The 57671-nt window shown below is 61.0% G+C and carries 50 protein-coding genes (1 of these 50 running past the window's edge); 19 read left to right on the forward strand and 31 right to left on the reverse strand.

Annotated elements, in window-relative coordinates; genetic code table 11:
• Positions 1-271 (forward strand): alpha/beta hydrolase (locus tag P9M14_05265; protein MDP8255137.1); only part of this gene is annotated, 271 nt, incomplete at its 5' end.
• A gap of 57 nt (positions 272-328) precedes the next feature.
• Here P9M14_05265 and P9M14_05270 read toward each other — a convergent pair.
• Together P9M14_05270 and P9M14_05275 are read right to left on the reverse strand one after the other, a co-directional pair.
• The gene (locus P9M14_05270; protein ID MDP8255138.1) at positions 329-1525 is read right to left on the reverse strand and encodes an acetyl-CoA acetyltransferase; all 1197 of its coding nucleotides are present in this window, start codon (positions 1523-1525) and stop codon (positions 329-331) included.
• Positions 1526-1535: 10 nt separating this feature from the next.
• Positions 1536-2999, reverse strand: coding sequence for an OB-fold domain-containing protein (locus P9M14_05275; GenBank protein ID MDP8255139.1), 1464 nt, complete (start codon positions 2997-2999; stop codon positions 1536-1538).
• 207 nt (positions 3000-3206) lie between these two features.
• Here P9M14_05275 and P9M14_05280 point away from each other — a divergent pair, with 207 nt between their 5' ends.
• The 7 genes from P9M14_05280 to P9M14_05310 are packed head-to-tail and all read left to right on the forward strand — an operon-like array spanning position 3207 to position 10456.
• Entirely contained in the window at positions 3207-4541 is a 1335-nt protein-coding gene (locus P9M14_05280) for a hypothetical protein (protein ID MDP8255140.1), read from the forward strand.
• The gene (locus P9M14_05285) at positions 4522-5463 is read left to right on the forward strand and encodes a carbohydrate kinase family protein (GenBank protein MDP8255141.1); all 942 of its coding nucleotides are present in this window, start codon (positions 4522-4524) and stop codon (positions 5461-5463) included. Before P9M14_05280 ends, P9M14_05285 begins: the two co-directional genes overlap by 20 nt.
• Before the next feature lie 11 nt (positions 5464-5474).
• Positions 5475-6014, forward strand: coding sequence for a hypothetical protein (locus P9M14_05290; GenBank protein MDP8255142.1), 540 nt, complete (start codon positions 5475-5477; stop codon positions 6012-6014).
• Complete coding sequence (locus tag P9M14_05295) at positions 6011-7033, forward strand: FAD:protein FMN transferase (GenBank protein ID MDP8255143.1); 1023 nt, start codon at positions 6011-6013, stop codon at positions 7031-7033. The genes P9M14_05290 and P9M14_05295 overlap by 4 nt, the downstream gene beginning before the upstream one ends.
• Positions 7030-7362 (forward strand): septum formation initiator family protein, encoded by a 333-nt coding sequence (locus P9M14_05300; protein ID MDP8255144.1) that lies wholly within the window; start codon positions 7030-7032, stop codon positions 7360-7362. Before P9M14_05295 ends, P9M14_05300 begins: the two co-directional genes overlap by 4 nt.
• The gene (locus P9M14_05305) at positions 7362-9509 is read left to right on the forward strand and encodes a diguanylate cyclase (protein MDP8255145.1); all 2148 of its coding nucleotides are present in this window, start codon (positions 7362-7364) and stop codon (positions 9507-9509) included. Before P9M14_05300 ends, P9M14_05305 begins: the two co-directional genes overlap by 1 nt.
• 8 nt (positions 9510-9517) lie before the next feature.
• On the forward strand, positions 9518-10456 hold the full coding sequence (locus tag P9M14_05310) for a carbohydrate kinase family protein (GenBank protein MDP8255146.1): 939 nt from the start codon (positions 9518-9520) through the stop codon (positions 10454-10456).
• A 65-nt stretch (positions 10457-10521) separates the two neighbouring features.
• On the opposite strand, the gene P9M14_05315 is transcribed toward P9M14_05310, so the two are convergent.
• Together P9M14_05315 and P9M14_05320 are read right to left on the reverse strand one after the other, a co-directional pair.
• Positions 10522-11049 carry a hypothetical protein gene (locus P9M14_05315; GenBank protein MDP8255147.1) on the reverse strand — a complete coding sequence of 176 codons (528 nt, stop codon included), beginning with the start codon at positions 11047-11049 and terminating at the stop codon, positions 10522-10524.
• A 93-nt stretch (positions 11050-11142) separates the two neighbouring features.
• Positions 11143-11625 (reverse strand): hypothetical protein, encoded by a 483-nt coding sequence (locus P9M14_05320; GenBank protein MDP8255148.1) that lies wholly within the window; start codon positions 11623-11625, stop codon positions 11143-11145.
• A gap of 158 nt (positions 11626-11783) precedes the next feature.
• Between P9M14_05320 and P9M14_05325 the strand changes: the two genes are divergently transcribed.
• From P9M14_05325 to P9M14_05335, 3 genes are read left to right on the forward strand one after another with little or no spacing between them, the layout of a single operon-like run.
• Positions 11784-12785: a hypothetical protein gene (locus P9M14_05325; protein MDP8255149.1), complete on the forward strand. Its 1002-nt coding sequence runs from the start codon at positions 11784-11786 to the stop codon at positions 12783-12785.
• A complete protein-coding gene (locus P9M14_05330; protein MDP8255150.1) occupies positions 12782-13420 on the forward strand; it encodes a SurA N-terminal domain-containing protein in 639 nt (212 codons plus the stop codon). The genes P9M14_05325 and P9M14_05330 overlap by 4 nt, the downstream gene beginning before the upstream one ends.
• Before the next feature lie 27 nt (positions 13421-13447).
• Positions 13448-13636: a hypothetical protein gene (locus tag P9M14_05335; protein MDP8255151.1), complete on the forward strand. Its 189-nt coding sequence runs from the start codon at positions 13448-13450 to the stop codon at positions 13634-13636.
• Here the strand turns inward: P9M14_05335 and P9M14_05340 are convergent.
• Complete coding sequence (locus P9M14_05340; protein MDP8255152.1) at positions 13633-16131, reverse strand: hypothetical protein; 2499 nt, start codon at positions 16129-16131, stop codon at positions 13633-13635. The genes P9M14_05335 and P9M14_05340 overlap by 4 nt on opposite strands.
• A gap of 253 nt (positions 16132-16384) precedes the next feature.
• On the opposite strand from P9M14_05340, the gene P9M14_05345 reads away from it, so the two are divergent.
• Positions 16385-18505 (forward strand): response regulator, encoded by a 2121-nt coding sequence (locus tag P9M14_05345; protein ID MDP8255153.1) that lies wholly within the window; start codon positions 16385-16387, stop codon positions 18503-18505.
• Positions 18506-18536: 31 nt separating this feature from the next.
• Here P9M14_05345 and P9M14_05350 read toward each other — a convergent pair whose 3' ends face one another.
• The 7 genes from P9M14_05350 to P9M14_05380 all read right to left on the reverse strand — a co-directional run bounded on the left by P9M14_05350 (position 18537) and on the right by P9M14_05380 (position 26181).
• On the reverse strand, positions 18537-19628 hold the full coding sequence (locus tag P9M14_05350) for a hypothetical protein (protein ID MDP8255154.1): 1092 nt from the start codon (positions 19626-19628) through the stop codon (positions 18537-18539).
• An 80-nt stretch (positions 19629-19708) separates the two neighbouring features.
• Positions 19709-20530 carry a CPBP family intramembrane metalloprotease gene (locus P9M14_05355; protein ID MDP8255155.1) on the reverse strand — a complete coding sequence of 274 codons (822 nt, stop codon included), beginning with the start codon at positions 20528-20530 and terminating at the stop codon, positions 19709-19711.
• Between the two features lie 9 nt (positions 20531-20539).
• Entirely contained in the window at positions 20540-21712 is a 1173-nt protein-coding gene (locus tag P9M14_05360) for a DUF1343 domain-containing protein (GenBank protein MDP8255156.1), read from the reverse strand.
• Positions 21709-22482 (reverse strand): hypothetical protein, encoded by a 774-nt coding sequence (locus P9M14_05365; GenBank protein ID MDP8255157.1) that lies wholly within the window; start codon positions 22480-22482, stop codon positions 21709-21711. The genes P9M14_05360 and P9M14_05365 overlap by 4 nt, the downstream gene beginning before the upstream one ends.
• Positions 22479-22937 (reverse strand): PaaI family thioesterase, encoded by a 459-nt coding sequence (locus tag P9M14_05370; GenBank protein ID MDP8255158.1) that lies wholly within the window; start codon positions 22935-22937, stop codon positions 22479-22481. The genes P9M14_05365 and P9M14_05370 overlap by 4 nt, the downstream gene beginning before the upstream one ends.
• On the reverse strand, positions 22937-24022 hold the full coding sequence (locus tag P9M14_05375; GenBank protein MDP8255159.1) for a hypothetical protein: 1086 nt from the start codon (positions 24020-24022) through the stop codon (positions 22937-22939). Before P9M14_05375 ends, P9M14_05370 begins: the two co-directional genes overlap by 1 nt.
• 41 nt (positions 24023-24063) lie before the next feature.
• Positions 24064-26181 carry a M14 family zinc carboxypeptidase gene (locus tag P9M14_05380; protein MDP8255160.1) on the reverse strand — a complete coding sequence of 706 codons (2118 nt, stop codon included), beginning with the start codon at positions 26179-26181 and terminating at the stop codon, positions 24064-24066.
• 250 nt (positions 26182-26431) lie between these two features.
• Between P9M14_05380 and P9M14_05385 the strand changes: the two genes are divergently transcribed.
• Positions 26432-28450 carry a glycosyltransferase family 39 protein gene (locus P9M14_05385; GenBank protein ID MDP8255161.1) on the forward strand — a complete coding sequence of 673 codons (2019 nt, stop codon included), beginning with the start codon at positions 26432-26434 and terminating at the stop codon, positions 28448-28450.
• On the opposite strand, the gene P9M14_05390 is transcribed toward P9M14_05385, so the two are convergent.
• From P9M14_05390 to P9M14_05405, 4 genes are read right to left on the reverse strand one after another with little or no spacing between them, the layout of a single operon-like run.
• Complete coding sequence (locus P9M14_05390) at positions 28444-29205, reverse strand: rhomboid family intramembrane serine protease (GenBank protein MDP8255162.1); 762 nt, start codon at positions 29203-29205, stop codon at positions 28444-28446. The two genes, P9M14_05385 and P9M14_05390, sit on opposite strands and share 7 nt — an antisense overlap.
• A 2-nt stretch (positions 29206-29207) precedes the next feature.
• The gene (locus tag P9M14_05395; protein ID MDP8255163.1) at positions 29208-30035 is read right to left on the reverse strand and encodes a hypothetical protein; all 828 of its coding nucleotides are present in this window, start codon (positions 30033-30035) and stop codon (positions 29208-29210) included.
• On the reverse strand, positions 30035-31549 hold the full coding sequence (locus P9M14_05400; GenBank protein ID MDP8255164.1) for an AMP-binding protein: 1515 nt from the start codon (positions 31547-31549) through the stop codon (positions 30035-30037). The genes P9M14_05395 and P9M14_05400 overlap by 1 nt, the downstream gene beginning before the upstream one ends.
• Entirely contained in the window at positions 31546-32400 is an 855-nt protein-coding gene (locus P9M14_05405; GenBank protein ID MDP8255165.1) for a lysophospholipase, read from the reverse strand. The genes P9M14_05400 and P9M14_05405 overlap by 4 nt, the downstream gene beginning before the upstream one ends.
• 157 nt (positions 32401-32557) lie before the next feature.
• On the opposite strand from P9M14_05405, the gene epsC reads away from it, so the two are divergent.
• Positions 32558-33571, forward strand: coding sequence for a serine O-acetyltransferase EpsC (epsC, locus tag P9M14_05410; protein MDP8255166.1), 1014 nt, complete (start codon positions 32558-32560; stop codon positions 33569-33571).
• Here the strand turns inward: epsC and P9M14_05415 are convergent.
• Genes P9M14_05415 through P9M14_05425 form a run of 3 tightly spaced genes read right to left on the reverse strand, consistent with a single transcriptional unit; the run spans position 33568 to position 37072 of the window.
• Positions 33568-34230, reverse strand: coding sequence for a hypothetical protein (locus tag P9M14_05415; protein ID MDP8255167.1), 663 nt, complete (start codon positions 34228-34230; stop codon positions 33568-33570). The two genes, epsC and P9M14_05415, sit on opposite strands and share 4 nt — an antisense overlap.
• 3 nt (positions 34231-34233) lie before the next feature.
• Positions 34234-36540: a heparinase II/III family protein gene (locus tag P9M14_05420; GenBank protein MDP8255168.1), complete on the reverse strand. Its 2307-nt coding sequence runs from the start codon at positions 36538-36540 to the stop codon at positions 34234-34236.
• Positions 36530-37072, reverse strand: a complete 543-nt coding sequence (locus tag P9M14_05425; GenBank protein MDP8255169.1) for a cob(I)yrinic acid a,c-diamide adenosyltransferase — start codon at positions 37070-37072, stop codon at positions 36530-36532. The genes P9M14_05420 and P9M14_05425 overlap by 11 nt, the downstream gene beginning before the upstream one ends.
• A gap of 369 nt (positions 37073-37441) precedes the next feature.
• Here P9M14_05425 and P9M14_05430 point away from each other — a divergent pair, with 369 nt between their 5' ends.
• The 5 genes from P9M14_05430 to P9M14_05450 all read left to right on the forward strand — a co-directional run bounded on the left by P9M14_05430 (position 37442) and on the right by P9M14_05450 (position 45103).
• On the forward strand, positions 37442-38296 hold the full coding sequence (locus P9M14_05430) for a hypothetical protein (protein ID MDP8255170.1): 855 nt from the start codon (positions 37442-37444) through the stop codon (positions 38294-38296).
• A gap of 14 nt (positions 38297-38310) precedes the next feature.
• The gene (locus P9M14_05435; protein ID MDP8255171.1) at positions 38311-39705 is read left to right on the forward strand and encodes a M20/M25/M40 family metallo-hydrolase; all 1395 of its coding nucleotides are present in this window, start codon (positions 38311-38313) and stop codon (positions 39703-39705) included.
• Positions 39706-40168: 463 nt separating this feature from the next.
• Positions 40169-41242: a hypothetical protein gene (locus P9M14_05440; protein MDP8255172.1), complete on the forward strand. Its 1074-nt coding sequence runs from the start codon at positions 40169-40171 to the stop codon at positions 41240-41242.
• Positions 41243-41297: 55 nt separating this feature from the next.
• Positions 41298-44276, forward strand: coding sequence for an AIR synthase-related protein (locus tag P9M14_05445; protein MDP8255173.1), 2979 nt, complete (start codon positions 41298-41300; stop codon positions 44274-44276).
• Positions 44276-45103, forward strand: coding sequence for a phosphoribosylformylglycinamidine synthase subunit PurQ (locus P9M14_05450; protein ID MDP8255174.1), 828 nt, complete (start codon positions 44276-44278; stop codon positions 45101-45103). The genes P9M14_05445 and P9M14_05450 overlap by 1 nt, the downstream gene beginning before the upstream one ends.
• Positions 45104-45107: 4 nt before the next feature.
• Here P9M14_05450 and P9M14_05455 read toward each other — a convergent pair whose 3' ends face one another.
• The 12 genes from P9M14_05455 to P9M14_05510 form a co-directional block, all read right to left on the reverse strand.
• The gene (locus P9M14_05455) at positions 45108-45443 is read right to left on the reverse strand and encodes a PqqD family protein (GenBank protein MDP8255175.1); all 336 of its coding nucleotides are present in this window, start codon (positions 45441-45443) and stop codon (positions 45108-45110) included.
• 5 nt (positions 45444-45448) lie between these two features.
• Complete coding sequence (locus tag P9M14_05460; GenBank protein ID MDP8255176.1) at positions 45449-47521, reverse strand: oligopeptide transporter, OPT family; 2073 nt, start codon at positions 47519-47521, stop codon at positions 45449-45451.
• Positions 47522-47537: 16 nt separating this feature from the next.
• On the reverse strand, positions 47538-48320 hold the full coding sequence (locus tag P9M14_05465) for a hypothetical protein (GenBank protein ID MDP8255177.1): 783 nt from the start codon (positions 48318-48320) through the stop codon (positions 47538-47540).
• Positions 48313-49191, reverse strand: coding sequence for a hypothetical protein (locus P9M14_05470; protein ID MDP8255178.1), 879 nt, complete (start codon positions 49189-49191; stop codon positions 48313-48315). The genes P9M14_05465 and P9M14_05470 overlap by 8 nt, the downstream gene beginning before the upstream one ends.
• A gap of 13 nt (positions 49192-49204) precedes the next feature.
• Positions 49205-49891, reverse strand: a complete 687-nt coding sequence (locus P9M14_05475) for a hypothetical protein (GenBank protein ID MDP8255179.1) — start codon at positions 49889-49891, stop codon at positions 49205-49207.
• Positions 49892-49902: 11 nt separating this feature from the next.
• Positions 49903-52734, reverse strand: a complete 2832-nt coding sequence (locus P9M14_05480) for a fibronectin type III domain-containing protein (GenBank protein ID MDP8255180.1) — start codon at positions 52732-52734, stop codon at positions 49903-49905.
• A gap of 166 nt (positions 52735-52900) precedes the next feature.
• Positions 52901-54031, reverse strand: coding sequence for a hypothetical protein (locus P9M14_05485; GenBank protein MDP8255181.1), 1131 nt, complete (start codon positions 54029-54031; stop codon positions 52901-52903).
• A gap of 11 nt (positions 54032-54042) precedes the next feature.
• Entirely contained in the window at positions 54043-55938 is a 1896-nt protein-coding gene (locus tag P9M14_05490; GenBank protein ID MDP8255182.1) for a glutamate mutase L, read from the reverse strand.
• Positions 55859-56302, reverse strand: coding sequence for a hypothetical protein (locus P9M14_05495; protein ID MDP8255183.1), 444 nt, complete (start codon positions 56300-56302; stop codon positions 55859-55861). Before P9M14_05495 ends, P9M14_05490 begins: the two co-directional genes overlap by 80 nt.
• Entirely contained in the window at positions 56299-56757 is a 459-nt protein-coding gene (locus P9M14_05500) for a hypothetical protein (GenBank protein MDP8255184.1), read from the reverse strand. The genes P9M14_05495 and P9M14_05500 overlap by 4 nt, the downstream gene beginning before the upstream one ends.
• Positions 56758-56885: 128 nt before the next feature.
• Positions 56886-57479, reverse strand: a complete 594-nt coding sequence (locus tag P9M14_05505; GenBank protein ID MDP8255185.1) for an isochorismatase family cysteine hydrolase — start codon at positions 57477-57479, stop codon at positions 56886-56888.
• Between the two features lie 2 nt (positions 57480-57481).
• On the reverse strand, positions 57482-57671 hold the final stretch of the coding sequence (locus P9M14_05510; protein MDP8255186.1) for a nicotinate phosphoribosyltransferase. The gene runs 1130 nt beyond the window's last position; only the last 190 of its 1320 coding nucleotides appear in the window; its start codon lies beyond the right edge, outside the window — the gene reads right to left on this strand; it ends in the stop codon at positions 57482-57484.

Here is a 57671-nt window from a genome sequence, read left to right on the forward strand (position 1 = left end):
GCCGACCTATGAGGAGCGCTTCAAATCCAAGCGCCAACCGTTCATGTTCATCCAGGGAAACCTCGACAGCACAGTGCCGCTGGAATCGATCCAAGCCGCTCTGGACCAGTACGAGGGTCCTAAAACCCTGCGGATTTTCGGGCAGAGCAACGAAGAGCCGGAGTTCGGGCACATCGATTTGCTCACCGGCGACGAGGCGCCGAACCACGTCTGGCCCGCGATGCTCGATTGGATGACCGACGTGCTCGATTCCTCAAGCTCGCAGGGCTGACATAGAAAAGGCCCCGTCCGCTAAGCCGGACGAGGCCCGTTATCAATCGCGTTAATACTACTTGCCGAAGATCGCCACCGAACAGACCGAGCCCGAGGGGAACCCGCCCAGGTTGTGGGTCAGGCCGACCTTCGGATCGCTGAGTTGCCGCTCGTCAGCCTTGCCCTGCAGCTGCTTGTAGACCTCGTAGATCATCCGCAGGCCCGATGCGCCGATCGGGTGGCCGAAGCACTTCAGTCCGCCGTCGATCTGGCAGGGGAGCTGGCCGTCGTGGTCGAAGAATCCGCTCTCAACGTCGTCGCGCGCTTTGCCCCGCGGCGAAATCTGTAGATCCTCGTAGGTCACCAGCTCGGTGATCGAGAAGCAGTCGTGGACCTCCATCAGGCTGACCTCATCGCGCGGCGACTTGATACCCGCCTCCTCGTAAGCGCGGATCGCTGCGCGGCAGGTGGTCTCGACGTGCGAACCGTCCCAGGAGTTGTGAGCCGCTTCCATCCCCGATGTGACCGCAATCTGCAGCGCCTTGACGTAAATCGGATCGGGTCGCAGGCTCTTGGCGATCTCGGGGGTGGTAATGATGGCGCAGGCTCCGCCGTCGGACACACCACAACAGTCGTAGAGACCCAGCGGATCGGCCACGATCGGCGCTTCCATTACTTGATCGATGCTCACCTCGCGGCGCAGGTGCGCCTTGGGATTGAGCGCGCCGTTATGGTGACTCTTGGACGAGATGTGGGCCAAAACTCTCTTGCCCTCCTCGCGGCTGAGCCCGTAGCGGTCGAAATAGCGCGTGGCCATCATCGCGAATCCGCCCGGGGCCGTGAGGTTGGGGAAGATGAAACGGTTGGTCGAGCCGGTGGCCGTACCGAAGTCCGGCAATCCGCCGTAGCCGGTGTCCTTGAGCTTCTCCACGCCCATCGCCAGAGCGATGTCGCAGGCCCCGGCCGCCACGGCGTAGGCCGCGGCGCGGAACGACTCGGTCCCCGAGGCGCAGAAGTTCTCAACGCGCGTGACCGGCTTGAAGTCGAGCTTGAGCGCCGTGGACAGCGGGATCGCGCTCTTGCCCACGTTGACCTCGTCGAAGCACGCGCCGAGCCATGCGGCGTCGATCTGCTTTTTCTCCAGGCCCGAGTCCTCGAGCGCCTCGATCATCGCGTCGACCATCAGGTCGGCCGGACCCTTGTTCCACAGTTCGCCGAAATTGGTGCATCCCATTCCGACGATCGCTACCTTGTCCCTAATTCCGCTTGCCATCGGTGCCTCCTCAGCCCAGCTCGGCCACGGGAACGGCCTTCCAGAAGTAGCCGTGAATCCCGCGCTGCTGATCGTAGTACTTGCGCCGGAAGCTCATTTTCACCTGTTGACCGACCTTGATCTTCTCGAGCAGGCAGTCGGTGAAATCCATCTGCGTACGACCGCCGCCCTCGAAGTCGACAATGCCGTAGACCGCGGGCGGATCGAAGCTGAAGGCCAGCATGTCGCCGGTGTAGGTAAAAATCGTGCCCGGTTTGTCCGAGAAGCGGTAGGGCTCCATCTGATCGATCGCACCGCACTCGGGATTAACGCAGATTCGTTGCGATGGGTACTGCGCCCAACCGCAGGCCTGACATTTGGTGCCCACCAGTCCCATCACCTGGCGTCGTTCGCGCCACAGCACGGACAGTGGAGTTGGTGCCTGGGTCTCACCGCGGATTCCCAGCTCCATGGGCACGATGTTCCGGAACACCGTGTATTTCTGGTAAGAGTTGAGGTCCTCTTTGAGCTGCAGGCAGCCCGAAACTCCCAGCGGTCCCTTGAAATCGGCGATGGCGTCGGTGCACTGGAAGAGCAGGGCGTCGGCCCCGTTGCCGTACCCCACGACGACCAGTTTATCTCCGGGCTTGGCCTGCTCCAGCGCTGCGATCAGCATCAACAGCGGGTGAGCGGAGCCGCTGTCCCCGACCTCGTCCATCAGCATCGACTGCACCTGCCCGCGTTCCAGCCCGAGCCGCTTGCCGATCGCGCGGTGTTCGCGCCCGAAGTGGCAGGGGTAGATCACCTTGGCCACGTCTTGTGGGTCGAAGGAGAACTTTTCGGCCAGCTTCTTGAGCGCCTTGGGGATCAGCTTGCTGTACCCCTCGTCGCGCATCCAGCGCTCTTCCCAGTTGCGGTCGAAGCGCGCTCCGCATTCGCGGATATGATCGGGGAAATCGGCGCTGATGCTCACCGAGCCCTTGAACTCGGCGATCACGTCGTGTGAGCCCACGCACAGGGCGGCCCCGGCGTCGCCAAAGAACATCTCCTGCAGGCTGCCCATCTTGCCCAGGCGGCTGTCGGCCGCTGCCACCAGCATGTTGCTGTTGGCGCCGGATTTGATCGCGTCGATCGCTCCGAGCAACGCGGAGGTCGAGGCGCGCAGGCTCGAACTGAAATCGGCCGTACGGCAGTTCTCGTTCAGGTCCAGCGCCGAGGCCGCAATCGCGGCGTTGAGCCGTTCGCTGTAGGGCAAAGTGGTCGAGGCCAGATATAGGCCGTCGATCGATTCGCGCGAAATTGCCGGAGCGGCGAGGCAGTCGATGGCAGCGGAGACCGCCATCGTGATGCTGTCCTCGTCGAAGTTCGCCACAGCCTTCTCACCCCCGGCAGCAGCCATTGTTACGGGATTGAACCAGCCCATGGCCATGAAGACCATCATCCGGTTCAATCTGTAGCGTGGCACGCACCCGCCATAGGACACAATGCCGATCATCAGGCAGTCCTCCCTGAGTAGAATTGAATTATTAGTTTTGTGAGGATTAAGCGCTGCCGTATCGTTGCTGCAGAATACGAAAAGGATTTGAACAGAAGCATCTGACTAATGCAAGGTGAGTCAAAGCGTTGCGCTTTGCGTACTTGACCTGCCTGGTGCCTGTGGCTAGTCTCAGCGCGAATCAGCCGACCACCGGAGAATACGCAAATGAAACTGACCTTGATCGGAGCCGGAGGCATCAGGACTCCGCTGTTCATCAGCTCCTTGCTCGGTCGTCCGCAACAGGCCGGAATCAGTGAGCTGATGCTCTACGACAACGATAAATCCCGTATGCCCTTGATGCGGCGGATGGGGGCGCGGCTGATCCAGCGTTCCGGTGCCGGGCTCAAACTAAAGTCGACCCACAGCCTGTCCCAGGCCGTTGACGGCGCCTCGCTGGTGATCACCACGATCCGCGTGGGCAAAGAACTGGGACGGACCGCCGATGAGCGGATCGCGATGCGCCTGGGGCTGTTGGCCCAGGAGACTACTGGCCTGTGCGGATTCAGCTTTGCCGCGCGCTCGATTCCGGCCCTGCTCGAGATTGCAAAGCAGGTCGCCAAGCGCGCGCCCCGCTGCTGGCTGGTGAACTTCACCAATCCCGCGGGACTGGTGACCCAGGCGATGCACGACGCGGGATTCAACCGTTCGGTGGGTGTCTGTGACAGCGCGTCGGCTCTGGCGCGCCACGTTGCCAACGAGCGCGGCCTGGGTTTGGACGATATCGAGCTGGGCGTAATCGGCCTGAATCATCTGAGCTTTGTCACCCAGGCCCGGCTCAACGGGCGAAGCATCCTCGGCGCGCTGGTGCGCGACAGCGGCTTCCTGCGCCGCAACTACGGCGTGTTTCAGCCGACGAAAATCACCGACCTCGGGGCGATTCCCAACGAGTACCTCTATTACTTTTGGCGGCACGCCCACGCGATGCAGGTTCAGTCCCGTAAAAAACAAACCCGCGGCGATCAGGTGCTGGAGCTGACCAACCGTTTTCTCGAGGCTGCGGGAAAGTGCCGCAACGCCGAGGAGCTGCTCGAGGCTCACGAACAGATGATCGCCTCGCGCGAATCGAGCTACATGAGCGCCGCCTGGGGCAAGGGACGCCAACGCCCCACGGATGCGCTGTCCAATGAGGGCTACGCCGGTGTAGCGCTGAACTTCCTCAACGCATTGCACGCTGAGCAGCCCCGTCGGATGGTGCTGATCCTGCCCAACCACAGCGGCGCCCTTGACCTGCCGCGTAGCGACACCATCGAAAGCTCGTGTGTGGTCGGCCCGGAAGGCCCGCGAGCGATACCGGTCAAACGTCCCGCCCCGTCGGCTGTCGCGCTGTTGCGTCGGATCAAGACCTTCGAGAGCCTCTCCAGCCGCGCGATCATCACCCGCGATAAACGCGCCGCGCTCGAAGCGCTTTCGATCCACCCGTTGATCGGCCCCAAGCAGGCCCAACGCGCCCTGTCCGCACTGCTTAAGGAGCACGCCGAGTATGTCGGCAACTGGAGCTAAGCTCGACGTCCTGGTCCTGGGACTCGACCCGATCTACCTCGACCTGATATTCAGCGGGCTCGAAGGTGTGCCGCAACCTGGCGAGGAAATCTTTGCAAAAAGTTTCCAGCTGCTGCCCGGCGGAGTGTTCAACATCGCCGGATGCCTGGGCAAACTCGGGGTCGACGTTGCCCTGGCCGCCGACGTGGACCAGGGGTTGTTCGGCGACTTCATGCTGCGCGAGCTGCAGCGCGTCGGCGTGCGCATTGATGCGATTCGCCGTCTCGAGCTGGGCGGCACGGCGCTGACCGTCAGCTACAGCCTGGGCAATGAGCGGGCGTTTCTGTCGTACAAGGATCCGTCTCCCCAGCGACGCGACGTCCGACTGCTGTGCGAGCAGCACAAACCGCGGATCATGATCATCCCCGGATTCCCGTTTCAGGCTTTCGAGCCCGAGGTGCTCGATCCGTTGTGCTCGGTCGCAATGCAAGATGATTACAGCGTGCTGATCGACTCCTGCCATTGCGAGGCGAGTCTGGAGCAGCCCGAGGTCGCACGCCTGGTCTCTTTGGCCGATGTGTTTTTCTGCAACCAGGCCGAGTGCCTGCGGATCACCGGCGAGGACGAATGGCAGGCGGGCGCCGACCGTTTACTGAGTTTCACCGATGCCGTGGTGATCAAGCTCGGCGAGCAGGGGGCCGCGTTTGTCAGCCACGACGAATCATTTATCGAATCGGCTCCGCAGGTCGAGGTCAAGGATACAACCGGCGCAGGCGACTGTTTCGTGGCAACCTACGCCTTCGGACTATTACAGGGGATGTCTGATCGCGATTGCCTGCGTATGGCCGTGCTTCAGGGCACGGCCTCGGTACGCGGGGCAGGCGGCACGACCACGTTGATGGGACGCGAGGAGTTGATCGAGGCGCTGAAACGATCCGACTAATCGGGGGAGCAATGGGCGCGAGTCACGGCCGGCGGATCGTAATTGTCTTGCTGATCTTGTGCGGCATGGCTGCCCACGGCTGTCAGTGCAACGATGATCCCAATATTGCAAAACCCAATGCCGCATCCATTCCCGATAGGCCGACGTTGAATCTGGTCCAGCTCGCCACGCCCGTTGAAATCCCGCGCAAGATCACCGTAGCAGTCGATCTATCGACTCCCAGCGCGTTGAAACGACTGGACTACGAGCTGGTCTGGGACGGCGACGTGCTGCAATACCTCGACAGCCGGCCCGAGGAGTCTCTAGGCCGCGACGTAAGCTTCGTAGCGCTGGCCGCAACGGAGGATGAAGGCCGGCTGCAGCTCTCCCAGGCCTGGATCAACGACAATGCAGCTCCGGGAAGCAACCTGCGGCTGTGCAATGTAAGTTTCACAGTCCGGGCTCCCGCCGGTCTGGAGACCGGAATCATGCTCGACAAGATCAAGGTCCGTGGCGTTCGTGGAGAGATCGACGCCGCGCAGCCCGCCGGCCTGGTATTGAGGATCGAGTGATCGGGCCACGCAACGCCCCGGCGCTGCTGTGTCTGATCCTGCTGGTTTTCGCCCTCGGATGCTCCCCTGACCATGCCGCCCTCAGCCCGCGGGTCTATCGCTTCGAGCGGATGCAGCTGGGCACCCAGGTACAGATCAGTCTGGTCGCTCCCACGGCCGACGTTGCCGACATTGCCGCGGATGCGGCCTTTGCCCAGATCGATCGCATCGAGGCCCGGCTGTCTGATTACCGGCCGGACTCCGAGATCTCGCAAATCAACAGTGCAGCGGGGCGGGACTGGGTCGTGGTCTCCGATGAGACCTTCAAACTTATCGAGCTTGCCAATCAGATCTCGCAACGTTCAAACGGCGCCTTTGATCTTTCATTCAAGGGACTGGGGCTGTGGAGCTTCGGCCGCGACAATGCCCGGCCGCCCGACCCGGCGCAGATCGCGCAACGCCTGCCGCTGATCGACTTTCGACTGATCGAGCTCGATCCCCAACGCAGGGCCGTGCGCCTGGCAACTCCGGGCGCGGCGATCAGCCTAGGGGGGATGGCCAAGGGTTACGCTGTGCACCGCGCCGTCGAGGTTCTGCGCAGCCACGGCATTGACGCGGCGATTGTCAACGCCGGCGGCGATCTCTACGCATTGGGCGAGAAACCCGCCGGACCCTGGAGCGTCGGAGTTCAGCACCCGCGCGAGATCGGAAAGCTGCTGGCAACCATCGAGCCGCACGATGCCGCGGTGGTCACCTCCGGCGATTACGAGCGATTTTTCATCTATCAGGGCAAGCGCTATCATCATATAATCGATCCACGGACCGGATGGCCCGCCGATGGCTGCATGTCGGTTACGATAATCGCGCTCGATCCGACCCTGGCCGACGCCCTGGCCACGGCCGTGTTCGTGCTCGGCCCGGAACAGGGGATGGAGCTGATTGAATCGATGCCCGATGTCGAGGTGCTGATCGTGGACAACGCAGGTTCGGTGACATCGAGTTCCGGCGCCGCCGCACTGGGCCTGAAGCTGGTCCGATGAACATCTCCAAGACCGTAATCTATATCCTGATCGCGCTGTTGCTAGGTCTGCTGTTCTACCTGTTCTGCGGTGACTACGGACTATGGACCTACGTCAAGCTCAACAACGAGCTGGAACAGATCAATACCGAGAACCAGGAGCTGTCGCGCGCCAACCAGGAACTGTCCGAACAGATCAAGATGCTCACCGAGGATGTGCGCGCCATCGAACAGGCGATCCGCCAGGAGCTGGGATACGTCAAGGACGGTGAGATCGTGGTTTTTTTCGAGGACGATGACGATCAGCGCGACGAGCGAACGCCCGCCGACGATTCGGGAACCGATCCTTGATGACCTGGTTGCAATCGGCCCTCAGCGGCGCATGGCGTTTTCTGCGGCGCAACTACGCGATGCTCTATTCGGCGGCCCTGCTGCTGATGATCGTCTTGGGCGTAATCGGCGGACCCAATTCGCGGCTGATCGATATCGAGCTGTGGAAGCTCGGGGTGATCTTCTGCGGCGCGCTGTTGCTGATCTTCAAACTGTTGCGTTACTTCCGCCGCGAGACGCGCTCGACCTTCGACACCCTGGAGATCGGCATCCTCAGCGTGGCCGTGGTCAATTCGATTATCCAGAGTTCCGGCGGCGTGTCCGGCCAGCTCTACCCGATCAACTACATGCTGGTCGTTTTGATCGTCGCCTTTTCCACGATTCCGATCGGGCTGCTGTTCTCGGCGATTCTGGCCGCGACTGAGCTTGGGCAGAAGCTGTATTTGGGAATCGAGCCGATCGAAATGTTGCAGGTGCTATATCACTTCTGCTTCATGCTGCTGTTTTGTCTGGGATTGGGAATCTTCCTCAAACTCGAGCGCGACCAGGTCAAACGAGCCCAGGCCGTCCTGGCCAAACTACGACATGACGCGGTGGATCTGGCCTCGCGCGCCGGAACCCACGACGAGCTGGCCTCGCTCAGCCGCGACGCCAAGGATCGCAGCACGGTGCGCAAGGTATTCTCCCTGGACGAGGAGCTGTACACAGTACTGACGATCGCCCAGCGGGTCTTCGGCGCGTACAGTGCGGTACTGCTGCTGCTCGACCCTGACAGCCGCTACCTGCGCGTGCGGATGCAGATCAGCGGTTCCAAGCACGTGTGCGACGTGGAGTCGATCAAGCTTTCGCAGACAGCCCTGAACTGGGTAATCAAACACGGCACCCACCTGGCGCTGCCCACGATCCGCGACTCCGACCAATTGGGCTACTACAAACGGCGCGAGCGCGTGCGTTCGGTGCTCGCCGCGCCGGTGCTCCGGCTCGAATCGCCGACCGGCGTACTGGTCGTGGACAGCCTCGAGGAATCGTCTTTTGACCGCCGCGACGGGCGCGTGCTGGGCAGCTTCGCTCAACTGATCTCGCAGTCGATCGAGCAATCCCGGCTCAACGCGGAGCTCGAGGCCGAAAAGAGCGAGTTCGCGGCGTTCTTCAAGGTCAGCCAGGGTCTCACCAGCAGCCTCGAACTATCGAACCTGGGCAGGATCGTACTCGAATCGGCGCAGAGCATTCTGGACTACGGCTCGGGTTTGATGGTGTTGCTCGAATCGGACGGCAAGCAAGCCTGGATCGAATCGACCCGTGGCAGATTCGCCGATGAGTTGGCCGATAAAAAGTTCGATCTCCGCGAGGGCCTCGTCGGATGGTCGATCACCAACCGCAGATTCCTGGCCTATGCCGACATCCGGGAGTGGGAGCGTTCGCTGAAAAAGAGCAGACGTCGACCGCTGCTCTCCAACAATCTAAAACTGCGCGACGTGGGCAGCTTGCTGTGTATCCCGCTGTTGCACCTGGACCGCGGCATCGGCGCAATTGTCCTTGCCTGGCGCAAGCCGCGCTCGTTCTCCGACTTCGAACAGAAGATCATGCGCGTGTTCGCCGACCAGTGCACACAGGCGCTGGTAAACGCGCGGATGTACCTGCGTATGGAGCAGATGGCCACCACCGACGGATTGACCAACCTGGCCAACCATCGCATCTTCCAGGAGTTCCTCGTGCGGGAGCTGGCACGGGCCGAACGCATGCCCACGCAGATCAGCCTGGTAATGGTCGATATCGACCACTTCAAACTGGTCAACGATACTTACGGTCACCCGGCGGGAGACGAGGTTCTGCGCAGGCTCGCGGCGCTGCTGGGCTCCTCGGTTCGTCGGATCGATCTCGCTGCGCGCTACGGCGGCGAGGAGTTCGCGATCGTACTGCTGAACACCAACGCCGAGGGAACGATCAAGTTCAGCGATCGTTTGCGCAAGGCGGTCGCCAACATGCGCATCCCCTTTGAACAAAAGACGCTGAAGATAACAATCAGCGTGGGGATCGCCTGCTATCCCGACGATGCACTGACCAAGCCGGATCTGATCGAGATGGCCGACAATGCGCTGTATTTTTCAAAGAACAATGGACGCAATCGTGTAACCCACATCCGCGATCTTTCCGCAAAGGACGACTGAGGCGCCCAGTGAGACATACAACCGTTGATTCCCGGCCGTTCGACGTGGTCTGCCTGGGCTACAACTCGGTCGACCTGATCTGCTGCATCGAGCGCTTTGTGGAACACGGCAAGAAAACACAGATGACCGCGTTGCATAAACAGGGCGGCGGACAGGCTGCGACCGCCGCGGTTGCAGTGCAGCGCCTGGGCTTTAGGGCGCGCTATTTGGGAAAATTCGGCGGCGACGAGCTCGGCTGCTTCAGCCGGCAGACCCTGATCGACCTTGGCATCGAAACCCAGGGCTGCGTGCACGCCGCGCCGCATGTAGCGAACCAACTGGCGATCGTGCTCGTCGACGAGCTCAGCGGCGAACGCACCATCGCCTATCACCGGTCTCGGGAGTTGGAGCTGCTGCCCGGCGAACTTCAGCGCGAACACGTAACATCGGGCCGAATGCTGCTGTGCGATTCGCACCAGATCCCGGCCCTGTTCGAGTCTGTGGGCTGGGCACGTGAGGCGGGCATGTGCGTGGTGCTCGATGCCGAGCGCACGCCGCCGGGGATCGAGCGGCTGCTCGAGCTCGTGGATTACATCGTCTCGGACAGCAGCTTCGTTTGCACCATCACCGGCATCGACGATAAACGCCGGGCGCTGGCCCAGCTGGCGCGCATGCACGGCAAGGGCAATCCCGTGGTGATGACCGACGGCCGCAACGGCTCGTTGGCATGGCACGAGGGGCGGATCGTCGAAGCGGCGGGCTTTGATGTAAAGGTTTGCGACACTACCGGCGCGGGGGACGTGTTCCACGCGGCATTTGTCTGCGGACTGCTGCACGGCTACGACCTGCCGCGCCTGCTGACGTTCTGCAACGCGGCGGCAGCGCTCAAATCGACGCGGCTGGGCGGCAGGGACGGGATTCCCGACCGCGAGACCCTGCTGCGTTTCATCGCGGACAACGGCAGATAATAGAAAAACAGCCCCGGCAGTAATGCCGAGGCTGTCGATGACTTGGTCTTTGAATTTGGTTCGCGTTATTTAGCGACCGGCTCGATCACCTCGAAAGCGAAGTTGTCCGGATCGCTGATCGCGCCGCAGTTGTCCTCGAGCTGAACGTTGACAGCGTGGTCGCCCACGGCCAGTCCGCTGGGGCCCGCGTCATCGCCGATATACAGCTTGACGAAGTCGTCCACGCAGGGGAAGCCGTCGGCCACGTCCTCGGCGGTCAACGCGATCGTGCTCCAATCGCCGCCGTCAAGCTGCACCCAGATCTGACCATCGACCAGGTTGCACTCCAGATCTGCGTAAACAGTGCCGAAATCGAACGCGTCGTCAGTGTCGATCACCAGCGGCGTAGTCGTGGTCTCGGTATCGTTGATCCAGAAGCGGAACTCGAGAATTCCCGGAGGGGAGTTGTCCGTGCAGTCGTCGTCATCGTCGTCGTCGATCGGAGGATTGGTATCGTCATCGTCATCGTCGCCCTCGTCACAGGCGACCGTTGCAAACAGCATCATTGCGGCAACGATCGATACGGCTAAGATCAGCCAGAATTTGCTCTTCATCATTTTTCTCCAACATTAAGTGGTGGATTGTTGTAAGCAAAATACAATAAACCGTAAAACCTCCGCAAGGGAATTATCTTGGGGTTAAACGGCTCAATCCTTGTCTTCGCCGGAATCCTGTGATTCTTCGTCGACCACGCTCCACATATCGTCTTCCTGAACTATCTCGCCCGGCGACAGATCCCAGGTATCTTTTGACATCTTCACTTCCTCATGCTCTTGAGGAGAAGCAAGAAGCTTCATCACCTGTTCGTAGATCTCTTTCTTCGGAATCCGGTGTTTCTCGAACACCATGTCGACTGCCTGGCGGACGGTCGGGGCTTTGCGCACGGCCTCGATGATATCGTTGTGAACGTCGGACACTGTGAGCGGTCTGTCCTCAAGCTTGATCGTGCGCGGCACCGTGGCGAGCCTGATGATCCAGCGGACGATCACCAGTACGCAGCACAAGCAGAAAAGCGCGATGGTCACCGGAAGCTCATAGGGCTCCAGGCTGTAGATGTGCTGCGGCGAAAACAGGTGGTAAGCCAGCGATGCAATTGCCAACATCAGCGTCGACAGGGCTAGTTTCAGCAAATTTCCAACTCACTGTATTGTGTCTGGTCTTTATTACCAGTCAGCGGCTTGTCGGGTCAATCCAAGATAATCGTTAAGCAATGGGCTTGCCAGCATCAATCACCGGTCTATATTGTTTGACGATGCTATATAGATCGATTTCTATCCTGGCGACGCTGTTGGCGCTGATAATGATCCCGGCCTGTTCGTCGCGCGATCAACGAAGCCTCAAACGATTCGCGGACGAGCAATCGGCCCTGGTGGTGATCGTTCCGCAGACGCTGGAGGTCTCGCAAGTGATCGACGTCGGTGTGGCTGCGGACGCGCTGCACCGGCGGATCGACTACGATTCCAGACGATTCATTGAGATCTTCGTCGCCGAGATGTTGCAGGCATCCGATGTTCCCGCTCACGAGCGCAGCGAGGATCAACAGGACGCGCCGACCCTCCGGCCCTACGACGGTCCGCCGATCGAGTCGACTATTGACCGCGATCAGTACTTGTCGCTGCTCTCGCGCAACCGCGCCGTGGCGCTGGTCGAACCCCTGGAAGGGGACGAGTTCCAGCGGCTGTGGGAAGAACCGCAAGATGTTCCACGCGGCGGCGAGCTGTTGTACGACGAGCAGGCCAGGGTACCCGGCCCGAACCTGGCGCCGCGGGTCTACCGCATCAAACACCGTCCGCGTTCCCAGCGCGGCAGGCTCGGGCTGTATTGCGTGGAGCTGATCCGCGACAACGATTCCAGCCGGGTCTACCGCGGACTGGCCCTGGACAAGCTGACGCAGCGCGGCCGATCGGGATTCGTCGTGGTGGCGGACGTTCTGAAGCTCGAGCTGGTCTGTGGCCCGCAAGGCTGCGATCTACGCTACTGCGTTGCGGCAATGGCGCTGGACGTGGAACACGGCTCGCTGTTGGCCTTCCAGGTCATCCGCGGTTCGGCGCAGGGCGATCCGAGTCTGCCTGGGCCGGGCCTGCGTCAGATCGACACAGTGCAGGCGGCCATGGCCGGACCGCTGCAAAACTCGTTGGACCTGCTCGCCCAGCGCTGCTCCGCCAAGTCCGCGGCCGTGGTCGGCCTGCTCGACGAAGAGGACATGAAATCATTGGCGCGGCTGTGGGCGTTCGAGAATCTCAACCAGCTTGAACAGCTCGGCCCGCCGGGCAGCCGGGAGATGAATTGAACCATCGGGGCGCCGGGACGCTGATCATCGCATTGCTGATCGTCTGCCTGCTGTGCGGCCCGGCGTGGGCCAAGCTGATCGACAAGATCGTGGCCACGGTCGATTCCGAGGTGATCACGCTCAGCGACCTGATCCGCCTCCGTAAGATCGTCGAGCGTACGCAAAACAGCCTGCTCCAGATCGACGTCGTGCTCGAACAGGGAACGCTCAAGGGAGTGCTCGACGAACTGGTGATCCTCACTTTGGTCTATCGCCAGGCGGTGAAGCTCAACCTGACCGATTACGACGAACAGCAGCTGCAAAGTGACTTCGAGCACTTCAAAGATGGCTTCGCCGATCAGCAGCAATTCGAGCAATTCATCTACAGCAACGGCTGGCGGACCCAGGAAGATCTGCTGGAGGTCTTTAAACGCTACATCGTAGCCCAAAACTTCGTGGCCAAACGCGTCAACCTACAGGTGGAACTGCGGCTGAACAGCTACTACGAGGAGAACAAGGAAGATCTGTACGGCGGAGCGTTGCTTAACCAGATCGAGGACCGAGTGCGCAAGGATCTGTACAACGAGGAACTCAAGCGCTGGTGGGAGGAACTGACGCGCAATGCGCAGGTCAAAATCATGCCCACGCCTCTTTAATAGCGTCGAGAAATCGAGGGGGACTCGATGAAGAAATTAATCGTTATCCTGGTGATCCTGGCGTTCATCTTCGCACTGCTCGCAGCGATACGGCAGCTTCCCGAGCCGGTTCAGACCTACGTCGACCAGAAATTGGAGCAGTGGTTCCCGGCCAAGGACAAGCTCGAGAATCAGCGCGATAACTACCTCGATCAGGCACAGGAAGCGTCCGACTAACCCTCAGCGTCAGACGTGTCTGCCGGAGCCCCGGCTCCTGCGGCCAACATCAGCAGCAGCGCCAGAGCATAGGCCGCGGCGGACAACCACAACGTGCCGGTGAAACCGTAGAGCTTGTTGGTCAGCAGAGCGACCGAGGTGGCCACTGCGCCTGCCGATCCGTTGAGACCGAAAGCCATCGCCGACAGCCGCGGCCCGCTGCTCTTTGCCAGCATGTTCAGACAGATCGGCAGCGGCATGCCCATAAAGAATCCGATTGACCCGACGATCAAGGCCGAGACTACGATGCGTAGGCTCAGCGGCAGGAAGATCAGCGCGCGCAACAGCCCGGGGACGGCGTATGCGCAAAACAGGATCGCCGCCAAGATCGCCACGAACGCCAGCGCCGCCTTGCGGCCGTGGAAACTTCCGCCGAACAGGCTGCCCAGTCCGGAGGCGAAAAGCATCACGCCCAAAACGACCAGCACGGCCCAGATCGGCGAATCCAGGAACATCTGGAAGCGCTGGATCAACACGATCTCGGTCAGCAGGTAGCCCAACCCGAGGGCCATGGCGTAGAGCATCAGCACTCCGGCGCGGCCGGGATTGCGCACACGCTTACGCGCAAACAGGCCGACTCCGAGTAACAGCGCCGGCAGCACGCCGAGCAACAGGGCGAAGATCGCCACCCTGCGAATCACCCGCCAATGCTCATCTCGCGCCTTGAACACGTCGTAGGGAAACGGCTTCTCGTCCGTGATCAGCGACATATTGTGTGTCGTGGGCGGAGCCAGCTTCGCCAGGCCGATTCCGCTGACCGCCGCCTCGTAAACCGACCCTGTATGGAACCCAGGGAACGCCGACCAGCGCACCCGCCGGGCAGGGGAGTTGTGCATGCGCCAGCTTTTGTCGAGCCAGGCCAGTTCCTCGTCGGTGAACGGCGTCTTTTTAATTAGAATTGAGACGTACTTACTGCCAGCGATCCAGGTATAGACCAGGATCTGTCGCGACAGGTCCTGGGCGCCGAAACGATCGGTCAGCACGCGTCCCGCAGTGAGAACGATCCGCGCGATGCCGTACGGCGCCTTTTCCGACAGCGCACGCTCCTCAAGCACAATCACCCCGCGGTCGTTCATGTGATCGAAGTAGCTGCTAAACGCCTCATAGGTGTGCAAATATTCCGGCGGTCCGACGTCGCCCACAGTGCGAATGCGGTGGGTGTTGAGCATGGTGATCATGTCGAAAGACCGCTTGCTGTCGGCCAGATATGCGCGGGCGTCCATTGCGCGGATTTCCATGTCGTCGTAGGCATGGCCGCTGACGTCTCCGTCATAGATCTCGGTCATCAGTTTGACGATCGCCGGGTTGATCTCAACGCCGACCACGCGGCCGTTGGTTCCGGCGGCAATTTTAGCCGGCTTGGTGATACCCTCGGCGGCCGGACCGACGATCATCACGTCCTTGGGCTCGTACAGGGTATGGCCCGGATCGCTGATAGCCCGCAGCGTCGGCCAATGGCGACTCAGTGCCGCCGATAGTCCGGAGTCCAACACCCGCAACGCGCGAGACGGCGGCGAGAGATCGAAACGTTCCGGGATCATGGCGCGCCGCACCCGCTGGTCCGGATCCATTACGTGCATCAGGCCCACGGGCAGCCGCCGATCATGACGATGCCTGGCGGGCAGGTTGCGGGTGAAATGATCGTTGGGGTATCCGTTGTAATACACAACGTAGCGCGAGCGGCGCTTGACCACATCCACGCGCTCGATCAGGCTGCCCAATCCGCGCTTATAGACCGTCTCGTCGGAGGGTTGAGATCTCCTCTCGCGCGCCAAACGGCTATAGATCTTGTTGCGGTCCTCGGGATTCTCCCGCACCTGCTGCGCCACGTTGAGCCAATCGAATCGCTGGTTGGTGATGATCCCGAAAATCGCCATGCCGGCGATCAGCCCGGCCACGATCTGTGCGGCGATCAGCAGTCGTAGGCTGGCCTTGGTTCTGTTGGTGATCATCAATGCGATAAACGCGCCGATGCTCACCAGCAGCAGCACACTGCCTTCCTCGCGCAGCAACGGCAGGCACAGCGTCGTGGCCGCCACGCCCAGGGCGGCGCCGACCAAATCCGCAAAGTAGACCTTGTGGCACGGATGAAGCGTGAGCTGAATCGAGATGATCAGGCTGCCCAGAATGAACGGCGATGCCAACGCCAGCTCGATCAGCGCCGTGCGCGACGGGAAGAGCATGATCAGCGCCAGGCTGGCCAGAACCGAGACTGGCATAGCCCATCCGGCGGTGACCGCGACCTGCATCGCATTGCGCGAGGGGACTATCGAGGCCACGATTCCGCCCAGCCCGATCCCCAGCAGCGCCATGGAGATCACCTGGCAGGCTTGCAGGTAATTTACGGTGAAAGTTATCAGCTGAAAAAAGACGGTCTCGAACAGCAGCATCCATAGCGCGCACAGCGCGACAATGGTCAGCGTCTTCCTGTCCACAGCCGTGTTAAATTGTTCCACAAAAGGCTCTTTCAATGCTTTTCCTTCAAGCCATTGCGCCAAGTTGTGGAAGAGTATCAAGGAGCCCCAAACGGGGCAACAATCCAAAGCGTTTACACGTTTTCTTCATATTTCGCTCTATACATTAAGTGCGGCCCTTGCTTATAATACGTGCTTGGCGCTATTTCCCGATGCAATGGAATAATAAGTATTTTAACTTAAGCGCGGCCGTTAATCGCGGGCGTCAAGTCGGCGAAGAACTCTTAGGAAGATAATGGCACCTCAATACGCCAAGCTACTGATCGTTGACCACAACGCCGAAGCGCTGAACGAGATTTTTCGCTACCTCAGTGCCAAGGGATACGATGTCGAGGTCGAGTTCTCGGGTCGCAAAGTCATCGACAGCTTCAGACGCACTCCACCGCACGTCGCAGTGATCAGCATGCTCACCGCCGACCTCAACGGAATGGACATCTGCCGCACGATGCGCGAGGACCCGTATTACAAGGACGTGCCGATCATCCTGCTGTTCGACATGCGTCGCAGCCCCAAATTCATCCGCGAGGTGATGGACAAGGCCGACGCCGCAAGCTACCTGGAAAAACCGTTCGATATGACTACCCTGGAAAAGGCGATCGAAAATCTGTTGGACGATTCGCTGATACCGCAAGAGCCGGCGTCTCTGGTCGAGATCGACGCTAACGGATCGGATAAATCAGCTTCGGCTGTCAAGAAACCCGAGCCTTCCCCGCCAACGCCCCGACCGGCCGCACGAGATCTTCCGCAGGTTATTCCGTCGATCGGCACCACTGATTCGGCAAACCTGCCGCAGATCCTGTTGGCGATATTCCAGCAGAAGATCGATTGCGTGGCCACCATCGAGACCGGCAACAACGGACTGTGGAAGCTCGAGTTCGAGCAGGGCGTGCCCACGTTGATCCTCTCGCCGTTCATCGAGGAGATGAGTACCGGTCGGCTGCTGCGCGATCGCGAGTTGATCGACCTGGACGACCTGGATCAGTTGCGCAAGAAAGCCCTTGTCCACGAACGACCGCTGGGCGAGGTGCTGATCGAGTCGGGATTAATCACGCCCCACGAGCTGCACGAGGTGCTGTTGGATCAACTTGTGCGCAAGCTCGCGGCCGTGCTCAAGCTCAACCTGAGCAGCTACCAGATCGAACTCGCCAACGTCTCCACCACCGCGCAGATCGCAGCGTCGGAATATATCGTGCTGCTGCTCAAGCAGGTTCGCGAAGCCTACGGCCTGGAAAAATTGGAACCGTTGCTCTACGAACATCGCCGACTGCGTGTGATCAACAACGTCGAACAGGCGAACGTAGAAATTAAAATCGCGATCAACATCGGCAGCGGCGGCAGAAAGCTGCTCGAACTGTGCAACGGCAAACGTACGCTGGGCGACCTAATGGCCGGCAGCAGCATGGGACTGGTCGATACATTCAAACTACTCTACCTGTTGCTGATAACCGGCATGATCCGCCTCAAGGGCATCGCCGCCGGTCCGGGTAAAGTCGACTTCAATGCGAGCTATATCTCGACCCGACCGTCTATTGACCAGCCGCCTGCGGCCGCGGACCCGGTCCCGACCCCGAGCGTTGAAGATCCTCCGAGCAGCCAAGGCGCCGCGTTGCGCGGGACGAACCGGCAGGCGTTCCAGACCGAGGTCTCCGGAAGCCGAAGCGGGGAAATCGTCGGTCTGAATCTGCCTCGGGAGTTGATGCGTATCCACCACCATCAACCTACCGGACGTTTGGGCGTCAACGGCCGGGACGATACGCTGGTGCTCGAAGTGCACGATGGAAAGCCGCTGAAAGTCACCTCGGAGGGCGCGGTCGTGCCCTGCCTGGGTGAAATCATGATCGATCAGGGATGGATCGACGAGCAGCAGCGCGACAATGCGCTGATCCAGGCCGCAGACGAGGGCCGGAAACTGGGCGAGGTATTATTAATCAACGGTCTGGTTAAGCCGCACCAGGTGTTCGAGGCTTTGCAAATCCAGATCGAAAAAGGGATGACGAAACTGCTGGCGATCACCGAGGGGAACTGGGAGTTCGCGCCCGTGACCCTCGAGCAGGATCCGGCTTTACAGTTCCAACTGACCCTGCCGCAAGCGATCGCCGATTGGATGCTCAACCTGGCCCAACAGCGCACCTTGGCTCAACTGATCTCTCGCTTCAGAGACAGCAGACCGCGTCTTTACAAAGAAGCGACGATCCCTCTGGACAGCCTGCTGCGTACGGCCGCGCAGCGCTCTTGTCTGCGCTCGTTCAACGGACGCAGCAGCGTTGCCGAGCTGCTCAGCGGCACGCCCGAACACGACCGCACGATCTCCGCTGTAATTCTGCTGGGAATCACGATCGAAGCCTTACAAATTTAGACAAGCGGGGCAGCCGTCCGGCCGCCGTAAATCATTTAATCAAAATCAGCTGACCCAGGACCTCTGCGGGCACAGTGCGGCTCGAGCCGTTGAGCTCGAGGTTGAGCATTGCCTTGGAGTAGACGCGGATGTAGGCCGGATCCGCGACAAAGGTGCGCACGATCGCCGCGGTCACCGGGTTGAGCTTTTCCAGTACCTCCATGCGGTTGACGATGTAATCCCCGCTGACCGTGAAGTCCATCTGCAATCCCTCGCCCACCGCGCGTACAGTGATCCGCCGGGGCAGCAGTCTGCCGGTGTACGGCTCCTTTGCAAAATCGCTGCGAATCAATTTCACCCGGTTGGTGGCCGCCAGGTAACGGCCGTCCTCGCAGATCAGGACGAGGTAGATCGCCGCATCGTCGAAGTCCTCGTTGGCGTCGAACCCGAGCACGATAATATCCAAATCGCCCGCATGCACCTGGAAGGAGACCCAGCTGTCGGCAAAGGACGGTCCGAGCATCGTCTGCACCAGGTGATCCAACGAGCCCCAACCCGAGGCGTCGATCGGGCGCCCGTCGATGGTCAACGTCCCCTCGATCCGCGAGTCCGGCGCCGGCCAGCAGATCCGCATCGTCTTGCCGTTTCGCAGGGACATGCGGCCGTCGCCGGCTGAAAAACCAGGGCCGCGCGAGGTGATCTCCAGATCGCAGGATACGCGCTCGCCGTTGATCTTCAGCCGATAGTGCGGGTGTTGCCCGCTGAGCAATACCGGGCCGAAGTGCAGGTCCAATTTGTCGCGTGAGGCGACCAACTGTTGCGAGTCGTACTCCTGGCTGTCGGTAACCGAGGTGCCGTCGGGCCCGATGATCGTCAGGCTGTATCCGGGAAAAAAGTTCGAGAATCCGGTGGAGCTGATGATCACCTGGGCGAAGATCATCGCGCCGTTGTCGCTGCGCATCATCAGCGTCCAGGTTTCGCCGTACTGCTTGCCCGGCTGCGGATCGTAGGCCGCATCCTTGGCCGGCAGACCCTTCGTAATATCGTCCGGTCCCAGGTTGTAGCTCGGCCCCGACTCGGCCGCCGCAGGCAGACCCGCGGCGATCACGGTAATCAGTAACAGTAGTGCGCCCAGCGATCTCATGGAGCGCGGATGTTAGGAAACCACGCGGTCGGTTGTCAAATCGGGCAAACGACCATGGGCAAGTTTCATCGAAATCTGGATTAAACCAACGAGCGCAGCACCACGACCCACTCCATCGAGGCGGCGACCATCCAGTGCAAAATTACGCACGGCCAGAAACTGCGAGTCTTTAGCGCCAGCACGCACAGGGCTATTCCGGCGATCACCGATCCCAGGGCCTCGGGAAACGGCTTGGAATAGTGCAGCACCACAAAGGGTAGGTTGGCGATCAGCACGGCGTTGAAACCCAGGCGGTCGTAGAGGCCGAACAACATGTATCCGCGGAAGAGAAACTCCCAGCCGATAAAGTAGAGAAATAGAAACAGGTGCACCAACAGCAGCCGCCCGACCATGGTTCCGGCGGAGACCGGGGTCTTGCCGATCAACAGCGGGTCGACCCACTTGACCTGGGGATAGTAGTCAACGAACGCGTCCAGCGCCTCGGCCCCGGATTGCCAGCCCGCAAAGTTGCAGAGGTCGGGCAGCAGTCCGACCAGCACGGTCAGCGGCAACATGATCAGCGCGAACAGGCCGACGATCTTCAGCGCCAGACGACTGTCGCCGATCCCCAAGCCGAAATCGGAGAGCTTACGGCGGTGCAGCAGTTTGATCAAAAGCAGCGGGATCACGAAATAGATCACAAACGAGGACAGAGCCCAGATCGCATAAGGGTAGAGCTCGCTGAACTCGCCCTTGATCGGCTTGATGCCGAACTGGGGGAGGATGTTGCGCCTGATAGAGCCGCGGCGGAAAAAGCTGTGGTGCACCAGGATCAGCACGCTGGAGATCAACAGCACCAGCGCCTCGGGCTGCCGCAGCTCGCGGAAGACCCTAATCAGCTCAGACTTAATCGCCTTGAACATTCAGTCGCCTCAACGGTAGAGCAAAATCTCCGCGCGCGCGGCCATGAAGTCGGCGTCGACCTCTTCGGCCACAGCCAGCAGCTCGTCCAACGCGGCGTGGGCGTCGATCATTCGCCGTACCCTGTCTGTGCCGCACAGCATGTCGATCGCCAGGCGGTCGGACACGAATTCGTAGGGCTCGGTGCGCCAGTTGAACTGCGAGCCGGCGACCTTGTTGGCGGCCCACAGCAGGGCCAATCCCGTGCGATAGGGCCTGAAGGAGTGCTGCTCGATTACGTGACAGAATACGCCGTCACAATCGTTCGCCGCGTGTTTGCCGAAAACAGGGTTGAAGCTGATCGGACGGAAGCGCACTCCCGGAAGTCCGACCAGATTCAGGCGTTCGGCCAAAGCGCCGGCGCTGATGAACGGCGCACCGATCTGTAAAAACGGCATGGTCGTGCCGCGCCCCTCGGAGAGGTTGGTGCCCTCGACCAGACAGGCGCCGGGGTAGACCAATGCGGTCTCGAAACTTGGCATGTTCGGACTGGGCGCGATCCAGCGCAAATCGGTCTGGTTAAAAAGCATCGAGCGCTTCCAGCCCTGGCATTGCAGCACCGTGACCTCGCAGTACAAACCCAAATGGCGCGTCATGAAGATCGCCAACTCGCCCAATGTCATGCCGTGCCGGACCGGAATCGGGAACAGCCCGACAAAGCTCTGGTACTCCGGCTCGAGCAGGTTGCCCTCGACCTGTTCGCCGCCCAGGGGATTTGGTCGGTCGAGCACCAGCGCCGGAATTCCGGCCTGGCCGGCAGCGCGCAACGCATGGGCCATGGTGGCGGCGTAGGTGTAGTAGCGCGCACCGATATCGACCAGGTCGATCACCAGCAGGTCGATCTCCGCCAGGCGCTGCGGATCGATCTGCAGGCTCTGCTCGTCGCCGCCGTAAAGGCTATCCACTTCAATACCGCGGTACATCGTGTCCTGAGCCGCGACTTGGTCCTGCAACGTGCCGAATAAACCGTGCTCGGGCGAGTGGATCTGCACCAGCTCGGCGTCCACGCCGTCGATCAGCACGTCGGCGGCGCTCGCCAGCTCGCGGGTCAGGGCTGCGGCGTGAGTCAACAGGGCGATCCGTTTGCCGCGAATATTGGGATATTCTCCGGCCGCCAGTCGGTCCAATCCGCAGAGCACTCTCACAGCTCGATCCGCCTCAGGGTGCGATGTTTACGAAAGTAGCCCAGGTTGACGCAGTTGGTGTCGTGAATTTTCTTTTCATGGCTTTGGGGCTGGTGCACGTGACCGAAGTAGCATTCCCGCGGCTTGAACCGTTCGATAAACGCCGAAACGGCTGCACAGCCCTCTTCATCGCGTTGAGCGTGAATGTCGACGGTCAACTCCGCGTCGGCCGGAGGTGGGTGGACCAGTAGCACGTCGACCTCGCCCAGCCCGTAGAGTAGTTCGGCGTAATCATGCGGCGGCCGTTCACCCGGCAGGCCGAAGCTGAAAGGCCCGGGCGGCATACCCGAGAGCATGCCGACCGTGCTCGAGCCGATCTCGATGCACAGGCTGTCGACCACCGTAATTCGCTCGTTCCCCTCGGCGGCAGCTTGCAGCAGATGCGGCACGTCGACGTTGCCCCACAGCAGGTAGGCGCGGCAAGGAATGGAGTTGATCAGTTCGACGTACGACTCGGCTACACGCTGCATCACTGTGGCATAAAACTGCGGCCTGTCGCCGCCGACATCCTGCATGGTCCGTTTTACCGACTCGCGGTCGCCACGGCGTAGCGCCTCGAGCGCGCTCGCCACAACGTCATGGCCCAGCAGGTCGACCAAGATCCCCTCAATGTCGTCGTAGTCCACTAGGTTCAGGTAATCGCCCAGGCCGATAAACAGGTCGTCCGCGGAGAGTCCGCTTGCCAGTTCGTCGAAGCGGCCGTGGATGTCGGCGGCAAGCTTGACGATCATGAGGTGGGCGCCTGCCTGGCCTTGGCGATCAACTCGCGGGTCTGGGGATGGATCACGGCGTAGGTGATCAGGGCCTTGCACACCATCGCGCCCTGAGCGTCGAAGATCTCGACGTCGCAGACCGCGGTCGTGGTCCCCTTGCGCACAACGCGCGCCTCGCAGATGCATTTCCCCGGCGCGGCAGGGGTAAGGAAATTAATTTTCATCTCGATGGTCGTCACCCGCTCCTGCGGATCGCACAGCGATAGCACGGCGATCGCCGTGGCCGAGTCGGCCAGAGAGGACAGTGCGCCGCCGTGGATTACGCCGCCGGCATTGGACAGCTGTTCCGATTGGGCCATCACCAGCCGGGCGTAGCCATTATCGATGTGTTCGATGGTGATGCCCAGATGGCTCCAGAACGGACTGCTCTGGGCAATGTCGGTCACCAGTCGGCGCCAAGTCTGCTCGTCCATTAATCGCTTTCCAAGTTGCGCGCGACCAGCCGCTTGCCGATCGGATCGCGGTTGAGAACACTCGCAACATTGCGCAGCCAGGTATAGCGACGGCTGGGCTCGGGCTCGGCCGGCTGAGCCTCGATCAGCATCTCGAACCAGGCCCGCGCATCGCGCTCGCTGCGCCTGCGAGTGCCTGCGCCGTCGCTGTAAAGCACGCCCTCGAGGCAGTAGAGCCAGAACTCTTTGATCCCCGCGGCCTTGGCCGCGGCAACATCGCAACGCATATCCTCGGGACCGCCGTATGTGCGCAGCGGCTTGCCGGGCAACACGGCCTCGTAATTGCTGCCCAGTGTAATCTGTCCGTGATCGCCGAAGCGTTCGCGCAGCAGCCGCGACTGCTCAAAGACCATGCGCGTGACGCCGCGGCGGTCGAGCAGGTTTCCCATCAGGTCGCCGAGGTACGAGGTGTACATCATCAGGTTGTAGTTGCGATAGTCCACCGAGAAAATCGGCATCTCCAACAAGTCCTGCAACCGGTAGCCCTCGACGAGCAGATCGGCGAGCAGCAACGGGAAGACCGCCACATAATTGGTTTCACACCTCTGGGCAACGGCGCGAACCATGCGTTCGATCTCCTGCGATGCGCCTGCAAATCGCCGCGGATTGCGGTTTTCCAATGCGAATTTCAACAGCTCAGCGGCCTTAGAAAGCCCGCAGGTCTGCGGATCGAGCATCGCGCTCATCTGCTGCCAGGGAGTCTCCACGTCGTAAACCACGCCGGGCAGATCGGCCTTGCAGTTGTCGAACCAGTCCAGCAGCCGCGACATGGATTCGGCGAAACGCCGCGCGTTGCGCTCGTTGAGCCAGTAGCCGTGATCCTTGGGAAGCAACGGCCAGAGTAGGGCGCGTCCGCCGCGCTGATTGAACGTATCGATCCAGCGCCGGATGCCGTTCCAAAAACGATCGTCAACCGCGATCGGCTCCAGCGGCAGGGGTACGGCGTAGGCCACGGTCAGGTTATAACGCTGGACGATCTCCAGGGTGCGCCGATGGCTCAACTCGTCCAGCGGCATGGTCTCGGCGTATGCCCCAAGGCGCGGCAACGAATCGCCCACTATCTTGCCTGCAAAGCGCTGATCAGCGCTTACCCGCAGCAGCTCTGGTCGTCGTCGTCATCGTCGCCGGACGCATCGTCGTCATCGTCGCCAAGATCGTCGTCGTCATCGTCGCTGTCGTCGTCATCATCGTCGTCATCGTCGCCGGGCTGGTCGACCACAATATACTCGACGCGCGTGGCCACGCCGCTGCCGATGCTGCTGTCGATCGTCAGCTGAACCGTATAGCGACCCGGATACTGGTACACGTGGCTCGGGTTCTGATCACTGCTGGTATCGGTGTCGCCGAAGCTCCAGCTCCAGCCCGTGATATTGCCCATCAGGCACTGGCTCATGTCGGTGAAATCGACGCTAAGCGGCGCGTCGCCCTGGGTCGGATCGCCGACGAAATCGACGACCAACGCAATATAGCTGCCCACGGAATCGAGGTTGAGCGTCCCCTTGGAGCAGTTGTCCACGCGTAAATAGCGCACGCTGGACAGTCCGCTGCCGTCCAAATCGAAGCTCGATGTTCCGCTGCCGTATCCCAGCAGCTTCCAGTTGCTCGACGGCTGATGCCACGGCGTGTTCGAGCCGTAGAGTGCGTAGCCCTCGCTGTCGGAGACCACCACCAGGACGTCGTCGCCGTCGTTATCGTCGATCGCCCCCTCCGGGCTGAGGTCGATCACCGCGTAACCGTTGTTGCCGATGGCCACGTACCCGCCGTCGGTGGGGCCCAGGGCGTCGATGGTCAGGGTGGTGGTGGACTCGCTGTTGGTCATGAACGAGTACAGCCAGCGAAAGCCGTAGCTCATCGGCGTGGCTTGCGGTGTCAGTTCCAGGTCGACCTGGGTACGGCTACCCGTGCTGACTACCACGTCCTGCTGCGTGGCGACCTGGTAGCCCGGGGCCCAGGCGGTGACGTCGTAGGTGCCCGGACGCAGCACGCGGAAAAAGTCGCCGACCAGCGGGTCGCTGTAGACCACCCAGGCCGGATCAACGTAGAGCATGGCGCCGACGGGCGCGTCGCTGGTCGCGTCGGTCACCATCCCCTGGATACCGGTATCAACCTGGGTCATCAGGTCGAATACGCCGTCGTCGTTGATGTTGATTATCCCGGGAATCTGCGAGTACGGCGGTGTCTTGATGGTGCTAATCTCGATGGTCCAGCCCAGGGATCCGAACGTACCGTAGAGCGTATCCTTGCTCGATCCGTGGTACGGCGAGCCGTAGAGTCCGGCCCCCTGGTACCGCTGATACCCGGTGTATCCGCAGTAGACGCCTCCCATATAATCCATCAGCGCGCCGTCCGGCGGGCTGGTGTAGGTGTAGCTCCAGGCCCAGAGGAATTTTGTTGTCCCGGTGTGGTAACTGGTCCCCATTGAGAACTGGTTGTCCAGCCACAGGTTGGCGATCGCCTGGCTCTCGGGCTCGCCATAGGGGAAGTCCGATCCGCCCTCTGACTCCCACATGTAGCCGTAGTCGCGGTTGAGGTCCACACTGTCGCCGTTGTAACGACTGGAATTGACGTGTCCATCGGGATTGACGATCGGCACGAACCAGTTTTCAAGGTCGTCAACCAACGCCGTCATATCCCAGTCGGTGCCGTAGCCGGTGACCATCTGATTGATCACGTCGAGCAGCAACTCGGTGCCCGGCGGTTCGTCGCCGTGGGTCGTGGAGTCCCAATAGATCTCGGGCTCGGCCTCGTCCACCGTAACGTTGTCCGAGATCTTCAGCGCCCACAGCGTGCGCCCGCCCAAGCTGGTGCCCAGGTTGTGCAGCTGCGCGATACTCGGATAGTTCGTGGCCACGTTGCTTAAAAACGTCGCCATCTCAGAGTAGTCGTAGTACTCGGCCGGCGGCCCGTCCAATCCGCGGGCCAGTCGATCGCCCCAGTAATCCTCGATCAACACGTCGAAGGCGATCGAGCTGTCGATTAATTGCTCGATCTGCTGCGGCGAAAACAGAAAATCAAGATGCAGCTCGTCCGCACCCATGTAGGCCCGTGCGGCAAGCTGCACCGTTGCGATGTCCTGCGGCCCTGCAGAATAGACCCGCACCAGCGATTCGAGTGGATGAAAATTGTAATCGCGCGCCAGGCCGGGTAGGGCGCAAATCAGCGTCAGACACAGTGCGATCAACAGGCAACGCTTGAATGTGTTCATCGTCGAATCCTCTTGGAGTTTAGCCTGGATTATTCATGCGGGTTCGTCAACGAAACGTGCCGGGAGCCGCAGCTAAACCTTGATGCATAATCCAGGTTAGGATTGGCAACAAATTAGCCCGTAGCGAGGTGAAAATCAAAGCCGGTCAACTCCATTGCCTGCTCTGGCCCCTTCCGATCAAAGTGCGATCCGAGGCAACGCACGAAGATCCGATTCGGCCCTATTATCCACCTGGGCTATAATCCCCGCGATGCACAGTCCCAAAGATCTTTCATTGCGCACGGTCGTATTTGCACTCATCGCGTTGCTGGCGCTGGCCGGACTGCTGCGGTTCTGGGGGGTCTGGGACCGGCCGCTGTGGGACGATGAGATCTCGACCTTGCACTACAGCGAGCAGGGGTTGCGGCAAATCTACCAGATCCACGGCGGACGCGATTCCAGCCCGCTGGGGCTCTACTTCTTCTACCATTACTACGGACGGCTGGGAGTCGGGCACGTGATCAGCCGGCTGCCGATGCTGGTCTCCTCGATCCTGGCCGTGCTGTTTACCTACTTGTTGGCCCGCAGCTTTGGTTCGCGGCGCATGGCGCTGATCGCGGCCGCAGCCCTGACAATCAGTCCGCTGGCAACCGCCTGCTCCCAGGATCTGCGAATGCAGAGTCTGGTGCTGCTGTGCGCGACCGCCGGATCGTTGTCCCTGGTCAAGCTGCTCCAGGGACGAAACCTGGGCTGGTCCGTGCTCTTGGCAATCTGCTGGGCCGCATTGATCAACCTGCACTACGCCACCGCGTTCCTGTTCGCGGCCTGGGTAGTGATGATCGTGGTGTTCAGCTTGCGGCTGTTCCGGGCTCAGGGCGCTGTCAACCAGCCGCAGAGCCTTGAGCGCTGGGCCGTGTCGCTGCGCTCACGCTACCTGACACTGCTGGCCTTGCTTTTTGCCATGGGCTTTGCCGCTGCCAGCTTCGTACCCACGTTGAAAATCTTTTTCGTTCAGGCGATGCGCGGACAGACTTGGCGTCCGCCGATCGGCTTGTTCGAGCTGCTGATTAAACTGGCGATTTACTTTTCCTACGGAGCTGTGGACGATCATTTTCCAACACTGATCGGTCCGCTGGATCGTTTTACTAATCAGCAGATGTTGGCCGGGATTATCTTGATGGCGGCGATGTCCATACCGTTTGCAGCGCTGTGCCTGCGCGGCGCCCGCGGCAAATTTCAAGATCGCTGGATGCTGCTAATTTTGGCTGCGCTGCCGCCGTTGATGCTGATCGTGATCACGCGCGCGGTCAACCTGTTCGACGTGCGCCCCACGTTGTACATGCTACCCGCGTTGCTGATCCTGCTCGCCATCGGTTTGGAGCGGACCTGGAACTCGCGCCCCACATTGGCGGTCATTGCGGCCAGCTGGCTGTTGCTCACCAGCGGCCTGAGCCTGCGCGACTATTACTACAACCCGGACTTCGTCGGACAGGACTTCCGCCTTGCCGCCCGACAGATTGAGGACGGGTTGCGGCCCGGCGACGCAGTGGTCAGCTTTCATCCGCAAAAGACATTCGGACTTGAATACTACCTCCAGATCAACCAACCGCTGATCTACCTGTTCGACGACGCAATGATCAATCAGCCTCCCGAGGAGATGCAGTCGCGGATCTCCGAGAAGCTCGACCAGCTAGTGGCCGATCACAATCGGATCTGGCTGTTCGATTATCATGGCAAGGTCTACGACTTCCTGGGCTACACCAACGAGCAACTCCGGCAGCGGATGTATCAGGTCGGTCGCTGGAGTTGGGGGCGCGAGCCCAAGGGCTTCAGCCTCGAACTCTACAGTTCCGACGTGTACCAGGCCGCAAGCTCCTACGTGGAGCAGATCGACCTTCGGCCCGGCGGGCGAGGCGAAGGGCAGATCCTCTCGGGCCTCTATCCCCAAAGCCCGGAAGGCCGTTGGATGGCTCAACGTGCGCTGTTCGTGCTGCCCAACCCCCAGACCGCGGGCAAGGCCTGCGCCGATTACCACCTGGCCGCGTACCTGGGCGAAGAGCCGCTGGAAGTAAGCCTGGTTATTGACGGCGCAACCCTGGCCGCGCGCAGCGACCGGGCTCCAGGCGACTTCGATCTCTGCGGACCGTTCCAGCCCTCAAGCCGCCCGCTGCTTTACCTCGAGCTGATCGCCGACCGGACTTTTATTCCCGGCCAGGTCGATCCGCGACTAAAGGCCGACACGAGCAGCAAATCGATTTTCGTCTATGGAGTTGGAATCGAAAGTCAGTGAATCGTCGGACCGTCGTCGCGGTCGTCCCGTCCGCCGTCGATCACCTTGAAGCTGTCCTTGATCCGCTTGAGCTTGCGGCGGTAGTAGACCTCGCGCAGGCGATGGTAGAGCACGCTGTAGCGTAAGTAGAGGAATCCGAAAAGCATCCCTCCCAGGTGGGCGATGTGGCCAATGCCCGAGCCGCCCTGGTCGCGGATCATCCGTAGCGAGAACACCAGCTCAATCGCGCCGAAGATGATCACCATCCAACGCGCCTGAATCGGAATCACGAAAAACAACAGGATCTGCCGCCGCGGCCATAGATAGGCGAAGGCGAACAGCACGCCGTAGGCGATGCCCGAGGCGCCGATGGCGGGAATCATCCACTCTTCGCGCTGCATCAGCGGCATTGCCGCCAGGTTAAGCAGGCCCGCGCCAACTCCCGTGATCGCGAAATAGACGATGGTCCGCCGCGGCCCCAATGTGCGCTCGAGGTCCGCGCCGAACATCCAGATCGCGAACAGGTTGAAGAACAGGTGCAGGAAGTTGGCGTGAAAGAAGTTGAAGCTCAACGGCTGCCAGATAAAGCCGTGGATCACCCGTTCGGGCACCAGCCCGAAAAACATAATTAGGCCGTATAACGCCTGATCGCCGAGGAACTCCCGGACCAGGAATTCCACGCCGAACACCGCGGCGCAGATGATCAAAAATACCTTGACCACGGGCGTCAACGGCGGGCCAAAGCGCACCGTGGCCGGGCCTTGTCGCGAATCCATTCTCACGGTGCGTTCACCAGCTCGAACAGTGCGTCCAGGTGCAGTTCCAAAGGCCCGAACATCTGGGCCAGGTTGCTGCTAACGCCGGCTCCGGCCCTGAGGATCATCCGTTCGCGGCACACGACCTGGAAGGTCCAACCCAGCTGCTCAATGTGTTCCGCAGCCTCCTGGATCCGTTCGGAAACCGATCCGATCATTTCGTAGAGGTCTGCCACCGAGAATTTGCGCAGGCTGGTCGCACGTCGTCCCTTGAGCACCAGGGTCGCCAGGTCGAGGTAGGTCCGCGGATCGCACAGCTCAACCGCTAATATCGCGCCGTCCCAACGCACGTCGTACAGCTTTTGGTCGCCGAACAACGCGCTGAAACGCAAACCCCGATCGGCGGTCAGCTCGAAGTAGCGCGTGGCCAAGGTCAACAGGTCGGCAAACGGCCGATCGTCCAGCAACAGCTCGAGCAGGACCTTGAGCTCGCGTAGCGACTCGAGCCGATCCTCGATGAACTCTTGCGGGCCCGACCAGCCCTGCGGAGTGCGCAGCTCGAAATTCCAGGGCTCGACCACCCACAGCTCGAACAGTGCGCTGCGGTCCATTTCAATCACGATCCGATCCGTCGAGCTGCCAAGCAGCGGCTTGCCCTGACGACGCAACTCGGTCCGCGAATCCGGGAGCGCTGCGATCAGCGGCTCGATCTGGGTGCAGCGCTCGTTGTGTTGAAATACAAAACGCATATCCGCGCGGGCTATGGTCTGCGAAAGCCGCAACAGCAGGCGTTTGGTCTTGATTGCGAAATCGACCAGCGTGTTGACCATTTTGGGATCCTTGCTGCTCATCAGATGCTGTTTAGGAAGCGTTCCATCAAGCTTTGCTTGTTGAGCTTGCCATGGGAATCGCGCGGCAGTTTTTCCACGAACAGCACGCGGGTAGGGCATTTGTATCCGGCGAGGGGTCCCAGGCAGCGCTCGATAATCGACTGCTCGTCCGCACGGCAATCGGGTTTAAGCACCACGAAGGCCACTACCTGCTCGCCGTAGATCTCGTCCGGCGCGCCGATCACCGCGGTCTCTATCACTCGTTCGTCGTTCTCCAGCGCCTCGACCACCTCGCGTGGAAAGATGTTTTGGCCGCCGCGGATGATCAGCTCGCGCGCGCGGCCGACGATGAAGAAGAATCCGTCGCGGTCGCAGTATCCAACGTCGCCGGTGTGCATCCAGCCCTCGACGATCGTCTCGGCCGTGGCCTGGGGGTCGTTGTAGTAGCCGAGCATCACGTTGGGCCCCTTGATCTGGATCTCGCCGATGCGTCCCGGCGGAATCGGATCGCCTTGCCGGTCGACAATCCGCATCTGCTGGTCGGGGACCGGCAATCCGACCGAGCCGATCTTGCGCGTCGAATCCAGCGGGTTGACCGATGCGGTACAGGTGGCCTCGCTCAGCCCGTAGCCCTCGATGATGGTTGCGCCGAAGCGACTTTCGAAACCGTGGAGCACATCCACGGGCAGCGGCGCCGCGCCGCTGATACAGTAACGTAGCGAACGCAGGTCGTAGCGCCGGGTGTCCCGAAGCTTATTGAGAATCGCGTAAACCGTAGGCACGGCGCTGAAGGCCGTAACCTTGTGCTTGCTCAGCGCCGGGAGGAAGTCGTGGGCCCTGAACTTGGGCACCAGCAACACCGATGCCCCGGCGTACAACGGAGCGAGCAGGGTCACCACCTGGGCGTTGACGTTGTACAGCGGCAGCATGCACAGCAGCCGATCCTGCTCGCGCATCTGAACGCCGACTGCGGTCTGTGCGGCGTTGACCGTATAGTTGGCGTGGCTGAGCATCACGCCTCGCTGATGCCGGGAAGAGGCCGTTGCATAGAGTATCGCCGCAAGATCGTCGTCCCCCACATCCGTGGAGTCTTTGCACGGCGTACATGAGGTCAGCTCGGAAAACGCGCGGCCGCCTGCAACGTCCAGCGAGCCGACAACGACCAGATTATCGATAAGTTCCCGCTCAAGCAGCGAGCGCACCCGCTCGACTCGGGTGTGGTGCACGATCAAGGTGCGGGCGCCGCAATGCTGGACGATATTTCGAATCTCGTCGTGTTTGAGGTGCGTGTTCAGCGGTACGGCCACCGCACCGAGGCGCATAATCCCGAGGAAGCTCTGCACGAACTGCGGACAGTTGGGAAGCAGCAGCGCCACGCGATCGCCGTGGGCAACTCCCATGTTGCCCAGGCCCGCGGCCACTGATGATGTCGAGCGGTTTAACTGCCCGTAGGATGTCGTCGATTCCTCGAAAAACAGAAAAGTCTTATCGGCGTATTTGCGGGCGCGCTCGTTCAGCAAATCAACAAGGTTCACCCGTCGGACTCGCCCACACGTTTGAGCAACCACTCGCGCATGTCGTTAAGCGGCTTCTCCTTGCCGATCTCGTTGAAAATCTCGTGGTAAAAGCCCTCGTAGCGCAGCAGGGTGCGGTCTTCAACCGTGAGCCCGTCGTAAAACGCGCGGCTCCCCTCAGGGTTGCAGATCGGGTCGGCGTCGCCGTGCATCAGCAGGCACGGCAGGGTCAGTTCGCCGGCGCGTTCGACGGTCGACGCCATCGTCGCGACCATCTCGGTAAACAGCCGGGTCGTTATCTTCGGATGGACCAACGGGTCGGCGATGTAGGCCTCGACCACCGCCGGATCGTGGCTCAGAGACTGCGGATCGAGCTCGTTGTTGAGGCTTAATTTGGGGATGAACTTGCTGGTGACGTTGCCCAGCAGCCTCTTAACCGCGGGAACCTCCACTGCCAGCTTCAACGCAGCGCCTGAGCTCACCACGCCGCTGAGCCCCTCGGGCCGGGCCAGTGCGTATGACAGTACAATCAGGCCGCCCAGAGAATGCCCCGCCAGAAAAACCGGCAGGCCCTTGGCCTCAATCGACACCTCGGAGATCAGCTGACCCAGGTCGTCGTGAAATTGGTCAAAGCGTTTCACGAACGCGCGCTGCCCCTCGGACCGACCGTGTCCGCGATGATCCAGGGCGGCGACTGCAATGCCGGCGGGCAGCAGCACATCGACCACGTTGTTGTAACGCCCGGAGTGCTCGCCCAGTCCGTGGGCCAGCACCACCCAGGCGCGGGGCGACTGCGGCACCCACTGTTGGACGAACAGCGACAGGCCGTCCGCCGAGAAGATCGTACGCGTGGTATTCGTAATTTGTGTCATGGCGATTTCCCTAGTGTTAGAACACTTGATAGGAGAATCAAAATCTATCGTTCGCAAGATATTCAGTCAAGGATCGCAGGCCGATCTGACACCGATCATATTCGTGGGAGCGCCAAGGATTATCATCTATGATTGAGACATTCTTAAGGAGCTTTGAATGGACAAGAGAAAAATGAAAACGGAAGATTGCCGTCAACCGCTGCGCGACGAACTTCTCCATCGTGAAAAGCTGCCGCAGATCATCGACGGAATCGTGGCCTCGTGCCACGAACTAAAGGCTATTCAGCACATCAACGCGACGCTGATGCCCAGCCGCGACGAGGTGGCCAAGATCGTCGAGCAGCTCAGCGCGGTCCTCTTTCCCGGTTACGTCGGCCGCAGTTCGTTGGAGAGCAATAATCTAGTTTTCTACATCGGCGAGATGATCAACACGGTCTTCGAAGGGCTGGCGGGCCAGATCGAGCGCGCCATTCGACACGAGTGCCTGCGGCGCGAATCAGAAGTCTGCCTAAAATGCTTCGAAGCTTCCCGCGATAAGACAGTCGAATTTCTCAGCCGGATTCCGCAGCTCAGAGCAATCTTGGCCGACGATGTGCGCGCCGCCTACGAGGGAGACCCTGCCGCCCGCTCTCACGACGAGATCATCTTCAGCTACCCCGGAGTGCGCGCGGTCTCGATCTACCGCATGGCCCATGAGCTCTATCTGCTGAAGGTGCCAATCATCCCGCGGATCATGACCGAACACGCGCACCAGATCACCGGGATCGACATCCATCCCGGCGCGACCATCGGTCCGGGCCTGTTCATCGACCACGGCACCGGCGTGGTAATCGGCGAAACCACGGTGATCGGTCGTAACGTCCAGATCTACCAGGGCGTAACTCTCGGTGCACTGCGCGTGCATAAGGACGAGGATGGTCGCGTGATGCGCGGCCACAAGCGCCACCCGGACATCGGCGAGGGAGTGACGCTCTACGCCGGGGCCACGATCCTCGGCGGCGAGACCTCGATCGGTAGCAACAGTACGGTCGGCGGCAACCTGTGGCTGACCCATTCGGTGCCCGATGGAACGATCGCCGTGATGGAGCAAAACCGGATCAGCCTTCGCAAGCGCAAAGTCGATGGGATGGGACGCGACGTCGAGGAATCGACCATGGACTATTCGATCTAAGCCAGCTCCGCCTGCCAGCCGTTGATCTGCACCACGATCTCCTCGTAGATCTCGCGCATCGAGCGCCCCTTGACCACGTAGGAATGTTCTCCGCCCTGAACCAGGTGGACTTGATGCGGTACCTGGACCTGCCGCAGGGTGGTGGTCAGTAGGTCCAGGTGGCAAAACGGATCGCGGGTTCCCTGGACAAAGAGCATCGGCCGCGTTACCGACTTGATCAGCTCGTCGCGCGTCTCGCTGTGGAAATCGGGCGTATGCAGTGGGAACCCGAGAAATATCAGGCCGTCGCACTGGAATCCCATGGATACTGTCAGCGCGGCGATGCGCGCGCCCAGGCTCTTGCCGCCGAGGATCAGCCGCACGTCCCGGCCGTTCACCGCAGCCCGGGCGACGAACTCCAACGAGCCGACCAGCACCGGTTCGGGATCCGGCGTCTGATTGCCGGCATGGGTGAACGGAAAATTGAACAGCGCCACCTCGTGTCCCAGGTCCACCAGACCGTGGGCCACGGTGCGCATTATCGGGTGGTCCATGTTGTTGGAGACCCCGTGGGCCAACACGAACAGCGTGAAGTTATCGGTCGGGGCGTCCGGCGTCAGGTGAACCCCGTAGACCCAATCGCCATGGGTGATCCGCACCTTAAGCGATCGCTGCTGCATTAATTAATCTTTCAGGATAGCGGGAACAGTGCGGCTCGAGATGCCGAACTGCGGCAGATCCCAGGCGGCCGATAGAGCGGGCTTGTCCAAACCGTAGATCACTATCCCGCTGTCAGTGCAAATCTCTTGGGAAGCGCTTTGCAGCGGCAGCGTGATACAGAAGCTGTCGTCTCCGGCCTGCGAGACCGCAAAGACGTCCAAATGTTGATCGTCTTCCACGATCCAACCGGCCAGGCCTTCGGCCTCAAGCTCAGCTAGTTGCGGCAGCACGTCCCCGAGGCGATAGGGGATCAGCACGGTCGCCCAGGCCGGGTTGAGCGCTGATACTGTGGAGCTGACCACCTGGTGGCTGTCCACGATCGAGTGGTACTGACCGTGATAATCCCACAGGGAGTCCAACGACTGTCTGTCGGTGCTGCTGATCCAGGCCTCGAGCCCCACATCGTCGGCCTCGAACCTGAAGCCCGACCCCTCAATCTGTAGATTGCCGCCGATGGTTCCGCTCGACAGGGTGTGCCACAGCGAGCTGTATTCGTGATCTGCGTCATCGGCGGTGCGATCGATCACCACCAGGTAGTTATCCCGCACCAGCAACAGTCGGCGCTCGAAATCGACTCCCGCGTAGCGCGCCTCAACCTTGAGTCCGGACAGGTTGTCCAGGTCGACATCGGTCGAGAGGTAGGCGTCCACGCCGCAACCCAGTCCACGTAATCCGCTGGGCGGGCCCTTGCCGTCGACCAGGATCAGGTTGTGGTTCTCGGCGTCGGCGACCAGACCGCGCTTCTCGAAGTTGATGTAGCCCGAGTCGATCAGCAGCATCCGGCCGAAGGCTGCGACGCTGAAGCTGGTTGCGTCGGGATGTTCGTGGCCGATGCCGTGCTCGCGCGCCACGCCGTGCTCGCCCAGCAGCAGCGCGTACAGCGCGTCGGGCGATGCCGAGCTGCGCAGCACTCCCTGTCCCGCCGGTTCGAGCAACTTCAGCCGCGGTCGGGAGGGCACGCCGATCGACGGGTTCTCCTGATAAAAGGCCAGGTGCATCAAATCGAGCCTGCCGGTCATCCCGCGCTGTTGGAAATTCCAGTAATACTCCGGATCGTGGGTCAACGCGGCCCAGATCCCGCTGTAGGCGTCGTGCAGGTTCGAATCGTCGATCATCGGGCCCTGGCCCCAGGGCAGCGCGATATCGAGCCACCAGCGGTGGATCTGTTCCAGCCGCGGATCGAGCAGCATGTCGTTGATCTGCAGCACGCCGCCCTCGCAGCCACCGAAGCGCACTCGGCAATCGACCGTATAGGGGTAGTTCTCACCCTGTGCAAATCGGTTGTAGGCAGCCAAATAGGGCAGGGAGGACTCCTCGGTGTAGCTCAGGTAATTGGGGCCCTCGGCCCAGCCACCGCCCTCCACGTACTGCCAATCGAGCATGTAATGGTAGATCTCGGTTTGGGCAAAGCTGACGTAGACCGCGGCCTCGGGCCGCATGTTAAAGCACAGGCCGGCCATCCCCAGTCCTGCGGCGAATTTAATGTTGTGGTTGTTCTGGGTCAGCATCAGCTCGATGGGCAGAAACTCGACCTGGAAGTGATACAGTGCGTCGGCCAGCGCGACCACTCCCAGCCGCGCATTCTCGAGCGCCACCGGGTCCAAGCCGCGAATCGAGGCTAGTAGATCGTAGGCCACGCTGAACTGCCCCAGGGCTGTTCCGCCGAGAATCGTGTTCTCGTCCAGCTTGTTCAGCGGAAGTTCGTGCACCCGATGCTCGATCGATGCCAAAATCTGCAACGCCTTGCTGCACAGCGACCGATCATTGTCGAGGATCGAGACGAACGCCGCGGCCTGGGCGATGTCGGATTGTTGCAGGGTCACCGTGGGATCGTAGTAAGCGGTAGGCATTTGCGGAATCGTCCGCTGGGAGCGGGAGCGCAATCCGCGGACGATCTTGTTGTAGGGCCATTGGTCGCTCTGAGCGCGAATCAACATCTGCTCGAGCCCGCCCGAATCGAACAGCAGGCGCGGACGCTGGTCATATTCCGGGTGCCAGGCCGGAGCGCTGGCAGGATCGAACGGATCGAATCCCATCTCGAGCTCGACCCGGCTGTCGATGCCGTCGCGGTCCGGGTCGCCGATCAGTTCCTGCAAGGCCCCTGCGGTTGAATCGTCGTCCGCCGGATCGTCGTCGTTGTCGGCCGGCTGATCAGCGTCCTGCGACGGGGAGTCGTCGAAGTCGGATTGCACGCAGGCAGCACCGCAAAGGCACATCCCCAGCGCGGCGATCGACATCACCAGGCGCGGCAACCAACGTTCAGCGTTCAATCCCATCCCTGGCAGGTACATGGTTGGTATAGTAGTGCTTGACCTCGCGCATTTCCGTCACCAGGTCGGCCGCCTCGATTAAACTCTCCGGGGCGTAGCGCCCGGTGAGCACCAGCTCGATCCCCTCGGGCCGCAGCTTGATCAGCTCAAGGGCCTGCTCAATGCTCAGCAGCCCAAACCACAACGCGGTGTTGATTTCGTCGGCGACCACGATGCTATATTCGCCGGAGATCAGCGCCTTGCGCAGGGCCGCGAGGCACTGTTGGGCCTTGTCCACGTCGCGCGGATCAGGCGGCTTGGTCACGTGCACAAACTCGTCGCGGCCGAACTGCTCAATGGTCACTAAACCGCCGAGCATTTGAGCTCCTTTGAGCTCGCCGTAGAGCTGGCCCTTCATGAATTGGCCGATGTAGGTTTTAATCCCTCTGCCCGCAGCGCGCAGGGCCAGGCCCAGGGCGGCGGTGGTTTTACCCTTGCCGTTGCCGGTGTAGACCTGGACGTAGCCTCTACCGATCGGGGCGTTGCTGGTCACTGATTGTGTATCCTCGTTCGCTAAAGCGGGGCGCAGTGCAAGGTACCATGATCGGCCGGCCCTTGAAAACAGATTCAATTGACAGTTCGCGCAACTAGAACATAGGCTGCAAAGATTAATTTGCCCGCATTCTTCTTGAGGGTTCGTAGCGAGGCGTGCAAGATGCCGCAAGAACAAGGAAGCCGAGCTGGTACTCCGCAGGCTTACTCCCCGCAGTACGTCGAGGACGGATCAGCGAGGATGACACGGTTATTGCGAGCAGATTGTACGCCGTAGTAGAAGCCTCATGAAAAATACGGGCTTGGAGGTCACATGATCGTTTACCTGCTTATCATCGTTATAGCCATCCTCTGGGGCTCCGGGGGATCGATGCAGAAGCACGGCATGGCGACCGCTTTTCCCAAGCTCAGCCTACGGACCCTGGCCAAAGACTGGCACAAGATCATCGCCGCACTGCTGATGAACAAGGTCTGGATCAGCGGCCTGGGCGCGATGGCGTTGGGCAGCATCGTATTCGTCTACACCACGAGCATCGGCGACATCAGCGTGATCCAGCCGCTGACCAACATCAACGGCATTGTCGCGGTGCTGATCGGCGTGTTTCTGCTCAAGGAGCGCGTGCAATCCATCGAGCTGGTGGGAGTGATGCTGCTGGTCGGCGGAGCGCTGGTGGTCGGTTTCTCCTCAGAGGCCTCCACCGCCGGTCAGGCTAACGAGTCGATGCTGCTGATGCTCACGGCGGTCACCGTGGTGCTGCTGGTGCTGGGATTCGTGGTCTTCGGCCTGGGATCGCGCCTGGGGGGCGGAAGCTGGTCCGCCTTGATCATGGCGTTCATCGCCGGTGTCGGCTTTGGCTGCGCCAACCTGTTCGTCAAAGTGCTCACCGAGAGTACTAAAGAAGGCGGCGAGGCGATGCAGCTCAACGGCGCAGTGCTCGTAGATCTGCTGACCTCCTATCATATCTATGCCCTGCTGGTGGTGGTGATAATCGGCTCGGTGGCTTTCCAGCTCGGCTGCTCCCACGGTCGGATCGCGGTGATTCAACCCACGACCACGGTCTTCAGCAACATCATGCCCGTGGCCGGAGGCTGGCTGGTTTTCGGCGAGCTGATGAACCCGGGCAAGATCGTCGGCATCGTGATTATCGTGATCGGCACCCTGCTGCTGGCTTTGGGAAAGCCTGAGGAGCCCGTATCGTCAATCACTCAAAATTGTAGCCCCTGAACCAGAGAACGAACTTGGCGACCAAGGGTAAGCGGCACCGCGGCGGCGGACTGCAGCGGGCCGCGCAGAACGGGCCCGCCGCGCTGCTTGCCGCGCTGGTGGCGTTCGACACTACTAACCCGCCGGGCAACGAGACGCCGCTGGCAGCGGCCATTGCAAAGCTGCTCCAATCCTACGGCGCGCAGCCTGTGCTGCTTGAGCCGCAGCCCGGACGCGGCTCAGTGGTCTGCCGCATCAAGGCCACGGGAACATCCGCTTCCAAGGGGCTGCTGTTGATGAGCCACATCGACGTGGTCCCGGCCAAGGCCGAGGAGTGGAGCGTGCCGCCGTTCTCCGGAGTTGCGCGCGACGGGTTCCTATATGGCCGCGGCACGTTCGACGATAAATACCTCACCGCCACCCACTTGACGGCTGTGATCCAGACGCTGCGCAGCTCGCGCCCGCTGAGGCGCGACTTGATCTTCGCCGCCACTGCGGATGAGGAGGCCGGCGGCGGATTAGGCATGGACTGGATCGCCCGCAACCACTTCCCGTTAATCGACTGCGACGCGGGCCTGAACGAGGGCGGCGGCTTCAGCCTGGAGCTGGATAAGCGCAACGTCTACCTGCTGCAGGCCGCTGAACGCGGCTCGATCTGGCTCGAGCTGATCGCACGCGGCGAACCGGGACACGCCTCAATGCCGCGCAAGGATGCGGCTGTGGATCGGCTGCTGGCCGCACTGGGCGAGCTGCAATTCACGCCCGCGCTTCCGCACTTGACCCGCACCGGCGGCCAGTTCCTGGCCGGAATGCTTCCCGGGCTTAACTACCCGAGGCTCGCGGCGCAGCTCGTCTCCTCGGCCGCCTCGGGCTCGTCGCTGGCGCGGTTGTTCCCAACGGATAAAGATCAACCCGCCCCTGGGCAGTCGAATATTGAGATCGTTAAGCGGATGTTTTTCAACAGCATGGCGATCACCGGCCTGGAGGCGGGCGACAAGATCAACGTGGTTCCGTCGCGGGCGCGTGCGACCCTGGACATCCGCGTGCTTCCCGGCATCGACCCCGAACAGGTGGTCAAACGCGTGCAACGCATCTGCCGCAAGCACAACGTCGAGGTGGGTACGATCCGCTCGGTCCCCGGCGTGCAGGCCGAGTTGGAGCACACGCTGCTGCCCGCGATCAGCCAGACCATGCGCGAGCTCGACCCGCTGTCCCAGGTCGTGCCGTACATGCTGCCGGCAAGCACTGACGCGCGTTTCCTGATCGAGCGCGGGATTCCGATCTACGGCTTCGCACCGGTCATGCCGCGCAAGCAGGTCACCGACCTGACCTCGCGCGCCCACGGAATCGACGAACGGATCAGCCTGGACGACATTGAACTGGCGGCGAATTTCGCGCGCCGGATCGTCGCAAAGATTTGTCTCTGTTGATGCTAGCTAGGGATTATGTGCCATAAGGATATATATGGTTTTTCATATTAAATTTATTAACGTACTAAAGGCACTCGGTCTATTATCCTTACCATATATATTTCTATGTATATTAGCGGTCAATTCTCCTCCCGCCTGGATAATTCCCGGTGATCAGACGGACCTGTACTCATTTATCGTCATCTACCATACATTAAGACTCCTGTTACTTATAACTACATCCCTCTTAATATTTCTCTTGAGAAAGGTGTATTTATCGCAGACCGTCAGCCTGTTAAGGCGTCTGCACTCGACCCGACTGGTCAAATTAATAATCGCGAAACCACAGTTCCTACTGGCCAGTCTTTTAATTCTTTTCATCTCTGCCAATATCGCGTGGCTGAATCCGCAACCTTCATTTTCTCCGATCTGCGTTTTCCATAAACGAATACCGGTCATCTGGCAATACAACTACGACTCGAGAATGGAACTGGAAACCGCGTATTATTTCCCGGCATATGACCGAATTCCGACAAGAACAAACCGGCCTTTATTCAATGGTATAGTACATGGAATACAAAGATTTATTGGGCTGTCCCTGAGACCTTTTTGCCAACATGAGAAGCTGATTTTTGCCGCAATCGGCTTTATCATATTAAATCTGATCACGGTTAATGTTTTCGCATATCTCGGATATCTCGTGCTTCGTGAATTCATCGAAGACACTCCTGCAACGCTTGCTGTCCTGATACTTTTATTCCATAGATTTACAATCAGTTATATAACCACGTACCATACGGCTCTTTTAGAAATCCTTTCCCCGGTTGTCATCATATTTTTGTTTATGAAGTTATACAAAGATCCCAGACTATCACGCGTAGCCCTTTATTCATTGATAGTCGGCGTGCTGATGCTGGGGAAACAGAATTACAGCACGTACATCGCCTTGCTTGGGCTGGGCTTGTTTAATAGAAAGTTCTTTACTGTCTTCATCAGTGTTGTTGTACAGTTCATTCCTCTCGCATTATGGATTCTTTACCTGAAATCTACTGGTCTCCCTTACTACAACCACGAGGCTGCCGCATATGGACAGGGGGTTTGGTTATACCAGGAATATATTTACTTGCCGGTTTTCGAGATGATATCACGTATGCTTTCAGGAATATTCATGTACGGAAAAATATTGCTGAGGTTTTACGGCATCTGGTTGTTGCTTGCCCTGGCAGCGGTGATGCTAAGACCCAAGCCCGCTCTTTTCAAGGGGACGTGGCTGACAGTCTCATTATTGTTGCTCATATTTTTCAACTTTCTACAGGTTTTTGCCGCCAAGCGCTATATCCCATATATGACAGCGGACATTTCGATTGTTGTATTGGGCCTGGCCTGTTATACAATCCAAAAATGCAAGTACTTATTCTTAGTGCTTAAATCCAAATATTGGCTGCTGTTTATCCTCGTTGTCTGGCTTGGCTACAACCTGCTGCAAATTATCCATCTGCCCTGGATTCATCCATATTTACAGTTGAACAATTGCTCGTTGGGCTTGCCGCTCGCCTGAGGTTTGAGTAAACTGCCCATCGTTCAACCATTGTAATTATTGCCTCGGAGCACCCATGGCCCACAGGATCGAAGTCGCACTCCTTGAACAGATGGACGACGCGGTCGGCCGCAAGATCGGACGGCGGATCAACGAAGATCTGGGCCTGAGCATCGATGACGTGCGCACGATCCAGGTCTACACCGTCGACAAGCAACTCAGCGCCGAACAGCTCGAGGCCTGCGCCTCAGGACCGCTGTGCGATCCGATCATCCAGACCTACGCGGTCGATAATCCGCTGGCGCGCGACTTCGATTGGCTGATCGAGGTCGGCTACCTGCCCGGCGTCACCGACAACATCGGACGCACCGCCCGCGAGGCGCTCGAGGTCCGGCTGGGACTGCGCTTCGAGCCCGGTGAGTCGGTCTACAGCTCGATCCAGTATCTGGTTAAGGGCAAGCTCGAGCCCGGCCAGGCCGAGGCCATCGCCCGCGACGTGCTGGGCAACGGGCTGATCCAACGCTTCACCGTGATCAGCGCCGAACAGTTCGACGTTGCCGGCGGCGTCCCGCTGGTGGTTCCCAAGGTGACGTCGATGCACCATCCCGAGGTCCGCCGGATCGACCTCGACGTTCCCGAAGCAGAGCTGTTGCGCATCAGCAGCGAGGGCGTGCTGGCGCTGAGTCTCGAGGAGATGCAGACCCTTGCCTCGTATTATCATCGGCCGGATGTGCGCAAGCGTCGCAGCGACGCGGGCCTGCCGCCGGATCGGCCCACCGACGTGGAGCTGGAATGCCTGGCCCAGACCTGGTCCGAGCACTGCAAGCACAAGATCTTCAACGCACTGATCGACTACGACGACGGCAGCGGCGAAGGCGAGGTAATAAATTCGCTGTTCAACACCTACATCAAAGGCGCTACCCGCGACGTGCGCGAGACGCTGGGCGAACGGGACTACTGCCTCTCGGTGTTCAAGGATAACGCCGGCGTGATCCGCTGGGAGCCCGACACCAACCTGGTGATGAAGGTCGAAACGCACAACAGCCCCTCGGCTCTCGACCCCTACGGCGGAGCGCTGACCGGAATCGTCGGCGTCAACCGCGATCCGTTCGGCACGGGCATGGGCTCCAAGCTGTGCTTCAACGTCGACACCTTCTGCTTTGCCTCGCCGTTCTGGGACAAACCGCTGCCGCCGCGGCTGCTGCATCCCAAGCGGATCCTCGAAGGCGTACGCGAGGGGGTCGAGCACGGCGGCAACAAGTCCGGAATTCCGACCGTTGACGGCGGACTGGTGTTCGACGACCGCTTCGCGGGCAAGCCGCTGGTGTTCTGCGGCACCGGCGGGATTATGCCGGTCGAGATCAACGGCAAACCGGCACACGAAAAGCAAGTGCTGGCCGGCGACTTGATCGTGATGTGCGGCGGCCGTATCGGCAAGGACGGGATTCACGGCGCGACCTTCAGTTCCGAGGCGCTGCACGCCGGAAGCCCGGCCACGGCAGTTCAGATCGGCGATCCGATCACCCAGAAGCGGATGACCGACTTCCTGCTCGTGGCGCGCGACATGGGGCTCTACAATTCGATCACCGACGACGGCGCGGGCGGACTCTCCTCGTCGGTGGGCGAGATGGCCCGCGACTGCGGCGGATTCACCCTCGAGCTGGACAAGGCTCCGCTCAAGTACGCCGGGCTCGACCCTTGGGAAATTTTAATTTCCGAATCCCAGGAGCGCATGACCCTTGCGGTACCGCACGATAAGCTCGAAAGCCTGCTGGCGCTCTCGGAAAAGATGAACGTCGAGTCCACGGTGCTCGGCGAGTTCAACGACTCGGGCATGGCCTGCTGCCGTTTCCAGGAGCGTACGGTGCTGCTGCTCGAGATGGACTTCCTGCACGAGGGACTGCCGCAGATGCGGCTTAAGGCGGTCTGGCAGCCGCCGCAGCGCGACGAGAGCGAGCCCGACGAGCCGCAGGACTACGGCTCGATCCTGCACAAACTGCTGGCGCGACTCAACGTCTGCTCCCGCGAGTACGTGATCCGGCAGTACGACCACGAGGTGCAGGGCGGCTCGGTGATCAAGCCGCTGGTCGGCGCGTTGAACGACGGCCCCTCCGACGCCGCAGTGGTCAGGCCATTGCTCGACCGCTGGAGCGGGGTGGTGGTCAGCAACGGCATCTGCCCCAAGTTCTCGGACATCGACGCCTACGCCATGGCTGCCAACGCGGTGGACGAGGCGGTGCGCAACGCCGTGGCCGTGGGCGGCGACCCGAATTATCTGGCGGGCCTGGACAACTTCTGCTGGTGCGATCCGGTGCAAAGCCAGTCCACGCCCGACGGACACCACAAGCTCGCCCAACTGGTGCGCGCCAACAAGGCGCTCTACGCGATGTGCTTGGCCTACGGCATCCCGCTGATCAGTGGCAAGGACTCGATGAAGAACGACTTTCAAATCGGCGAACACAAGATCAGCATTCCGCCGACCCTGTTATTCTCGATCATCGGCCGCGTGGACGACGTGCGCAACTGCGTGACCATGGACGCCAAAGCTGCGGGCGATTTGGTCTACGTGCTGGGGACCACGCGGCACGAGCTGGGCGGCTCCGAGTATTGCGCCATGTTCGGCACGATCGGCGCGCAGGCGCCAAGCGTGAACGTCGAGCACAACCTGGACATTTACGAGGCCCTGGCCGCCGCGATCCAGAGCGGGTTGGTGCAAAGCTGCCACGACGCATCGGACGGCGGACTGGGCGTGAGCCTGGCCGAGAGCTCCTTTGCCGGCGACCTGGGAATCGAGATCGACCTCGAGCGCGTGCCGGCCCAGGGCGCTCTGCGCTCGGACGTGCTGCTGTTCAGCGAATCGTCGGGACGCTTCGTGGTGACGGTCAGCCCGGATCTGGCCGCTGATTTCGAGCAGGCGATGGAGGGCGCGTCGTTGGCCAAGGTGGGAACGGTGACCGACGATCGTACCCTGACAATCAAGCGTAAACAGCTCTCACTGATCAATGAGAACATCGACGAGCTGCGCGCAACCTGGAAAAGCACGCTGGACTTCTGATGGACAAACAAGTTCGCGCGATGGTGATGGCCGGCAACGGCACCAACTGCGAAATGGAAATGGCCCATGCCTGCCGCATGGCGGGCGCGGAGGTGGTCGACACCGTGTCGATCTACGAGCTGCTCGACGGCGAGCGCAAGCTCGAGGACTACCATTTCCTCAACATTCCAGGCGGCTTCCTCGATGGCGACGACCTGGGATCGGCCAAGGCCGCGGCCAACATCTACGCCCACGCCAAAGTGCGCAACAGCGACGAAACCCTGCGCGGCCAGCTCGAGCGCTTCGTTGAGCAGGGCAAGCTGATTCTCGGCATCTGCAACGGCTTCCAACTGTTGATCAAGCTCGGGCTGGTCCCGGCGATCGACGGAAAATATTTCGAGCAGCAGGCCACGCTGACCTTCAACAAGTCCGGACGCTTCGAGAACCGTTGGGTGCGGCTGACGATCGACCCCCAATCGCCGTGCGTGTTTACCCGCGGGCTGACCAGCATCGAACTGCCCGTGCGTCACGGCGAGGGGCAGGTAGTGGTTCCCGACAGCGCCATGGGCGAGCGCCTCAAACACGGGCACGTTGCGCTGCGCTATGCCGCTTGCGTGGGCGGATTGCCGACCGAGGAATATCCGGCCAACCCCAACGGCTCTCAAGACGGCGTGGCCGGACTGTGCGACCCCAGCGGCCGGGTCTTCGGCATGATGCCGCACCCCGAGGCGTTCCTGCATCGCACCAACCACCCGCGCTGGACCCGCGAGACCCTGCCCGAACAAGGCGACGGACTGGCGCTGTTCATCAACGCCGTGGACTACATCAGGGACAACCTGCTCGACTGAAGTCTCAGCGGTAGCTGACCAGCCGGTTGCGCTCGAAAATCTGCAACAACTGCATAATGCGCTGGACCACCGGCTCGACCTCGTCGCCGAAACGTTGCTGCATCTGGTCGCAGATCTGTTGCACGTTGCGCTCTCCGTCGATCAACTTCCAGCAGTAAGCGCTACGTTCGTCGAGTTTCAGGCTCAGCTGCTCCGAGCGGCGCAGCAGCCTGCCGAAGAATTGCCCGATTTTGGAGCGGAAACGCGGTGCATGGATTACGACGCAGCCCGGATCGCCCGTAATATCGGCCGGCCGCTGCAGCGGAACCAGTGTGAGGAAGTTGCGTGGCGCCAGCGCCACGCGGGTCAGCCCTCCTCGGTCCTGGACAAGGCTACCTTGACCAGCATCCAGACGACCACGCCGAGCATGATGATCGGCATCAATCCCTTGGGGTCGAGCTTGAAGAACACCATCGACGCCAACAGGATGCCCATAATCGCCTCACCGGCGATCAACCCCGAGGCGAACAGCGTTCCACGGTGGATGCTGTGTTTCGGGTCGTCCCCCTTGCCCTTGGCGCGTCTGGTGAGGACCAGCGCGATCAGTCCGCCGAAGAGGATCGGCACCGACAGGCTCAACGGCAGATAGATCCCCACGGCAACGGGCATGATGTGCATGCGGAAGACCTTGCCCGACGAGCGGAGGATCTCGTCGATGGCGATGATCACCACGCCGATGATCGAGCCTGAAATCAGCATGCCCCAGGGCAGGGGAGTCTCGGTGAAGATCGAGCTGACCAGCGAGGCGAACAGCGTGGCCTGGGGCGCCTTGAGCGGCTGCACCCCCTCGATCACCTCAATGCCGATGCCCGGGTAAGTGTGCAGCAGGGTCAGGATCGGGGGGATGATCGCCGCCGGAGTGATGACCGCCACGAGCTGCACTGCCTGCTGCTTCCAGGGGGTCGCGCCGACCAGATAACCGGTTTTCAGATCTTGGCAGATGTCGCCCGAGGTGCAGGCCGCGCAGCACACAACGCCGGCAATGCCCAGCGAGGCGATGATCCCGGCTGTGCCGGTCATCCCCATCTTCCAAAGCACGGCCGAGGAGAGCAGCACCGTACAGATCGTCATGCCCGACACCGGGCTGTTACTCGATCCGACCAATCCGACAATATAGCTGGCCACAGCCACGAAGAAGAAGGCTGTGACCACCATCAGCAGACCGGAGATCACACCGATGCCGAAGCTTTTCGTGAGCACGATATAGAGCACGAATATGGGAATAATCGTCGCCAGTAGGAAACCGAGGATCGTGGGCAGCGAAAGATCGCGCTCAGTGCGCGACACCGCGCTGCTGCCGTCGGCGTGGGTGGCCTTGCTGTAGCCGGCCATCGCCCCGCCGATGCCGCGCACGATTCCCTTGCGCACTTTGATGATCGACCAGATGCCGCCGACCACCATCGCGCCCACGCCCAGGAAGCGGATGCGCGTATCCCAGATGGTCCACATCATGTCCAGGGACGAGTATTCCCCGCCCGAGGACGCGGAGATCAACATTGAGCTCAGCGATAGCTCTTTGGTCGCGTGGGTCATCTCGGCCACACCCATTGAGCTTTGAGTGAGCATTGCCTGGGCCATGGCCAACGCCGCCTGCGCCGTTCCGGCCGTTGAAGGATCGAAGGCCAGGGCGTAGCGGGCAATGAAGATCGGAATCGCGGCCAGCCAACCCAGGGCGCCACCGATGAATACCAACAACGAGATATTGAAGCCGACAATGTAGCCCACGCTGAGCAGGGCCACCGAGACGTCGGTGCCCATGTACAGCGAGACCTGCAGCTTGCCGATCATCCAGACCCAGGCTCCCTCGAGGGTGCCGGCCACCATGTTCCAGCCCGAGACCAGGAATTTGAAGATCGCGCCCACGGCCATCGCCTGGAAGATGTAGCTCACCGATACGCCGCCGCGATCGCCCGCCTCGAGCACCTCGGCGCAGGCCACGCCCTCGGGGAAGATCAGCTCGGCCTCCTCGACGATCAGCGCCCGACGCAGCGGGATCATGAACAGCACGCCCAGCAGTCCGCCGAAGATCGCGATCAGGGTCGTAGGCCAGAACTTGAACTCGGTCCAAACGCCGGTGATCACCATCGCCGGGATGGTGAAGATAATGCCCGCGGCCAGACTCTCGCCTGCCGAGGCGATGGTCTGGACGATGTTGTTCTCGAGAATCGTGGCCTTGCTGAACGCTCCACGCAGAATGCCCATCGAGATCACGGCCGCGGGAATCGAGGCCGAGACGGTCATGCCCGCGTACAATCCCAGGTAGGTGTTGGCCGCGGTCATAATCAGCCCGAGTCCGATGCCCAGCAACAGGGCCTTGATCGTAACCTCGGGAACGGTCCTCTCGGCGGGAATGTAGGGCACGAAGTCGGCTTGGCTCATCGGGACACCTCGCGTATCAGCGCACGACCATGTGCAGCCAATCTCCGAATAGGAACTCCATCCGACCAATCAGCAGCGAAATACGGCCCATCACGGTATAGCCGAAGCTCGCGCCGAAGGTGACCATCAGCACCATGATTCCGGCCTTGCTGGCCACTCCGAACGCTCCCTTGTGCTCTTTGCTGAAGAAGAAGTAGACCAAGCCGCAGAGCACTCCGAGGATGATCACGATGTTCGAGAACGTCTCGCCGACGGAAAACTTGCCCTCGACCATCCCGACCACCGGCAAGATCGTGCTGTAGATCTGGCCCATGAAATCGGAGTTGAAGTAGCTGATCAGGTAGAAGCCGGCCGTGGCGCCGACCACGAAGCTCAGCGCCCAGCGGCTGAGCCAGCCGATCTTGGGCACCAGCTGCATCAGCAGCAGCATGCCCAGCAGCAGCGGAATGACGTACCAATAGTTCGGGTCGTTCTCCATCACGCCGGGGATCAGGCTCGAGGTCCAGACCGGCGTGAGCTTGCCGAACAGGTTGGGGATCATCACCTGCCACACGCCCAGAGCCATGTAATAGCCGGCGCTGACCCCGATGAACAGGTGCTCGGCAAAGCGGTACAGCGGGTTGTCGCGGTACAAAAAGCTCAGGATACAGATCGTGAGAAAGGCGCCGATCCAGACCCAGAAGGCATCGTAGCTCGACCAGGGAGCCAGTGCGGGACCGAATGCGGTGTAGAGGACGACCATCAGCACCAGCACGCCGGCAACGATCCATTCAGTCTTCCGAGTCGTCTTTTCATCCATTGTCACTACCTCCCCTGGCCTGTCTGCGGCGCTCGACGAAGTAGGTGATGTTTCCCAGCAGAATGAAGGCGACAATCACCAGGTGAGCGATGGCCTGAGGGCTCATGTTACGAATCGCACGCTTGTAGCTGTTGTCGGAGAACCGCGGGTAGGCGTCGCCCAGCGCCGCCTCGAACTCGGCCGCTCCCTTGAGTCCGCCCATCAGGCCGACCAGCTGGCGCGGGTAGTACGGGTAGAGCAGGGGAGCCTGGACCGCGGTCGATCCGCCGACGATCGGAATGTTGGCCTTGTCGCCGGCGAACTGGATCCACTCTTTGAGGCCCGGCGTGCCCGCGGAGATGTTGATGATCAGATCCATCTGCTGCAGGTTCTGCACGCCCTTCATGATCTCGAGGTCGTTGAGGCTACGCCCCTCGACGTCGGTGAAGTACAGCCCGCGGAAGTTGGTCAGAACCACGTTGATCACGCCCTGGGCCCCGGATTTAAAGCCCAGGTTGACGTAATCGCGGCCCGATTTGTAGTTGGGAAAATCTTTCTTAATTACAGATTCGATGGTGCTCACGGACATCGACTGGCCCATCGGCCACAGCGCCATGATGTAGATCCGATGGTTCTTCTGGCACAGGTGGCGCATCAGCGCGTCGGCCATCGGCTGCAGCTCGGGCTCGGAGGGCGGGTCGTAGTCGAAGCTGACCAGCACGCGGCTGCCGTCGGGCAGCTCGTCGATGGCGTCGAACACCGCCTGGACGATCTTGGTCGGCTTCTCGGGAAAATAGACCGGGATCAACAACGGAATGATCACCGACAGAGCGATGCACAGGAAGATCACCCGCCGGTCGATGTTCATTAATATGTCTAGTACTTTGTTCATTTTCTCCTCCCCCCTATTCGACGTCGGAACCGAGATAGCTGCGTTCCACGCCGAGGATCAGACGCAGCGAGGTGGAGATGATGCCCAGTGCAATGCCGATCATGATCGCCCGCTGTCCGGCGAGGTTGGGCACGCGCATCACCCAATTGGCCAGGGAGGGTATCGAGAGGAACTCCAGGTTCGCAGGCAGCCAGGAGGTGATGTAACTGCCGATGAACGTGCGGCCGATGAGGATGATGAACGCCGAGACCAGCAAGATCGTGGCGTCGCGGTTCTTGGCGCGGAAGGCGCGGTAGCTCGCGGAGGCCACGTAGAACGCGAGCAGCGCGAACATCGTCGAGCTCAGCGGCGCGAAAATGAACAGATAGACCGTGTCGAACAGGCTGCCCGCGGCCGTGATTTCGGCCGTGATCCCGCCGGGGTTGCCCAGCTTGAACAAGCCGATGAGCAGGGTGAAGAAAAATCCGGCCAGGGCCACAACCGCATAGCCCCAGCCCTTGCTGCGCTTGTAGATGCGGTTGCCCATAATCTTGATCAGGTTGCCCGCGCCCAGTACGAAGGCAAACACGGCAATGATGTCGAAGAAGACCGAGAACTCCTCGCCGAGGTTGGCGAAGGCGTGATGCGGGATGTAAGCCGAGAGGATCAGGGCCCAGCCCGCGGCGAAGCAGATAATAATCGGTATGGTGCGTCGCAGCATGGCCTACCTCCTCAGTTCGGAAGGGCGAACAGTTCGCGGAACCAATGGGAGAATCTGACGATCGCGCTGGTCGATTCCGGGTTCGCGGAAAGGATGAATTGCGAGATCGTCTCCAGGATGCCTCCGAACACGATGGCGAACATAGCGATTCCCTTGCCGATGTCCTGCCCCTTGAGGCTTCCCAGCTGTCGGGGCTCGCCCGAGAGGTAGGCCGAGGCTGCGAACAGCTCCTCGCCGATCAAGGTGTAATCGCATGCGGCGATAAAGAACGGCAGCTGCGCCGGCTGGGCCGTTCCCGCGATCTGGATCGCGCCGATCAGGTTGCCGGTCTCGGCCAGGATCAGCGACTCGGCATAGAACGAGCCGAGGAAAAAGCAGGTGGCCGGCTTGTCGCGGACCATCATTCCGGTGACGCCGGCCACGTAGCCGAACTGGTCGTCGGTGAGGTAGGTGATGTTGTCCACGTTGTAGGCGTCGGGACGCCCGGCCTCGAGAAACGCCTCCTTGACCACCTCGCGCGCCGTGGTCATCACCAGCGACTTGGAGGTCGGGACGTTGAGCTGCGTGTCGTGCTCGGCGATCGTCTTGGCGATGCGCGAGAGGATCGTCAGCGACGCCAGGGTTTGCACGTCGTTGATGTCCATGATCCCCGGGACGAACATGATGTTCTTACCCATCTCGGTCGCGCGGCCGATGGCGTCGTCCACCGCCTCGAGCCCGGCGATCTTGCGGATGAACATCTTGCGGCCCTTCTTGGCGTGCTCGATAAAGAAGATAATCGCAAAACTGATTATCAGCATCACCACGAAGTAGGGCAGCTTGGCCATGTCGAACCACTGCGGGTGGGACTCAACCGCCTCGGCGGTAATCACCGGATCGCTGGTTACGGCGGAGACCGCCACCACGCGGTAAGCAAACGAAGTGCGGTTGCTCACGTAGAGATCCAGGTACTCGGTGGTTCCAGTGGGCACGTGGTCGTGCAGCTGGAATTCGCCGGAGTCGATGTTCTCTTTGGTGGCGCGATAGATGTCGTAGCCCGTGACGCCGGCGCGGCCCGCTGAGCCGACCGGATCGTCAGGGCTGAGATCCCAGGTGATCTTGATCCGACCGCGCATCCGGCTCGCGTCGGTAACGATCGGCACGGCTTGCACGTTGCTCGGCGGCGCGGGCGGCAGTTTGTCGGTGTAGGCCATGGCCGGCGAGCCGTTATTGGCCAGGACGCTCTCCGAATCGCCTTCGACCTTCTTGACGATAACCAGATAATAGTAAGGCACGCCGTCGAGCACATCTTTGTCGTCGATCAGGAAATAGTGATCACGCCCCAGTGCGGGCTGAAGCGCCACCCCCTCAAACGGTAGAGAGGGATCCTCGGAGCGCAGAACCTCGTAGCCGATGAACGACTCGTCGGGCTGACCCTCATCGAGCGTTTCGTCCGGCGAGGCCCTGAACGAGATCAGAATCCGCGAGCCGAAATCGCCGCGCACGTCGCGGGCCAGCACATCTTGGGGCGGGGCGGCGCTGATCGCGGGCTCGACAACTTGCGGCTCCACGGCTGAGGGTTGATCCGCCGCAGCCTCGGCCGTCGCTGCTGCGTCCCCTGCATCAACATCGACGACGACAGACTCTTCACCGGATTCGGTCGCCTGCTGCTGATCATCAAGCTCTTTGTCCGGCATAGCGGGCTCGGGCGGGGCCACGTAGGGCTGCTGCGCGGCCACTGCCTGAGCAGTGACCGGATTGTCGACGCTCGTCGCGCCGGTGGTCGTGGTCACCACGCGATAGAAATAGGCAACGCCGGGTTGGGCAGTACGGTCGGTCCAGGTCTGCTTGCGCGGCCTTGAGTCCTTGTTGCCCACGGCGTCCACGTCGGCGAGCAGGTTCGCCGAATCCTCAAGCCCCGCTGAATCGGCGGCGCGATAAACCTGATACGATTCGACTATCTGGCGGTAGAGCCCGTCGTCAGGCGATTTTTCCCAAGTCAGGTCGATCCCGCCGTTGATCCCCGGCGCGGCCTTGACCCAGTCGCCGGGCTTGGGCGGAGCTACGATCACCGCGCCGGAGCACGCGGTGGGCTCGGACTCGCCCTGAACCTTGGCCACCACTCGGTAATAGTAAGGTACGGAGTTGGATACGTACTTCGGGTCTTCTTCAACAATTTGCTTGACCGAGGCGTTGATCAACAGGTAGCGCATGGAGTCTGGAGTCGCCGGTTCGCCGGCCTTGGCCGCGTCCTCGTAGGCTCCGACGTTGAAGCCCAGCAGCTTGGCGGTCTGACCCGATGCGAGGGTTCCGATCCAGACTTCCTGATCGAACTCGGGGCTCGCGGAACGGTAGATTTCGTAGCCGTTGACCGCATAGCTGCCGGCGTTGTCGTCGCTCGAGGCCTGCCAGACCAAGTGGATCGAGTGTCCCGAATCGTTGACCGAGTCAAAGGCGGCCAGCGCCCTGGGAGGCGCCGGTACCGGGATCTGGGCCGAGATCATGATCGGACCGATCACTGCGGCCTCGCCCGGGCCGTTGGGACCTATTGCTTCAACTTTATAGAAGTAGGGAATGTTCGGCCCCACACCCGAATCGCTGAACTCGGTCCGGTCGTACCCCTTGGCTACCTGGACCATCCGGTCGGCGTCAGGGCCGTGAAAGATGTTGTACCCCTTTGCTCCCAGCTCATCTCCCAAGGGCTCCCACGAGATCAAGATACTGCGGCCGTCCTGGCCGATCTCGGCTTTGAGCCCTGTAGGAGCAGGCAAGTTGTCCTGGGCCAGCGCCGGATAGGCAATAAGAGCCAGCGCCGCGCACAGCAGGACAAGGGCAAAGGACATCTTGCGCAGTTGAACGTCCATTGGCCTCCCCCGACTTTTCGTTATTTATCGACTACGAATGTGTTGGTTCGGTAAGTCTGAATCTGGCGCAGAATACGTTACAAATCAGCCTTAGTCAATCCTTCGGCTCAAGACGCATTCGGAATGGGAATCGTTAGAAAGTATCCGGATTGGGCGTGTCCGCGGATCAGCTTTCGATCAGCTCGACGTTGGCCCTGGGCACTACCACCTCCGCCCCGTCGGGGAAGCGAACCTTGAGGATCCGCGCCTTTGAGCCCGACTCCAGTACGGTCGGCTCCGAGGGCAATCCAGCCACCTCGCCCAGACGGCCGAAGTACGGCTGCCGGATCACGCGCACCGGGGATCCGACCTCCAGGCCCATCGTCGCCTCGTGGTGCACTTGGTCGTCGTTGACTACGTCGCTCTCCGCTATGGGGATCACCACCTCGGGACGGATCACGCCGGCGCGAATCTGGGTGGCGCCGTTGATGCTCGCCAACCGTCCGGCCTTGGACTTGAACAGCTCGAAGGTCTTGCCCGCCATAGTGATCTCGCCGAAGCCCTCGGTGACGATCAGCGTAATTCCGAGGTCCTCGTGTCCGGTGATCGCCACGCCCAGGTCGTAACCCAGGAAAGCGACCAAGTCCTTGTCGTGGAATCCTCCGGAGACAACGCCCGCGGCGCCGACTTCGATCGCCTTGCGCAGGGCCTCGGCGGTCACCAGCTCGCCGCCGATCAGGATCTTGCCCTTGTGCTCGGGCTTGATCAGGTCGGCGGTAAGCTTCTGCTCGGGCGTTTGGCAGACCATCTCGATCAATCCGTGGGTCTCGCCGCCGATGCCGAAGATGCCCTGGATGAACGAGGCCCGGCATTCGACCACGCAACCCTCGTCGGGTACGACCTCACAGACCCGGCCGATGATGTAGGCCAACACCTCCACCGGCTTGGGGTAGCCGCGCAGCAGCACCTGACCGGTGATGTCGGAGATGTTCTCGATCGTGCCTTCCATTGTGGCCTTGGACTCGCTCTTGAACATGCCGAAGAAGGATTTGGAACGGGCGATGATCTCATCGGCAGAGACCTTGTCGCCGATCTTCTTGAGCATGATGCTCGGAACTTCCTTGGGCTCGACGTTGCACTGCTGGGCCACGTTGACCAGCGACACGTCTCCGGGAAGATTGGTGCGCGCCACAGCTTGTTCGGGAACGACCTGATCGTCGAGCTTGACCAGCACCTCGCCTTTGAGCGGCAGGATGCGGCGCTTGCGCACCAGCGTCTGCTCGGTGACCTTGAGACCCGGGGTATATGCGTGAGCCATGGATTAACTCCTTACTTGTCCAGTGCGCCGTCGGGGTAGACCTGCCACTCGATCATCCATTGGGTGATCTTGGCCAGACGGGTATCAACGTCCTCGGGCAACGCCAGCGGACGTCCGCGGCCGTCGAGCAGTACGCCCATCGTGCCGCCTTGCACATCGCGTTCGATGGCCACGCCCGAACCCTCGCCCAGGTTGAAACCGCGGGCGGGATTGGCGTGCAGCCGGGCCTTGGTGTCCAGACCCAGTTCGATCAGCTTGACATCGCCAAATTTGAGCACGCCCTCGTCGATCACCCCCTGATCGCCGACCAGCTTGTAGGTCATGATCTGCTTACCCGGCTTGGTGATGCCGGCGGGCGCAATGCACGTGCCCAGGTAGACTAGGCAATCTTTGGTAAAGACCTCGGTGGCGGCCTTGGGATGCACTTCGGCCATCACGCCCAGGTGCGGCATCATGAAGATCGAGTCCTTGGCCAGCTGGGTCACGCCCTCGGGCTGGAACGCGTCGATCATCATCATCGCGGTCTGGTTAAAGCGCGGGGCGTGGCTGAGTACGCCGCCGGAGCCCACCAGCAGGTCCAGCGTCAGCATGTTGACCAGGGTTCCACCGGCGTTGGACTGCTGGAAAGTGTCGCCGATGGTGCGCTGCTGCTGCACTCCCTTGAGCTTGGTGGCGAAGCTTTTATGCTGCACGAACGCCAGGCGCAGCGCCTCTTTGGCGATCGCCTGCTCAAAGATCAGCTCCTCCATGCTCTGCGGGATGGTGGTCGGCCGGATCATCTTGTTCTTCACGCGGTTGCGCAGGTCCTCCTCGTCCATCGAGAACGGGACCCAGCGCATCACGTTGGCCATCCCGGCCTCGGCAAAGACGTTGCTGATCGAGTAGCTCATGCCCAGGTTGGCCGATACCGTGCGGTTGAAGATCCCGGTGAACACCGAAAACACGTCGGTGGTCGCGCCGCCGATGTCAACGCCCACGACCTCGATGTCCTGGATCTCGGCCACGCGCTTGAGGATGTTGCCCACAGCGCCGGGGGTGGGCATGATCGGCGCGTCGGTCCATTCCATCAGCTTGCGGTAGCCCGGCGCCTGGGCCATCACGTGCTCCATGAACAGATCGTGGATCTTCTCGCGCGCCGGCAGCAGGTTCTCGACTTCCATCGACGGGCGGATGTTGTCGACCATCGACAGGTCGGTCTTCTCGGCCAGGACCTCCTCGATCTTGTCCCGGGCGTCCTTGTTCCCGGCGTAGATCACCGGCAGCTTGTAGGCCGATCCCAGGCGCGGCTTGGGGTCGGCGGCCGCCACGATCTCGGCCAGATCGACCACGTGCTTGATCGTGCCGCCGTCGGCGCCGCCGGAGAGCAAAATCATGTCCGGCCGCAGTTGGCGGATGCGCTCGATCTGCTGGTGGGGCAGGCGCTTGTCGTTGTGCGCCAGCACGTCCATCACGATCGCGCCCGCGCCCAACGCGGCGCGCTCCGCACTCTCGGCGGTGATCTTGCGCACCACGCCGGTGACCATCATCTGCAGTCCGCCGCCCGCCGAGCTGGTGCTGATGTAGATGTCGCACCCGCGGTCGCCCTGAGCGGGCTGGATAATCCTGTCGTTTTCGTCGATCAGTTGACGACCGGCCAGCTCCCCAACCTCGCTCACCGAGTTGAGCACGCCCATGGTCACGTCCTCGAAGGGGGCCTCGACCGTGGTCGGGGACTCGCCGCGATATGTCTGGCGGTACTCGTCGCCCACCTTTTGGATCATGATCGCCTTGGTGGTCGTGCTGCCGCAGTCCGTGGCCAGGATGACCTTGATGTCATCGGGCTTCAGATCACTCATGGTCACCTCGTTTGCCGCCGCGCCGCGAACGCCTGGATCGACGCTGCTCGGCGTGGGCCGCCTTCTGCTCATCCCGACGCTCCTGCCGGAGCGCCTCGAAATGGTCTATTCGGTCCAGCAGCAGCTCGACGCTGCCGCGCTTCTCCAACGTCTGGTAAAAGATCGTGTACTCGCGCCAGTCGAACACCCCGCGAATCATCGGCTCGAAGAACGCCAGGAGTTGGCTGCCCAGGTAGTTCAGCGGCCGAAGCATTTCGATGAATATCGCGCCCGGCGCGGTCAGGCCCCACTCGACGATCTTCTCGGCCAACCTGTCCAACAGCTTGGACTGCTCGTCGGTCAGCTCGAGATCCTCGGGCTTTTCTACGGCAAAGGCGTGGGACAGTCCACTACGCAGCCGTTTTCGGCGGCTCGGTTGCGCGTCCGGGGCCTTCACTCCGTCTCCCGCGTCTCGCTCGTCGGAGCTTGGCCGGTCGTCTCGATCCTTTGGCGGATGAATCGCAGCACCTCCTCGCGGGGCGTATGTGCAGCCCATCGCAGAAAGAACCCGCGAAAATTCTCCAGGCGCGAACGCCTGGCGAACGGGCTGAGGAACACCCCACGGCGTTCGGGGTAGATCCGCTTGATCGAACTCCAGGCGACGCTGCGCTCGAAGAACAGCAGCCTGCTGCGCACCCCGTGCTCGTCGAGCGTAAAGACCACCGGCATAAAGAATTCCCTGACGCCGATCGCCACCACCAGCGCCCCGAAAATCCCCCAATAGACTGAATTTCCCAGGGCCCAGACGGTCCAAAACACCGCGAGCAGACACAGTACAAAGAGCACTGCCTTGCCCGGCTGAGAAGCGATTGGCAACACTGTCCAGCGATAGTCGACGGACTCGTCACCCACTTCAGCCCTCCGCACTTCCGGCCAAGGCCGGCCAAAGGATAATCGAAGCTTGGATCACGGTCAACATGGCGTCAGTAGGCGATAAACATCCTTGACGAGCTCGCCGCGCTACGCTGAGTGAAAGCATCTTAGCCAAGCAGGACGCTTGATTCACAGGTTTTAACCCCTGCCTCTGCGAGCTCTCTGAGGGCATGTTCTCCGCCCGCGGCCGTAACCGGGGCCACTGCATCGGTCAGCAGCGTGACCTCGTAGCCACACTCGATCAGGCCCAGGCAGGCGGCTTTAACGCAGTAGTCCGTGGCGACTCCGAAGACCACGGCATGGCCGCGGCCGACCGAACGCAGGATCGTCTCGGCCTGCGGATTGGCAAACAGACTGAACACCGGGCTTTCGATCACCGGCTCGACCCCGGGTTGGTAAAGATAGTTCCCGGGCTCGCAACTGATCCGCTGATGGGGCTCGATCACGGACTGCGGGATCTTTTCCGCACCCGGCGTCCCTCTGACGCAATGCGGCGGGAACTGCTCGAACTCCGGATCGTCCGGGGCGTGGGCGTCGACGCTGGCCACGATCGGCACGCTGTTTTCAACGGCGAAGCGCACCAGCCGCTCGATGGTCGGAATCAGCGCGTCGGCTCCGGGCACGTAAAGCGCTCCGTTGGGCAGCATGAAGTCGTTTTGGGTATCCACATCCACCAACATAATTTCGCCAAGATCGATCATCGTCATTCCTCCACGATCTTCAGCCCGGGATCAACGCGCACGTCGTACTCCAAACGCGCGTCAAGGTGCCTGGCCGATTCCGGAAGTTTGCCCAGCTGTTCTGCGGCGCGTTGCTTAATGCTCTCAAGCGACGGTCGGCCCTCGATCCGCCGTCCGCTCTCCATCACATCGACGAGTTGGGGGCTCGCTGTT

Origin of the sequence: Candidatus Alcyoniella australis, from assembly GCA_030765605.1 — a bacterium.
Classification (GTDB): Bacteria; Lernaellota; Lernaellaia; order JAVCCG01; family Alcyoniellaceae; genus Alcyoniella; species Alcyoniella australis.

What these genes read in the sequence shown, in the direction of transcription:
- P9M14_05270 (MDP8255138.1), bottom strand. Translation starts at nt 1,525, where the DNA reads ATGGCAAGCGGAATTAGGGACAAGGTAGCGATCGTCGGAATGGGATGC.
- P9M14_05275 (MDP8255139.1), bottom strand. Translation starts at nt 2,999, where the DNA reads ATGATCGGCATTGTGTCCTATGGCGGGTGCGTGCCACGCTACAGATTG.
- P9M14_05280 (MDP8255140.1), top strand. Translation starts at nt 3,207, where the DNA reads ATGAAACTGACCTTGATCGGAGCCGGAGGCATCAGGACTCCGCTGTTC.
- P9M14_05285 (MDP8255141.1), top strand. Translation starts at nt 4,522, where the DNA reads ATGTCGGCAACTGGAGCTAAGCTCGACGTCCTGGTCCTGGGACTCGAC.
- P9M14_05290 (MDP8255142.1), top strand. Translation starts at nt 5,475, where the DNA reads ATGGGCGCGAGTCACGGCCGGCGGATCGTAATTGTCTTGCTGATCTTG.
- P9M14_05300 (MDP8255144.1), top strand. Translation starts at nt 7,030, where the DNA reads ATGAACATCTCCAAGACCGTAATCTATATCCTGATCGCGCTGTTGCTA.
- P9M14_05305 (MDP8255145.1), top strand. Translation starts at nt 7,362, where the DNA reads ATGACCTGGTTGCAATCGGCCCTCAGCGGCGCATGGCGTTTTCTGCGG.
- P9M14_05315 (MDP8255147.1), bottom strand. Translation starts at nt 11,049, where the DNA reads ATGAAGAGCAAATTCTGGCTGATCTTAGCCGTATCGATCGTTGCCGCA.
- P9M14_05335 (MDP8255151.1), top strand. Translation starts at nt 13,448, where the DNA reads ATGAAGAAATTAATCGTTATCCTGGTGATCCTGGCGTTCATCTTCGCA.
- P9M14_05345 (MDP8255153.1), top strand. Translation starts at nt 16,385, where the DNA reads ATGGCACCTCAATACGCCAAGCTACTGATCGTTGACCACAACGCCGAA.
- P9M14_05350 (MDP8255154.1), bottom strand. Translation starts at nt 19,628, where the DNA reads ATGAGATCGCTGGGCGCACTACTGTTACTGATTACCGTGATCGCCGCG.
- P9M14_05355 (MDP8255155.1), bottom strand. Translation starts at nt 20,530, where the DNA reads ATGTTCAAGGCGATTAAGTCTGAGCTGATTAGGGTCTTCCGCGAGCTG.
- P9M14_05365 (MDP8255157.1), bottom strand. Translation starts at nt 22,482, where the DNA reads ATGATCGTCAAGCTTGCCGCCGACATCCACGGCCGCTTCGACGAACTG.
- P9M14_05370 (MDP8255158.1), bottom strand. Translation starts at nt 22,937, where the DNA reads ATGGACGAGCAGACTTGGCGCCGACTGGTGACCGACATTGCCCAGAGC.
- P9M14_05380 (MDP8255160.1), bottom strand. Translation starts at nt 26,181, where the DNA reads ATGAACACATTCAAGCGTTGCCTGTTGATCGCACTGTGTCTGACGCTG.
- P9M14_05385 (MDP8255161.1), top strand. Translation starts at nt 26,432, where the DNA reads ATGCACAGTCCCAAAGATCTTTCATTGCGCACGGTCGTATTTGCACTC.
- P9M14_05390 (MDP8255162.1), bottom strand. Translation starts at nt 29,205, where the DNA reads ATGGATTCGCGACAAGGCCCGGCCACGGTGCGCTTTGGCCCGCCGTTG.
- P9M14_05395 (MDP8255163.1), bottom strand. Translation starts at nt 30,035, where the DNA reads ATGAGCAGCAAGGATCCCAAAATGGTCAACACGCTGGTCGATTTCGCA.
- P9M14_05405 (MDP8255165.1), bottom strand. Translation starts at nt 32,400, where the DNA reads ATGACACAAATTACGAATACCACGCGTACGATCTTCTCGGCGGACGGC.
- epsC (MDP8255166.1), top strand. Translation starts at nt 32,558, where the DNA reads ATGGACAAGAGAAAAATGAAAACGGAAGATTGCCGTCAACCGCTGCGC.
- P9M14_05415 (MDP8255167.1), bottom strand. Translation starts at nt 34,230, where the DNA reads ATGCAGCAGCGATCGCTTAAGGTGCGGATCACCCATGGCGATTGGGTC.
- P9M14_05430 (MDP8255170.1), top strand. Translation starts at nt 37,442, where the DNA reads ATGCAGAAGCACGGCATGGCGACCGCTTTTCCCAAGCTCAGCCTACGG.
- P9M14_05440 (MDP8255172.1), top strand. Translation starts at nt 40,169, where the DNA reads ATGGAACTGGAAACCGCGTATTATTTCCCGGCATATGACCGAATTCCG.
- P9M14_05445 (MDP8255173.1), top strand. Translation starts at nt 41,298, where the DNA reads ATGGCCCACAGGATCGAAGTCGCACTCCTTGAACAGATGGACGACGCG.
- P9M14_05450 (MDP8255174.1), top strand. Translation starts at nt 44,276, where the DNA reads ATGGACAAACAAGTTCGCGCGATGGTGATGGCCGGCAACGGCACCAAC.
- P9M14_05460 (MDP8255176.1), bottom strand. Translation starts at nt 47,521, where the DNA reads ATGAGCCAAGCCGACTTCGTGCCCTACATTCCCGCCGAGAGGACCGTT.
- P9M14_05465 (MDP8255177.1), bottom strand. Translation starts at nt 48,320, where the DNA reads ATGGATGAAAAGACGACTCGGAAGACTGAATGGATCGTTGCCGGCGTG.
- P9M14_05470 (MDP8255178.1), bottom strand. Translation starts at nt 49,191, where the DNA reads ATGAACAAAGTACTAGACATATTAATGAACATCGACCGGCGGGTGATC.
- P9M14_05475 (MDP8255179.1), bottom strand. Translation starts at nt 49,891, where the DNA reads ATGCTGCGACGCACCATACCGATTATTATCTGCTTCGCCGCGGGCTGG.
- P9M14_05480 (MDP8255180.1), bottom strand. Translation starts at nt 52,734, where the DNA reads ATGGACGTTCAACTGCGCAAGATGTCCTTTGCCCTTGTCCTGCTGTGC.
- P9M14_05485 (MDP8255181.1), bottom strand. Translation starts at nt 54,031, where the DNA reads ATGGCTCACGCATATACCCCGGGTCTCAAGGTCACCGAGCAGACGCTG.
- P9M14_05490 (MDP8255182.1), bottom strand. Translation starts at nt 55,938, where the DNA reads ATGAGCAGAAGGCGGCCCACGCCGAGCAGCGTCGATCCAGGCGTTCGC.
- P9M14_05505 (MDP8255185.1), bottom strand. Translation starts at nt 57,479, where the DNA reads ATGATCGATCTTGGCGAAATTATGTTGGTGGATGTGGATACCCAAAAC.